General features: G+C 47.2%; 56 protein-coding genes (2 of these 56 cut by a window edge). 53 read left to right on the forward strand and 3 right to left on the reverse strand.

Going from position 1 to position 57,671, the window contains the following annotated elements:
- The 8 genes from priA to BM184_RS04815 form a co-directional block, all read left to right on the forward strand.
- Nucleotides 1-94, forward strand: partial view of a primosomal protein N' gene (gene priA, locus BM184_RS04780; RefSeq protein WP_086941662.1) — the 3' portion only. 2,327 nt of this gene lie to the left of the window's left edge; the window shows 94 of its 2,421 coding nt (coding positions 2,328-2,421); its start codon lies off the left edge, out of view; it ends in the stop codon at nucleotides 92-94.
- Nucleotides 95-105: 11 nt separating this feature from the next.
- Nucleotides 106-1,059, forward strand: a complete 954-nt coding sequence (fmt, locus tag BM184_RS04785) for a methionyl-tRNA formyltransferase (protein WP_086941661.1) — start codon at nucleotides 106-108, stop codon at nucleotides 1,057-1,059.
- Complete coding sequence (rsmB, locus tag BM184_RS04790) at nucleotides 1,049-2,413, forward strand: 16S rRNA (cytosine(967)-C(5))-methyltransferase RsmB (RefSeq protein WP_086941835.1); 1,365 nt, start codon at nucleotides 1,049-1,051, stop codon at nucleotides 2,411-2,413. Before fmt ends, rsmB begins: the two co-directional genes overlap by 11 nt.
- A gap of 27 nt (nucleotides 2,414-2,440) precedes the next feature.
- On the forward strand, nucleotides 2,441-3,208 hold the full coding sequence (locus BM184_RS04795; protein WP_086941660.1) for a Stp1/IreP family PP2C-type Ser/Thr phosphatase: 768 nt from the start codon (nucleotides 2,441-2,443) through the stop codon (nucleotides 3,206-3,208).
- Nucleotides 3,187-5,214, forward strand: coding sequence for a Stk1 family PASTA domain-containing Ser/Thr kinase (pknB, locus tag BM184_RS04800; protein ID WP_086941659.1), 2,028 nt, complete (start codon nucleotides 3,187-3,189; stop codon nucleotides 5,212-5,214). The genes BM184_RS04795 and pknB overlap by 22 nt, the downstream gene beginning before the upstream one ends.
- Nucleotides 5,215-5,319: 105 nt before the next feature.
- Nucleotides 5,320-6,222 carry a ribosome small subunit-dependent GTPase A gene (gene rsgA / locus BM184_RS04805; protein WP_086941658.1) on the forward strand — a complete coding sequence of 301 codons (903 nt, stop codon included), beginning with the start codon at nucleotides 5,320-5,322 and terminating at the stop codon, nucleotides 6,220-6,222.
- A gap of 13 nt (nucleotides 6,223-6,235) precedes the next feature.
- Nucleotides 6,236-6,895 carry a ribulose-phosphate 3-epimerase gene (gene rpe, locus BM184_RS04810; RefSeq protein WP_086941657.1) on the forward strand — a complete coding sequence of 220 codons (660 nt, stop codon included), beginning with the start codon at nucleotides 6,236-6,238 and terminating at the stop codon, nucleotides 6,893-6,895.
- Complete coding sequence (locus BM184_RS04815; protein WP_177208538.1) at nucleotides 6,885-7,547, forward strand: thiamine diphosphokinase; 663 nt, start codon at nucleotides 6,885-6,887, stop codon at nucleotides 7,545-7,547. The genes rpe and BM184_RS04815 overlap by 11 nt, the downstream gene beginning before the upstream one ends.
- Before the next feature lie 99 nt (nucleotides 7,548-7,646).
- On the opposite strand, the gene rpmB is transcribed toward BM184_RS04815, so the two are convergent.
- Nucleotides 7,647-7,835, reverse strand: a complete 189-nt coding sequence (rpmB, locus tag BM184_RS04820; RefSeq protein WP_068562155.1) for a 50S ribosomal protein L28 — start codon at nucleotides 7,833-7,835, stop codon at nucleotides 7,647-7,649.
- Nucleotides 7,836-8,175: 340 nt separating this feature from the next.
- Between rpmB and BM184_RS04825 the strand changes: the two genes are divergently transcribed.
- The 40 genes from BM184_RS04825 to BM184_RS05020 all read left to right on the forward strand — a co-directional run bounded on the left by BM184_RS04825 (nucleotide 8,176) and on the right by BM184_RS05020 (nucleotide 50,572).
- A complete protein-coding gene (locus BM184_RS04825) occupies nucleotides 8,176-8,538 on the forward strand; it encodes an Asp23/Gls24 family envelope stress response protein (RefSeq protein ID WP_086941655.1) in 363 nt (120 codons plus the stop codon).
- A 43-nt stretch (nucleotides 8,539-8,581) separates the two neighbouring features.
- The gene (locus BM184_RS04830) at nucleotides 8,582-10,252 is read left to right on the forward strand and encodes a DAK2 domain-containing protein (RefSeq protein WP_086941654.1); all 1,671 of its coding nucleotides are present in this window, start codon (nucleotides 8,582-8,584) and stop codon (nucleotides 10,250-10,252) included.
- 129 nt (nucleotides 10,253-10,381) lie between these two features.
- The gene (recG, locus tag BM184_RS04835; protein ID WP_086941653.1) at nucleotides 10,382-12,442 is read left to right on the forward strand and encodes an ATP-dependent DNA helicase RecG; all 2,061 of its coding nucleotides are present in this window, start codon (nucleotides 10,382-10,384) and stop codon (nucleotides 12,440-12,442) included.
- Nucleotides 12,443-12,469: 27 nt separating this feature from the next.
- The gene (gene plsX, locus BM184_RS04840; RefSeq protein WP_086941652.1) at nucleotides 12,470-13,507 is read left to right on the forward strand and encodes a phosphate acyltransferase PlsX; all 1,038 of its coding nucleotides are present in this window, start codon (nucleotides 12,470-12,472) and stop codon (nucleotides 13,505-13,507) included.
- A 114-nt stretch (nucleotides 13,508-13,621) separates the two neighbouring features.
- Entirely contained in the window at nucleotides 13,622-13,861 is a 240-nt protein-coding gene (gene acpP, locus BM184_RS04845) for an acyl carrier protein (protein ID WP_086941651.1), read from the forward strand.
- Nucleotides 13,862-14,069: 208 nt separating this feature from the next.
- Nucleotides 14,070-15,083 carry an ABC transporter ATP-binding protein gene (locus BM184_RS04850; protein WP_086941650.1) on the forward strand — a complete coding sequence of 338 codons (1,014 nt, stop codon included), beginning with the start codon at nucleotides 14,070-14,072 and terminating at the stop codon, nucleotides 15,081-15,083.
- A 1-nt stretch (nucleotide 15,084) separates the two neighbouring features.
- Complete coding sequence (locus tag BM184_RS04855; protein ID WP_086941649.1) at nucleotides 15,085-16,026, forward strand: ATP-binding cassette domain-containing protein; 942 nt, start codon at nucleotides 15,085-15,087, stop codon at nucleotides 16,024-16,026.
- 2 nt (nucleotides 16,027-16,028) lie between these two features.
- The gene (locus BM184_RS04860) at nucleotides 16,029-16,991 is read left to right on the forward strand and encodes an ABC transporter permease (protein WP_086941648.1); all 963 of its coding nucleotides are present in this window, start codon (nucleotides 16,029-16,031) and stop codon (nucleotides 16,989-16,991) included.
- 117 nt (nucleotides 16,992-17,108) lie between these two features.
- The gene (locus BM184_RS04865; RefSeq protein ID WP_375152976.1) at nucleotides 17,109-17,984 is read left to right on the forward strand and encodes an ABC transporter permease; all 876 of its coding nucleotides are present in this window, start codon (nucleotides 17,109-17,111) and stop codon (nucleotides 17,982-17,984) included.
- A gap of 14 nt (nucleotides 17,985-17,998) precedes the next feature.
- A complete protein-coding gene (locus BM184_RS04870; protein WP_177208539.1) occupies nucleotides 17,999-19,771 on the forward strand; it encodes an oligopeptide ABC transporter substrate-binding protein in 1,773 nt (590 codons plus the stop codon).
- Between the two features lie 197 nt (nucleotides 19,772-19,968).
- Nucleotides 19,969-20,658 carry a ribonuclease III gene (gene rnc, locus BM184_RS04875; protein WP_086941646.1) on the forward strand — a complete coding sequence of 230 codons (690 nt, stop codon included), beginning with the start codon at nucleotides 19,969-19,971 and terminating at the stop codon, nucleotides 20,656-20,658.
- Between the two features lie 52 nt (nucleotides 20,659-20,710).
- Entirely contained in the window at nucleotides 20,711-24,250 is a 3,540-nt protein-coding gene (smc, locus tag BM184_RS04880; protein WP_177208540.1) for a chromosome segregation protein SMC, read from the forward strand.
- A 14-nt stretch (nucleotides 24,251-24,264) separates the two neighbouring features.
- On the forward strand, nucleotides 24,265-25,077 hold the full coding sequence (gene yidA, locus BM184_RS04885; protein ID WP_086941644.1) for a sugar-phosphatase: 813 nt from the start codon (nucleotides 24,265-24,267) through the stop codon (nucleotides 25,075-25,077).
- Nucleotides 25,078-25,109: 32 nt separating this feature from the next.
- Nucleotides 25,110-26,123, forward strand: coding sequence for a signal recognition particle-docking protein FtsY (gene ftsY / locus BM184_RS04890; protein WP_086941643.1), 1,014 nt, complete (start codon nucleotides 25,110-25,112; stop codon nucleotides 26,121-26,123).
- Between the two features lie 222 nt (nucleotides 26,124-26,345).
- The gene (locus BM184_RS04895) at nucleotides 26,346-26,693 is read left to right on the forward strand and encodes a putative DNA-binding protein (protein ID WP_086941642.1); all 348 of its coding nucleotides are present in this window, start codon (nucleotides 26,346-26,348) and stop codon (nucleotides 26,691-26,693) included.
- Nucleotides 26,694-26,713: 20 nt separating this feature from the next.
- Complete coding sequence (gene ffh / locus BM184_RS04900) at nucleotides 26,714-28,126, forward strand: signal recognition particle protein (RefSeq protein ID WP_086941641.1); 1,413 nt, start codon at nucleotides 26,714-26,716, stop codon at nucleotides 28,124-28,126.
- A 92-nt stretch (nucleotides 28,127-28,218) separates the two neighbouring features.
- Complete coding sequence (rpsP, locus tag BM184_RS04905; RefSeq protein ID WP_068560440.1) at nucleotides 28,219-28,491, forward strand: 30S ribosomal protein S16; 273 nt, start codon at nucleotides 28,219-28,221, stop codon at nucleotides 28,489-28,491.
- Nucleotides 28,492-28,504: 13 nt separating this feature from the next.
- Entirely contained in the window at nucleotides 28,505-28,750 is a 246-nt protein-coding gene (locus tag BM184_RS04910) for a KH domain-containing protein (protein ID WP_068560443.1), read from the forward strand.
- Nucleotides 28,751-28,909: 159 nt separating this feature from the next.
- A complete protein-coding gene (gene rimM / locus BM184_RS04915) occupies nucleotides 28,910-29,425 on the forward strand; it encodes a ribosome maturation factor RimM (protein ID WP_086941640.1) in 516 nt (171 codons plus the stop codon).
- A complete protein-coding gene (trmD, locus tag BM184_RS04920; protein ID WP_086941639.1) occupies nucleotides 29,425-30,171 on the forward strand; it encodes a tRNA (guanosine(37)-N1)-methyltransferase TrmD in 747 nt (248 codons plus the stop codon). The genes rimM and trmD overlap by 1 nt, the downstream gene beginning before the upstream one ends.
- Before the next feature lie 166 nt (nucleotides 30,172-30,337).
- On the forward strand, nucleotides 30,338-30,691 hold the full coding sequence (gene rplS / locus BM184_RS04925) for a 50S ribosomal protein L19 (RefSeq protein ID WP_086941638.1): 354 nt from the start codon (nucleotides 30,338-30,340) through the stop codon (nucleotides 30,689-30,691).
- A gap of 128 nt (nucleotides 30,692-30,819) precedes the next feature.
- A complete protein-coding gene (locus tag BM184_RS04930) occupies nucleotides 30,820-31,254 on the forward strand; it encodes a hypothetical protein (RefSeq protein ID WP_245830513.1) in 435 nt (144 codons plus the stop codon).
- 40 nt (nucleotides 31,255-31,294) lie between these two features.
- Nucleotides 31,295-32,104 (forward strand): Cof-type HAD-IIB family hydrolase, encoded by an 810-nt coding sequence (locus tag BM184_RS04935; RefSeq protein ID WP_086941636.1) that lies wholly within the window; start codon nucleotides 31,295-31,297, stop codon nucleotides 32,102-32,104.
- 32 nt (nucleotides 32,105-32,136) lie between these two features.
- On the forward strand, nucleotides 32,137-32,895 hold the full coding sequence (locus BM184_RS04940) for a prolyl oligopeptidase family serine peptidase (RefSeq protein WP_086941635.1): 759 nt from the start codon (nucleotides 32,137-32,139) through the stop codon (nucleotides 32,893-32,895).
- 64 nt (nucleotides 32,896-32,959) lie between these two features.
- Nucleotides 32,960-33,304 carry a metal-sulfur cluster assembly factor gene (locus BM184_RS04945; RefSeq protein ID WP_086941634.1) on the forward strand — a complete coding sequence of 115 codons (345 nt, stop codon included), beginning with the start codon at nucleotides 32,960-32,962 and terminating at the stop codon, nucleotides 33,302-33,304.
- 129 nt (nucleotides 33,305-33,433) lie between these two features.
- The gene (gene clpB, locus BM184_RS04950; protein ID WP_086941633.1) at nucleotides 33,434-36,055 is read left to right on the forward strand and encodes an ATP-dependent chaperone ClpB; all 2,622 of its coding nucleotides are present in this window, start codon (nucleotides 33,434-33,436) and stop codon (nucleotides 36,053-36,055) included.
- 153 nt (nucleotides 36,056-36,208) lie between these two features.
- Nucleotides 36,209-36,811 carry an NfeD family protein gene (locus tag BM184_RS04955; protein ID WP_086941632.1) on the forward strand — a complete coding sequence of 201 codons (603 nt, stop codon included), beginning with the start codon at nucleotides 36,209-36,211 and terminating at the stop codon, nucleotides 36,809-36,811.
- Nucleotides 36,808-37,794, forward strand: a complete 987-nt coding sequence (gene floA, locus BM184_RS04960) for a flotillin-like protein FloA (protein WP_086941631.1) — start codon at nucleotides 36,808-36,810, stop codon at nucleotides 37,792-37,794. Before BM184_RS04955 ends, floA begins: the two co-directional genes overlap by 4 nt.
- A complete protein-coding gene (locus BM184_RS04965; RefSeq protein ID WP_086941630.1) occupies nucleotides 37,791-38,444 on the forward strand; it encodes a hypothetical protein in 654 nt (217 codons plus the stop codon). Before floA ends, BM184_RS04965 begins: the two co-directional genes overlap by 4 nt.
- 21 nt (nucleotides 38,445-38,465) lie before the next feature.
- Entirely contained in the window at nucleotides 38,466-39,221 is a 756-nt protein-coding gene (locus BM184_RS04970; RefSeq protein ID WP_086941629.1) for a sugar phosphate isomerase/epimerase family protein, read from the forward strand.
- 141 nt (nucleotides 39,222-39,362) lie between these two features.
- Nucleotides 39,363-40,508, forward strand: coding sequence for a tRNA guanosine(34) transglycosylase Tgt (gene tgt, locus BM184_RS04975; RefSeq protein WP_086941833.1), 1,146 nt, complete (start codon nucleotides 39,363-39,365; stop codon nucleotides 40,506-40,508).
- A 77-nt stretch (nucleotides 40,509-40,585) separates the two neighbouring features.
- Entirely contained in the window at nucleotides 40,586-40,933 is a 348-nt protein-coding gene (gene yajC / locus BM184_RS04980; protein ID WP_177208541.1) for a preprotein translocase subunit YajC, read from the forward strand.
- 34 nt (nucleotides 40,934-40,967) lie between these two features.
- Entirely contained in the window at nucleotides 40,968-41,249 is a 282-nt protein-coding gene (locus BM184_RS04985; RefSeq protein WP_086941628.1) for a post-transcriptional regulator, read from the forward strand.
- A 625-nt stretch (nucleotides 41,250-41,874) separates the two neighbouring features.
- The gene (gene adhE / locus BM184_RS04990; protein WP_086941627.1) at nucleotides 41,875-44,478 is read left to right on the forward strand and encodes a bifunctional acetaldehyde-CoA/alcohol dehydrogenase; all 2,604 of its coding nucleotides are present in this window, start codon (nucleotides 41,875-41,877) and stop codon (nucleotides 44,476-44,478) included.
- 270 nt (nucleotides 44,479-44,748) lie between these two features.
- Complete coding sequence (locus BM184_RS04995) at nucleotides 44,749-45,393, forward strand: metal-dependent transcriptional regulator (RefSeq protein WP_086941626.1); 645 nt, start codon at nucleotides 44,749-44,751, stop codon at nucleotides 45,391-45,393.
- A 25-nt stretch (nucleotides 45,394-45,418) separates the two neighbouring features.
- Complete coding sequence (dinB, locus tag BM184_RS05000; protein WP_086941625.1) at nucleotides 45,419-46,549, forward strand: DNA polymerase IV; 1,131 nt, start codon at nucleotides 45,419-45,421, stop codon at nucleotides 46,547-46,549.
- 43 nt (nucleotides 46,550-46,592) lie between these two features.
- A complete protein-coding gene (locus BM184_RS05005; RefSeq protein ID WP_086941624.1) occupies nucleotides 46,593-47,414 on the forward strand; it encodes a ZIP family metal transporter in 822 nt (273 codons plus the stop codon).
- A gap of 157 nt (nucleotides 47,415-47,571) precedes the next feature.
- Nucleotides 47,572-48,252, forward strand: a complete 681-nt coding sequence (locus BM184_RS05010; RefSeq protein WP_086941623.1) for a metal-dependent hydrolase — start codon at nucleotides 47,572-47,574, stop codon at nucleotides 48,250-48,252.
- A 23-nt stretch (nucleotides 48,253-48,275) separates the two neighbouring features.
- Nucleotides 48,276-49,598, forward strand: a complete 1,323-nt coding sequence (locus BM184_RS05015) for a DRTGG domain-containing protein (RefSeq protein ID WP_086941622.1) — start codon at nucleotides 48,276-48,278, stop codon at nucleotides 49,596-49,598.
- Between the two features lie 11 nt (nucleotides 49,599-49,609).
- The gene (locus BM184_RS05020; RefSeq protein ID WP_086941621.1) at nucleotides 49,610-50,572 is read left to right on the forward strand and encodes a DHH family phosphoesterase; all 963 of its coding nucleotides are present in this window, start codon (nucleotides 49,610-49,612) and stop codon (nucleotides 50,570-50,572) included.
- A 66-nt stretch (nucleotides 50,573-50,638) separates the two neighbouring features.
- Here the strand turns inward: BM184_RS05020 and zwf are convergent, their stop codons facing one another.
- Complete coding sequence (gene zwf / locus BM184_RS05025) at nucleotides 50,639-52,159, reverse strand: glucose-6-phosphate dehydrogenase (protein ID WP_086941620.1); 1,521 nt, start codon at nucleotides 52,157-52,159, stop codon at nucleotides 50,639-50,641.
- 265 nt (nucleotides 52,160-52,424) lie between these two features.
- Here zwf and BM184_RS05030 point away from each other — a divergent pair, with 265 nt between their 5' ends.
- Nucleotides 52,425-53,741, forward strand: a complete 1,317-nt coding sequence (locus BM184_RS05030) for a DEAD/DEAH box helicase (protein WP_375152974.1) — start codon at nucleotides 52,425-52,427, stop codon at nucleotides 53,739-53,741.
- Nucleotides 53,742-53,859: 118 nt separating this feature from the next.
- Here the strand turns inward: BM184_RS05030 and BM184_RS05035 are convergent, their stop codons facing one another.
- On the reverse strand, nucleotides 53,860-54,648 hold the full coding sequence (locus tag BM184_RS05035) for a DUF1189 family protein (RefSeq protein ID WP_177208542.1): 789 nt from the start codon (nucleotides 54,646-54,648) through the stop codon (nucleotides 53,860-53,862).
- 142 nt (nucleotides 54,649-54,790) lie between these two features.
- Here BM184_RS05035 and BM184_RS05040 point away from each other — a divergent pair, with 142 nt between their 5' ends.
- The 4 genes from BM184_RS05040 to BM184_RS05055 all read left to right on the forward strand — a co-directional run.
- Nucleotides 54,791-55,399: a superoxide dismutase gene (locus tag BM184_RS05040; protein ID WP_086941617.1), complete on the forward strand. Its 609-nt coding sequence runs from the start codon at nucleotides 54,791-54,793 to the stop codon at nucleotides 55,397-55,399.
- Nucleotides 55,400-55,611: 212 nt separating this feature from the next.
- Nucleotides 55,612-56,055: a MarR family winged helix-turn-helix transcriptional regulator gene (locus BM184_RS05045; protein WP_086941616.1), complete on the forward strand. Its 444-nt coding sequence runs from the start codon at nucleotides 55,612-55,614 to the stop codon at nucleotides 56,053-56,055.
- 33 nt (nucleotides 56,056-56,088) lie between these two features.
- The gene (locus tag BM184_RS05050) at nucleotides 56,089-57,180 is read left to right on the forward strand and encodes an ABC transporter permease (RefSeq protein WP_086941615.1); all 1,092 of its coding nucleotides are present in this window, start codon (nucleotides 56,089-56,091) and stop codon (nucleotides 57,178-57,180) included.
- Nucleotides 57,181-57,192: 12 nt separating this feature from the next.
- Nucleotides 57,193-57,671: the 5' portion of an ABC transporter ATP-binding protein gene (locus BM184_RS05055; RefSeq protein WP_086941614.1), read on the forward strand. It continues 199 nt past the right edge of the window; the window shows 479 of its 678 coding nt (coding positions 1-479); it begins with the start codon at nucleotides 57,193-57,195; its stop codon lies off the right edge, out of view.

The raw sequence follows: 57,671 nt of genomic DNA on the forward strand, positions 1-57,671 counted from the left end.
TCCGGCATTGAAACAGATTTTGGATGAGTCACAAAAAGAAAATGCACGCGGGCTCTATATTTCAATCGATTCAGAGCCGGTCAATTTCTTCTAGGAGGTATACAGATGAAAAAAATCATTTTTATGGGCACCCCTGAATTTTCAGTGCCCATTTTAGAGGCTCTATTGCAGCATGACTATGATGTGATTGCAGTTGTCACGCAACCGGACCGCCCGGTAGGCAGGAAGAAAATATTGACGCCTTCTCCGGTGAAGGAAGCCGCGCTGAAGCATGGTCTGCCGGTCTATCAGCCGGAAAAAATATCCGGTTCACCAGAAATGGATGAACTGATTGCGTTAAATCCGGATCTGATCGTTACAGCGGCATATGGGCAATTTCTGCCGGTCAAGCTGCTGAATGCTCCCCGTTTCCGCTCCATCAATGTGCACGCCTCTTTGTTACCGAAATATCGCGGCGGCGCACCGGTCCATTATGCCATCATCAACGGGGAAAAAGAGACCGGTGTCTCGATCATGTACATGGAGAAAAGGATGGATGCCGGAGCTGTTTTGGCGCAGAGAGCCATACCCATCACCGACGAAGATGATGTCGGAACGATGTTTTTGAAGTTGAGCGAACTGGGCAAGAATCTGTTGATCGAAACGTTGCCTGCATTTTTCCAAGGGAATCTCGTGGCGGAAGAACAGGATGAATCCAAAGCCACCTTCTCACCGAACATCAAGCGCGAAGAGGAACGCATCGATTGGTCCAAAACGGCTGCACAAGTGTCCTGCCAAGTCCGAGGCATGCGACCATGGCCAGTGGCGCATACGCTTTTGGAAGGACAACGGATCAAAGTATGGGCAGGACAAGCTGTCGAACTGACCACTGCCGATGAGCCCGGAACAGTGATCGCAACCGACAAGGAAGCCCTGTATGTAGCCTGCGGCGGGGGCACCGTCCTCAAAATGACGGAACTTCAGCCAGCCGGTAAAAAACGCATGTCAGCGGCGGATTACTTGCGGGGCGGCGCCTGCGAAATTCATGAAGGCACAAGGTTTGAAACGGATGGACAATAAACTAAAAAACAAAATCAAGCACACAGTCCGTTACCTGGCTGTCGATATATTGGAAAGCGTAGAGAATGAAGGCGCGTATTCCAATCTATTGCTGAACAAAGTCATTCAATCCGAAAAGTTGTCGCCGAAAGATGCCGGGCTGTTGACTGAGATTGTCTATGGCGTCATCCAGCGGAAAATGACCTTGGATTATGGGCTTTCGGCATACATCAAAGATCCAAAAAAGCAACTCTCTTGGGTCACTAATTTACTGCGTGTCTCCGCCTATCAGATGGTCTATTTGACGAAGGTTCCGGATCATGCCGTCCTTTTCGATGCGGTTGAGATTGCGAAAGCTAAGGGACATGCGGGCGTCGCCAGTTATGTGAACGGCGTGCTGCGCAATGTGCAACGGAATGGGCTGCGTGACTGGAAAACGATCAGCAACGCCAAGAAACGCATCAGCGTAGGTGCCAGCTTGCCGAAATGGCTCGTCGCTTATTTCATCGAAAAGATCGGTATCGAGGAGACCGAAAAAATGGCGTTTTCCCTATTGGAAGATCCATTCGTATCGGTCCGGCTGCAATCAAATGCACTGTCCCGGGAAGAAGCTCTTGAGCTGTTGCGATCAGACGGTTATGATGTGGTCCCAAGTCCAATTTCACCTTCAGGTATCCGCATCAATGGCGGGAAAATCGTTGACTCCCCGCTGTTCAAGGATGGCATCCTTACGATTCAGGACGAATCGAGCCAGTTGGTCGCACCGGTCGGAGAACTGGAAAAGGATTTTCTGGTTTTGGACAGCTGTGCCGCACCGGGTGGGAAGACGACGCACATGGCCAGTTATCTCTCGGCTTCGGAAAACGGCAAAGTCATCGCTTTGGATATGTATGAGCATAAGATTAGCTTGATCAACCAGAATGCTGAGCGTCTGCATGTGTCCGATCGCATCGAAACCCGGGTGATGGATGCGAAAGAAGCAGGCGAGTCGTTCGCACCCGAATCCTTTGATGTCATCTACGTCGATGCGCCCTGTTCGGGGCTGGGGTTGATGCGCAGGAAGCCGGAAATCAAATATGTGAAAAATGCACAGGACTTTTTGGACTTGCATCAAGAACAACTTCTGATCCTGGACTCGGTCAGTTCGTTGTTAAAAAAAGGTGGACGTTTGGTGTACAGTACATGTACACTAACTAAAGAAGAGAATCAAATGACTGTCCAGACATTCATTGGAAATCATGCCGAATTTGCAATCGTCCCGATACACGCCGATTATTTGGATAAAAAATCCTTCACACCTGAAGGATTCGTGCAGATCTATCCGCATGATTATGGAACTGATGGATTTTTCATCAGCTGTATGGTAAAAAGGTAAATGATAAGAAAGAATTGAGGGGAAAGAATGCAGATAGCCTTCAAAAGTGATAGAGGCCAAAATAGAGCAATCAATCAAGATTATGTGAGTTATTTCGTGAATGAGGCCCAGCAGCCGCTCATGATCGTATGTGATGGCATGGGTGGCCATAAGGCTGGTGACGTCGCCAGTGAAATGGGGGTATCCCATCTGGGAGCAGCCTGGAAAGGATCCCGTTTCACGAACAGCGAAGAATTGTCACGATGGCTGATCGCCAACATCCAGCGCGTCAATGATCTGGTTTTTCAAAAATCATTGGATTACAGCGATCTGGATGGAATGGGTACGACTTTGGTGGCGGCGGCCATCGTAGGCAAGGAAATCGTTTTTGCCAATATCGGCGATAGCCGGGCTTATGTCTACAGAAATTATAAACTCCGTCAAATCACAGAAGACCATTCCTTGGTGAATGAATTCATCAAATCAGGTGAAATAACCCCGGAAGAAGCGCAGCATCATCCAAGAAAGAACATTTTGACACGCTCCTTGGGCGTTTCCAGGAAACTGGATATCGATATCATAGCCATGCCGCTCGTGCAGGGTGACCTGTTGTTGCTTTGCTCAGATGGCTTAACCAACATGATGGATGATGAAGAGATTGCCCAAATGCTGAAGGAATGGCTTCCTCTTGAAGAAAAAGTCCTTTCCTTGGTCGATAAAGCGAATGCTGCTGGAGGGCTGGACAACATCACAGTCCTTTTGGCTGATTTTACGGATAGAGAGGGGGAACCACTGTGGAGGCAGGAAAGAAATTAGGCGGCCGCTACAAAATCGTGCGGCATATCGGAAGCGGCGGGATGGCGAACGTTTATCTGGGCCATGATCTGATTTTGGATCGCCCGGTCGCCATCAAAGTATTGCGCTTTGATTTCCGTAACAACAAGGATGCCCTGCGCCGTTTCCAGCGTGAAGCCCTCTCAGCTACGCAATTGATCCATCCCAATATCGTGGGTGTATATGATGTGGATGAAGAAGATGAATTGCAATACATCGTGATGGAATTCATCGATGGCACGGACCTGAAAAAATACATCGACATTCAAGGAAGGGTTTCGCCGGAGAAGTCGATCCATATCATGCACCAAGTTTTGTCGGCTGTGGCATTGGCCCACAAAAACCGGATCATCCATAGGGACATCAAACCACAAAATATTCTGATCGATAATCAGGATCGCATCAAAATCACCGACTTCGGTATTGCGGTTGCGCTGTCGGAAACATCGATCACACAGACGAATACGCTGTTGGGCTCCGTTCATTACTTGTCTCCGGAGCAAGCCAGAGGCAGCATGGCCACTTCAAAATCAGACATCTACGCTTTGGGCGTAGTCTTGTATGAATTGCTCAGCGGATCAGTTCCCTTCGATGGAGAGTCGGCTGTCAGTGTCGCCCTGAAGCATTTTCAGGAACCGATGCCTTCCATCAGGGAAAGCCACCCGGAAATACCGCAGAGCCTTGAAAATGTCATTCTGAAGGCCACTGCGAAAGAACCGCTCGATCGTTACGCTACCTGTGAAGAAATGATGGAGGACCTCGATACCTGTTTGAGCGAGGAGCGCAGGCATGAAGCACCGTTTATGCCAGTGTCGCTGTTGCAGGAAACTAAAGTACTCGCGCCTTTATCCGCTGAAGTGGTGGCCAAAGCGGATCTCGATAAAACGCTTGTTTCACCTCCACCAAGCGTGAAGGCTGAACCGATCCAGGAATACGAGTCAGGGCGAGAGGCAGCTGTAGGCAAGAAAAAACGAAAGAAATGGACATTAGTTCTTTTCTTATTGTTGCTGTTGGGCCTGATTGCCAGCTTTTTCTTTTTCTTTTACAATAACCAGGATGCGGATGCGGTGACTGTGCCGGATGTGTCCAATATGGATCAAGCCAGCGCACGCCTTGCATTGGAAGATGCGGGATTGGTATTAGGGGATATAACGGAAGAATACAGTGATGAAGTCGAAGAAGATTTTGTCATTGAAACCTCACCAAAAATCGGTTCATCCGTTGAAGCCGGTGATGAAATCGACCTCATCATCAGTCTGGGCGAGGAATTGTTCATGCTTCTCGACTATGAGGGTCAAGCATATGAAAGTGTATTGGAAGACTTGCGTAAAGAAGGTTTCACGATCGAAAGGACGCATGAATTCAGCAGCGAAGTCGCAGAAGGCAATATCATCAGCCAAAGCATAGAGCCTGGCGCGGAAGTCAAACCAAGCGAAACTACGCTGTCGTTTCTGGTGAGCGACGGAAATGAATCCTATACGATGCGCGATCTATCGGGATATACGAGAAAAAGCGTCGAGGATTATGCGGGGCAATACGGGCTCTCATTGACGGTCACTGAAGCTTATTCGGATACGGTTGCAGCAGGTCTGGTCGTAAGCCAAAGTCTTGCCGGCGGAACCGCTTTTGTATCCGGGGATGCCTTGAGTGTGGTGATTTCAATAGGTCCTGAAGAGCCGCAAGTGGTTTCCTTCAGCCGTACCATTACGATTCCCTATCTCGCGGCAGCTGTATCGGAACCCGCTTCTGAGAGCAGCAACAGTCAAGGCAATGAAAATGCCGACAGCAGTTCCTCCAACGAGCCGAACCATATCGTCATTTATATGCAGGATGAAGATCATGTCATCAGTGACGTATTCCGTGAGTTCGATATTTCAGCAGATGAAGTTGTGACATTAAACTTCCGTATTCTGGAAGGAAGCTCCGCTTCCTACCGAATCGAAAGGGATGGAGAAGTCATCAGCGAAGCTTCTGAACTGACACAATAGAAATGTATAGGCTACAAAAAATGACAAACATTAAAATGGTTTGTCATTTTTTTGTATAACAGTGTAGAATAGAGAGAAAGAATCAAACTAGGAGGCGTTGTCGATTTGCAAAAAGGACAAGTCAGGAAAGCAATAAGCGGATTTTATTATGTGTATGTGGATGGTCAAACGTATCAGACGAGAGGGAGAGGAAACTTCCGTGTGAAAAACATGGCTCCGCTTATTGGGGATTTTGTCGATTTCGAGAGTGACAACTTAACGGAGGGCGTTCTGTTGGACATCTACCCCAGGAAAAATGAATTGGTTCGTCCGACGGTGGCAAATGTCGATTGCGGCGTCATTGTGATGTCGGCGATCGAACCCGATTTTTCTTCCTATTTGGTGGATCGCTTCTTGGTTTATCTGGAAGCAAACAACATCAGCCCCATCATCTATGTTACAAAAATTGATCTGCTGGACGAAACGGCTAAGGCGGACATGCTTGAGTACAAAACTTATTATGAATCGATCGGCTACAAGATGATTTTATCGGATTATCCCGCTGGCGCCTCTTCTTTGGAGGCGTTGGTTACGAACATAGGCAAAGGGATGGCGGTATTTATGGGCCAATCCGGCGCCGGCAAATCCACTTTGTTGAATCAACTGATGCCCGAATTGGATTTGCAGACAGGTGAAATCTCGACTTCATTGGGCAGGGGCCGCCACACGACACGACACGTCGAGCTGCATCCAGTAGGGGATGCTCTGATTGCGGATACCCCTGGTTTCAGTACAATCGACTTGATCGACATTGAAGCGGTGGATCTGCCTTCATTTTTCCCGGATTTTGAAGCGTTGCGCGACCAATGCCGATTCGGCGGCTGCATGCACATCAACGAGCCGAATTGCCGGGTGAAAGAGGCTGTTGCATCCGGAGAAGTTGCCCCATACAGATACGAACACTATCTTCAGTTCCATGAGGAAATTGTCGGCCGCAAACCGATGTACATAAAAAAAAATAAGAGATAAGGTGCGTGTGAAAATGAAAATTGCTCCATCCATATTAAGTGCTGATTTCGCGAATTTAGAAAGGGACGTCAAGTTAGTCGAACAAGCCGGTGCCGATTATATCCACATCGATGCCATGGACGGCCAATTTGTTGCCAATTTGACTTTGGGCCCGAATGTTGTGCAGGCAATCCGGCCGCACACCAAGTTACCGTTGGATTGTCATTTGATGGTGAATACACCTGAAAAATTGATTCCGGCATTCGCCAGGGCTGGCGCCGATATCATCACGATCCATGCAGAAGCCACTGCCCATATCCATGGCGCGATCCAGATGATCAAAAATGAAAATATATCAGCCGGTGTCGTCATCAACCCAGGCACAAGCGTAGACGTCATCAAACCCGTGTTGGGTGATGTCGATATGGTGCTTGTCATGACTGTCAACCCGGGCTTCGGTGGCCAGGGCTTCATCGAAAGCACCTTGGGAAAAATCCAAGAGCTGGCTTCTTTGCGCGAAAAACATGGCTATCATTACGAAATCGAAGTCGACGGCGGCATTACTCATGAAACGATCATCAAGTGCATTCAGGCGGGTGCGGATGTGTTCGTAGCCGGCTCCTACATTTACGACGACGAAAATCCGGCAGCTGCCATCTGCAGACTGAAGGATGCTTGCCATAATGCAGTCTGAAAAAGTGTTGATTGTGGTCGGCGGCGACCAGACAGACGTCGCCGACTTGGTCCACCGTTATTCGGTAAGCCATCGCTTGATCGGTGCTGACCGCGGAGCGTTGAAGCTTGCAGAGCTGCTCACAAATTTCGATGCGGCCATCGGTGATTTTGATTCCGTCACCCCGACAGAAATGGAAGACATCAAAAAGAAAAGCCGCGTCTGCCGTGTACTCCCAGCGCAAAAAGATGAGACGGATACTGAGGCGGCTATTGCCTATGCGATCGAAGCGTTCCATCCGGAAGAAATCATTCTTTTGGGTGCTTTCGGAGGGCGTTTGGACCATCTGATGAGCAATTTGTGGTTGGCGTTCCATCCGCTCGTGAAAGGGATGGCAGGCAAAATCAGCCTGATTGATTTGCACAATACCTTGCGGTTTTATATGCCAGGCAGTTACGCTCTGGAAAAAGAAAGTGATAAAAAATATTTGTCATTCATAGGCTTGACACCCATCAAAAAATTGACATTGACGGAAGTTGTTTATCCTTTGCACGGAAAGGATTACGAATACCCGATAGCTTTGGTGAGCAACGAGTTTGAAGGGACCGAAATGCATTTTTCTTTTGAGTCGGGGCTGCTGGCAGTCATCCAAAGTTCCGACAAGCGCAAATAAGGAAAGAGGCCGCGCTTTTGGCGCGGCCTCTTTCCTTATTTTGGACGAAAAAAAAGATGAGCTGGAATCATGGCATGGTCCCTGGGCTCATCTATATTTTTATACTCTTTCAACTTTACCAGATTTCAAAGCTCGAGCTGAAACCCATACTTTTTTAGGTTTTCCATCGACTAAGATACGAACTTTTTGTAAGTTTGGTTTGAAAGTACGTTTTGTGTAGTTCATAGCGTGGGAACGGTTATTACCTGAACGGCTTTTACGTCCTGTTACGAAACATTCTTTTGACATTTTCTTTCCTCCTTTGCTGTTACAGAAGCAAAGCTTCTTTCCAATTCATACACTTGATTAATTTATCATAATTCAAAAGTGAATGCAACTGTTTTAAAGGAAAAATACTTGACAGCTGTTTTTTTTATCCTGCCCTCATCAAATATCCGTATTTGGCTGTCGCCAAAAAGGAGGGAGCGGGGATGAGAAAACGCTGGGAAATATTTCGAAAACAGACAGAAATGCTGTAAATCGACCGGAAATGAGAAATTTAAACGTAAAATGTTATTTCTTTCGTATAAAATATGCTATCATAATTTATAATTACGATTGTGTGCATACATTAAGGAGGCTATTATAAATGGCAGTTAAAATCCAAACACAATATGGGATGGTTGACTTATCGAACGACGTGATCGCTACGGTAGTGGGCGGCGCCGCAACGGACAATTATGGCGTTGTCGGCATGGCCAGCAAAAATCAAATCAGAGATAATATCAGTGAAATATTGAAAAAAGAGAACTATTCACGCGGTGCCGTGATTCGCCAGGAAGAGAATGGAGTAGCTGTCGATGTCTATATCATTGTACTCTACGGAACAAAAATTTCTGAAATTTGCCGGAATGTTCAAACCCAAGTCAAATATAATCTTGAAATGATGTTGGGTTTTTCCGCAAATACAGTGAATGTGTTCGTCCAAGGCGTTAGAGTATTAAAGGACTAAAGATTACAGATCACCATGCTTTTTGGTGAAGGAGGATTATAAGGTGAAGAAAACTGAATTAACAGCGGAAGACTTTAAAGCGATGGTCGCAGTCGGCGCCGAACGCCTTAGTGAGAATGCAGAATATGTGAATTCTTTGAATGTGTTCCCTGTTCCGGATGGAGACACGGGCACGAACATGAATCTATCATTCACATCCGGAGCTGAACGCGTCAGGCTGTCGAATGCTGCAACAATTGATCAATTAGGATCGGACTTGGCTAAAGGCTTATTGATGGGTGCGAGAGGGAACTCAGGCGTCATCTTATCCCAACTGTTCCGCGGCTTTTCGAAGGCGATCGAAGGCAAAACAACTTTGAATACAGCTGATTTTGCTGAGGCTTTTTCCCACGGCGTCGAGACAGCCTATAAAGCGGTCATGAAACCTGTGGAAGGCACCATTCTGACGGTTGCGCGCGAATCCGCCAAAGCCGGTGTGAAAAAAGCCGAACATACGGATGACATCATCGAATTGATGGGAACAGTCCTTAAAGTCGCGCAGATCGCGTTGGATAAGACACCGGATCTGTTGCCGGTATTGAAAGAGGTAGGCGTCGTCGACAGCGGCGGACAAGGCCTTGTATACATTTACGAAGGTTTCATGGAATCCTTGACCGGAGAGAAAGTGCCGTCAGCCGAAAAGGTCGTCTCACAAGCGGATGTGACCGAAATCGCTCACCAAGAAAATTATCATAACGTTTCGCACTCGATTGCGTCAGAAGATATTGAATTCGGTTATTGCACAGAAATCATGGTTAAACTGGGCGAAGGCGAAACAGTGACGGACACCTTTGATTATGACACATTCCGTAATCATCTGAACGAACTCGGAGATTCACTGTTGGTCGTCGCAGACGACGAAATCGTGAAGGTCCATGTGCATACCGAGTATCCAGGGGAAGTCATGAACTACGGCCAAAAATTCGGCTCCCTGATGAAAATAAAAGTGGACAATATGCGCATGCAGCATGATGCTGTTCTGGAAAAAGCGGATGCGCCCGCCAAGAAACCTGAAAAAGTACCCTATGGCGTGATAGCTGTAGCTGCCGGCGAGGGTGTACATGCCCTGTTCAAGAGCATGGGGGTCTCCACTATCATCAATGGCGGACAAACGATGAATCCTAGCACGGAGGACATCCTTAAGGCTATCGAAAACACAAATGCGGAGAAAACAATCATTTTGCCGAACAACAAAAATATTTTCATGGCTGCAGAGCAGGCCGCTGAAGTATCTGATGCGGATGTGGTTGTAGTGGCTTCAAAAACGATCTCACAAGGCCTGACAGCCATGCTTGCCTTCAATGATTCGGTGGACTTGGAAACGAATAAAGCCAACATGACTGCTGAACTGGAAAATGTTGTCAGCGGGCAAATCACGAATGCGGTGCGCGACACAGTCATCGACGGATTGGCGATCAGCAAAGACGACTTCATGGGAATCGTCGACGGAAAAATCCTGACGGCCGACAAGGACAGAAAAGCCGCAACAATAGAAACCTTGAAAAAAATGATCACGGATGACAGCGAAATCGTCACCATCATCTTCGGGGAAGACAGCGATGAGAACGAAAGCAAAGAGATTGCAGCGGCCATCGAATCGGAGTATGACTTCTTGGAAGTCGAAGTGCAAGAAGGAAATCAACCAGTATACAGTTATCTTCTTTCTGTAGAATAATCTGAAAAAGCTGAACGAGTTTCTCTGTTCGGCTTTTCTTTTTCAAAAACGGCCCGGAGCGTCCGGAATGTTTTTGGAAGTGGTTGGTCGGAGAAACTGTCCTGCTCCCATAAGAAAGGAGGCGAAAGGATGGGAACCGAAATCAACAAGCAATTGGATATTTACGATCCAGTCGGGGAATTGCCCCATGTAGGACCGAAGAGGGTTGAGGCGCTGCATTCGCTGGGCATTGATACGATCTACGATCTGATCACACATTTTCCTTTCCGTTATGAGGACATAAAAGTCAAAACATTGGACGAAATCGAGGATTCGGACAAAGTGACGCTGAAAGGACAAGTCGTGACGGCTCCGGTCGTTCATCATTACGGTTTTAAAAAAAGCAGGCTATCATTCAAGCTAGCCATTGAAGATGCCATCGTATCGGTAACGTTCTTCAATCAGCCTTACCTGAAACAAAAAATCCTGCTTGAGGATGAGGTCGCGATTTTCGGGAAATGGGAACGTGCACGTCAAAGTTTGGCAGGGATGAAGATCCTCGGCAGTTCGAATGGGCAGGATGACTATGCAGCCATCTATCACGTCAACAAGACAATCAAGCAACAGACGATCCTGAATCTGATCAAACAGGCGATCGAACTTTATTCTCCGGTCATTCCCGAGATTCTTCCGCAGCATCTGATGCAGACTTATCATCTGATGAGCCACAGGGAAGCCATCCGGGCGATGCACTTTCCCAAAAGTGATGAAGAATCGGAGCAAGCCAGACGGCAAATCATCTATCAGGAATTTTTCCTTTATCAAGTGCGCCTGCAATTGCTGCAGTTGAGCCGCAAAACGAACAACAGAGGCATTCCGATTCTGTATGATGTGGACAAACTGAAGGGATTCATAGCGACTTTGCCATTTGAACTGACGGATGGGCAAAAGAAGGTCGTCAACGAAATATGCCGGGATCTGCGCAAACCTTATGAAATGAACCGCCTGTTGCAGGGGGATGTCGGCAGCGGCAAAACGATCGTAGCGGTGATCGCCCTGATGGCTACCGTTTTGGGCGGTTACCAAGGGGCGTTTATGGTGCCCACTGAAATTTTGGCGGAACAGCATTATCGCAGTTTGCAGAGCCTGTTCGAATACACCGATGTCTCAATTGCCCTGCTTACAGGCAGCACGAAGGCGAAGGACAGAAAAGAATTGTTGAACCGCCTCGCTGCAGGGGACTTGCATATCCTCATCGGGACGCACGCACTGATCCAAGAGGATGTCGTTTTTGCCGACCTTGGCTTGGTCATCACCGATGAGCAGCACCGTTTCGGCGTGCAACAGAGACACAAACTGAACGAAAAAGGGAACAACCCGAATGTGTTATATATGACCGCCACGCCGATCCCAAGGACGTTGGCGATAACGACGATGGGCGAGATGGACGTTTCGGTGCTTGACCAGATGCCGGACGGCAGAAAACCGATCAAAACCATCTGGAACAAATCGGATAAGATTGAAAATGTACTTGAGTTCATCCGGAAACAGATGGATAATGGACAACAGGCGTACATCATCACGCCCCTGATCGAGAAATCCGAATCGTTGGATGTCAAGAATGCGGAAGACGTGCACCAAGCTGTGACGGCCTATTACAAAGGGGAATACCAGATCGGTCTGCTGCATGGCCGTCTGAAGTCCGATGAAAAAGATCAGATCATGCGCCGTTTTCAAAACAATGAGCTGCAGGTTCTGGTATCGACGACAGTTATCGAAGTCGGCCTGAACGTGCCGAATGCAACAGTGATGGTCATCCAAGATGCCGACCGGTTCGGGCTTTCCCAGCTCCATCAACTGCGCGGGCGAGTGGGCCGGGGGGACAAAGAGTCCTATTGTGTGCTGCTTGCTGATCCGAAAACCGATAACGGCAAGGAACGCATGCGCATCATGGTGGAGTCGACTGACGGTTTTTACCTGAGCCAACGGGATTTGGAATTGCGTGGGCCCGGCGATCTTTTCGGCAACAAGCAATCCGGCTTGCCCGATTTCAAATCAGGGGACATCGTACGGGATGCCGTCATACTGGATATTGCCCACAATGACGCTATCCAAATCACACGCGAACAAGACTTTGCAAGCAATCCGGCCTACGAAAGTTTGCGGGAAGCAGTCGAACGCGAAAAAGAAAAATTAAAGAGATTACAGTGAAACTAACAAAAGTGAGGTATAACATCTATGAAGATCGCTGTCGATGCGATGGGCGGAGATTTTGCGCCCCAAGCAATAGTAGAGGGCATTTTAATGGCTGCAAAAGAATTTAATGATTTAGAGTTTTTGCTTTTCGGTGACGAATCCAAAATACGCAAAGCTTTAGGGGACCAATATACCGATGGCGGGAAAATCAAAATCGTTCACACGACTGAAAAGATCGACAGCGACGATGAACCCGTCAAGGCAATCCGCAGAAAGAAACAAGCTTCCATGGTGTTGGCTGCTCAAGCAGTCAAAAACAAGGAGGCCGATGCTTTGTTTTCGGCAGGGAATACGGGTGCACTTTTGGCAGCCGGATTATTGATCATCGGCCGGATCAAAGGGATCGACAGACCCGGCTTGATGCCGATTTTGCCAGTCATCGGGAAGGATAATGAACAGTTCCTGTTGATGGATGCGGGCGCAAATGCTGATTGCAAACCGGAAAACATTTACCAGTTCGGCCTGTTGGGATCGTATTATGCCAAGTTTGTACAAGGCATCGAAAACCCAAGGATCGCTTTATTGAACAATGGTTCCGAAGCAACAAAAGGCAGCGAACTGTCCAAAAAAGCCTACGCATTGTTGGAAGAGGATTCCGAACTCAATTTCACGGGCAATGTTGAAGCGCGGGAAATTTTGCTCGGCGCTGCGGATGTCGTCGTGACTGATGGCTTCACCGGGAACGCTGTCCTGAAGACGATGGAAGGAACGGCAATGTCCTTGCTGAAGTTGATCAAAAACCAATTGCTTTCAGGCGGTCTGAAGACAAAAATCGGCGGAATGCTGATCAAGGATTCCTTTTCGGAAATCAAAGATACGATGGATTATTCGAAGCACGGAGGAGCTGTGCTGTTCGGATTGCGGGCGCCGGTCGTCAAGACGCATGGATCTGCGGATAAAGTCGCTGTCTACCATACGGTGAAGCAGATCCGTAAAATCATCAGTTCCCACGTCATCGATGATGTCGTGAAGCACTTTGATGAAAAGAATGCCCAGCCCGTAAGCCAAAATGAGCAGTAATAAAAAAATATAGACAAAAGATTAGCGTATGGGTAAAATAGATGTGAGCCTTTACAAAATATTTCCAGTAAATGTGATGTAATTGGTTATGGAACGATAATGGAGGTGTAACGCTTGGCAGATACAACTACTTTTGAGCGAGTAGCCAAGATGGTTATTGAACGATTCGGTGTCGATGAAGCAAAGGTTACGAGAGAGTTGACTTTCCAAAACGACCTTGGGGCGGATTCATTGGATATTGTCGAACTCGTTATGGAACTGGAAGATGTCTTTGCTGTACAGATTTCCGATGAAGATGCTGAGAGGATAATCACAGTAGGGGATGCAGTGGACTACATCGATTCTCAAAAATAAGGATCGCAATAATTTAACGACAAAAGCAACATTGACGGTTCTCCAATGCCAATGTTGCTTTTTTTTCAGGCCAAGAGGCTGATTATGGCAGAAATATGAAATGAATTAAAACTGGATGAAATGGCGGTTGTTTTTGGATGGGCTTAAACGTATAATGTTAGGAGATATTTCCTCAAGTTTGTTATATAAGCATGAAAGGAGGCGCACGATGGGACTTGGAAGACCCTTGCTGGAGATAAATGCATTGCATACTGCATTCCGGATGCAGGATAACTATTATGATGCAGTCGATGATGTTTCCTTCAGTCTGGAAAAGAATGAGATTTTGGCGATCGTAGGAGAGTCCGGCTGTGGGAAAAGTACCCTCGCGACAACGATCGTCGGACTCCATAATAAGGCGTATACCCGGATTTCGGGAGAGATCATTTATCAGAACCTGAATCTTATCGATTTGAACGAAACGCTTTATAACCGCATAAGAGGAAACGATATCGGGATGATTTTTCAAGATCCCCTAGCGGCACTTAATCCGTTGATGACGGTAAGTGAACAGATAGATGAAGTGCTGCTTTATCATTCCAGGATGACAAAAGAGGAACGTGCACTGCGTGTGAGCGAATTGCTGGTCCAAGTGAAGGTGGCGGATCCGGAAGGAACTGCCAACTGCTACCCGCACGAGCTGTCCGGGGAAGCGCGCCAGCGGGTCGGCATTGCCATCGCTATTGCCTGCGAACCGCCGATCATCATCGCGGATGAACCGACGACCTCTTTGGATGTCACGGTTCAAGCTCAAATATTGGATTTGTTGAGCGAAGTGAGGGACGACACGGGTGCCGGAATCATCTTGATCACCCATGATTTGGGTGTCGTAGCCGAGATTGCGGACAGGGTAGCCGTCATGTACGCTGGACAAATTGTCGAAACAGCGGGTGTCGTCGATCTTTTCACGGATCCGAAGCACCCTTATACCCGATCTTTGTTGCGTTCGATGCCGCAAGCGAATGAGGCGTTCGATTCGGATTCCGAGGAACTCTATGTGATCCAAGGGGATGTTCCGTCCTTGCAACAGTTGCCTAAAAAGGGCTGCCGTTTTGCCGGACGGATTCCATGGGTCCCGTTTTCCGCGCATGAAGAGTCACCAAAAATGCATGAGGTTTCCAAAGGTCATTTTGTCAGGTGCACGTGCCATGAGTCCTTCCGTTTTGAAGGGGAGAGTGAATAAGATGGGACTTTTGGAAATCAAAGATTTGAAGGTTCATTACCCGGTCAAGAGCGGCTTTTTATCCAGGGAACGGAGCCTTGCAGCCGTTGACGGCATCAGTCTGTCCCTGGAAGAAGGGAAAAATTACGGCTTGGTGGGCGAGTCAGGATCCGGAAAATCCACAGTCGGAAGAGCGATCGTCGGATTGGAGCGGATCACTGCCGGCCAAATCATTTATGAAGGGATTGACGTGACCACTGCGATAGGAAAGCGGAAATCAACCCACAAACGAAATGTCCAGATGATTTTTCAGGATTCGAGTGCGAGTTTGAATCCAAAAAAACAAATCGGGCAGATCATTTCCGAACCTTTGCATAATTTTGAGCAGCTTTCCCCACAGGAAGAGAAAAAACGGGTCCTGGAACTATTGGAAATGGTAGGATTGCCGGAAGATGCACTGCAGAGGTATCCTCACCAATTCACCGGGGGCCAAAGGCAACGCATTGCTTTGGCAAGGTCGGTTGCACTGCGGCCAAAATTTGTCATAGCTGATGAACCCGTTTCAGTATTGGACCTTTCCGTTCAGGCGCAAGTGCTGAATTACATGAAACGCATCCAGGAACAATACAAACTGAGCTATCTTTTCATTTCCCATGACCTTGGCGTCGTGAAGCAGATGTGCGATGAATTGGCAATCATGTACCGAGGAAGGTTCGTGGAATATGGAGACAAGCAGGACATCTATCTCAATCCGCAGCACATTTACACGAAAAGGCTCCTTTCCGCAATTCCGAATTTGGATCCGGGCAACCGGGAGTTGCACAAGCGTCTGCGGCGGGAAATAGAATCAGAATATGAACAAAGTATGGGGAGTTATCTGGCAAAGGACGGTCGTGTTGGGGATTTGATCACGTTGTCGGACACGCATCGGATTGCCGGTAAACCATTGAAAGGAGAGCGGTAGCGATGTGGAACAGAATTCTGAGACGCTTCTTCTTTATCATTCCGCAACTGTTGGCGTTCAGCTTGTTGGTGTTTGCGTTGGCGCAATGGATGCCCGGAGATCCGCTGACTGGGCTGATCATTCCGGGGATGGATCAGAGCAGCATTGACGCAATCCAAGCGAACGCGATCCTGGATGACCCTTGGTACATTCGGTATCTGCAGTGGATCGCAAATATGCTCAGAGGGGATTTCGGCCTCAGTTACACTTACCGGATGCCTGTGGAAGTTCTGGTTGGTGCAAGGTTTGGCAACACACTCTGGTTAGCGACGGCCTCCCTTTTGTTGTCTTATCTGATCGCGGTTCCGCTTGGCATTTATGCGGGGCGTTTTAACGGTTCTTTGGGTGATAAAGTCATTCGGTTTTTGAACAGCATCAGTTTTTCCTTGCCGGTATTTATTGTTGCCTTGGTGCTGGTTTGGCTTTTTGGATTTCAACTGGAATTGTTTCCGACTCGGGGGATGCCCTTGTTGCCGGAAACGCAGAGCGTATTTGCCTCTCTTTGGAATAGGCTCCACCACTTAGCGTTGCCGGCGCTGGCTTTTGCCCTCTCGGCATCCGCCGGCAACATCCAACGGTTAAGGTCGGGCATCATCGAAGCAAAACAAGAAGATTATGTTCTGACAGCACGCTCAAAAGGCGTTCCGGAGAGCATGGTTTATCGGAGGCACATTTTCAGGAACGCGAGTATGCCGGTAACGTCTCTGTTTGGCTATGACATTACCGGTTTTATAGGGAGCAGCATTTTTATCGAATACATCTTCTCCTACCCGGGGATCGGCCGATTGTTCATCAGCTCTTTAGAATCACGCGATTTCAGTGTCATCGTTGTCTTGTTGCTGATTTATGGGCTGGCTGCATTGATTGGCACGTTAGTATCTGACGTCATTTTGATCATTGCTGATCCGCGCGTCAGGATAAGATAGCAAGAGGAAAGGGGGGATATGTTGAATACGGAGGAAGAAAAGAAAGCAGGAAGAATGGAAGAGTTGAAGACGGAGATAGTCTCCGGTGCGGCAGGCGAGAACCGTTTGAGCCACGAAGTGAATGAGGAAACAAAAACGGTTGTCGATTTCCGCAGCATGCTTGAAGAATTCCGAAAAGACAAGTTGGCTGTCATTGCTTTGGGTACGCTCGTTTTGCTCTTGTTGCTGGTCTTTGTTGGATCCCTTTTTTTTGATGCGGGCCAAGTCATGCAGGTGGATCTGTTGAACAGGTACGCTTCGCCGGGCAAAGGGCATCTGTTGGGGACGGATGAAGCGGGACGGGATGTGCTGGGCCAGTTGTTGCTGGGAGCGCGCACCTCGCTGATGGCCGGAACCGCCGTGACAGTCTTGACTGGATTCATCGGAATCGGATTGGGTCTGCTGTCCGGCTATTACGGTGGTTTCCTGGATAGACTGCTTATGCGCTCCATTGATTTCATCATGGTGCTTCCAGCAAGTGTTTTGGTTCTCGTGCTGATGGCCATCGTATCGGAATACAATCTCTTTACGTTCATTTTGCTTATGAGCGCATTCAGTTGGGCGGGGAAATCAAAGGTTTTTCGAAACCGGACGCGTTCGGAGGCCAAACGTGATTATGTGCGGGCTTCCAAAACAGCAGGGACAAACGACTTGCTGATCATGTTCCGTGAAATCTTGCCTAATTTTAGTTCACTGGTCATCATCAATACGACTATGTCGTTGGCAAGGAATATCGGGATGGAAACAGGTTTGAGCTTTCTGGGCTTTGGGCTACCGTCCACCGTGCCGAGTATAGGCAATTTGCTGCGTTATGCAATTTCCCCAACCGTCTTTGAGAACTATGTATGGGTATGGTTACCAGCATCCACGCTCATCTTTGCAGTGTTGTTGTGCATCATTTATGTCGGACAGGCATTGCGGCGTGCGGCTGATGCTAAACAAATGCAAGGATAATAAGGAGGATGAGTATGCTGAATAAAATGATTGTTTCGTTCTTGTTGGCTGCGCTGTTGGCCGGTTGCGGAAACGAGGAAGTCCTATCGGAAAAGGACGGGAACTTGTCCGATTCATCCGCTGTCATACAGGAGTTCGACACTGTCATGAACAGCGATGCCCCTGCCGTTGCCGGCGGAGTGTTGAAATATGCGCTGGTTGCCGAATCTTCCTTCCAGGGTATCTTCAGCCCTGTTTTTTCTGAAGATGCCTATGACGAGGAACTCATGGGTTTTTCCCATGAATCCATTTTTTCGTATGATGAGGAGTTTCAGCTCACGCAAGATGGCATGGCCACTTTTGTTCTGAATGAAAATTTAAAAACAGTGTCGATCACTTTGCAGGATAACCTGAAGTGGTCGGACGGAGCAGCACTTACGGTAGATGATATCCTTTATGCCTATGAGGTGATCGGGCATCCGGACTATCCCGGTTCCCTTTATGGAGAGGCTTTTGCGAATGTCGTGGGCATGACCGAATACCATGAAGGCACTGCCGGTGCGATTGCCGGTATCGAAGTTTTGGATGATACGCACCTCACCATTGCTTTCAAAGAATTGAATCCGTCCATTCTGCAGGCGGGAGGAGCCTTATGGAGCCAACCGTTGCCAAGGCACCAACTGGAAAGTATCCCTGTATCGGAAATGGCGCGTTCATCCCAACTGCGTGAGCAACCTGTTGGGACAGGACCATTTCGGGTCAAAGCGATCGTTCCGGGAGAGTCGGTCCTTTTTGAAGCCAATGAATATTATTGGAAAGGGAAACCGAAGTTGGATAATATCCTCGTGGAAGTAGTCGGTTCGGCGACGATCGTATCCGAAATGGAAGCGGGAAATTACGACGTAGCTGTCATGCCGACAAGTTCTTACGAAACCTATAAAGATTTCGATAATATAACCTTGCTGGGCAGAGAAGAATTGGCGACAACTTATATCGGGTTCAAATTAGGATCCCGAGACGTTGGATCCGGCGCCAACAGCCTGAATCTGAGTTCCAAAATGGCGGATGCGGCATTGCGGCAAGCGATGGCATATGCGCTGGACAACGAATTTGTCGCTGCGGTCCTTTTCGATGGGCTGCGGCAGCCGGCGCACGGCATGATTCCACCAGTATTCGAAGGCTTCAGTGATGACGAGGCGGTTGGCTTCAGTTATGATCCTGTGAAGGCTGCAAGTCTGCTGGATGAGGCTGGCTATCTGGACAGCGACGGCGACGGTTTTCGGGAAACGCCGGACGGAGAGCCGCTCGAAATCAACTTTGCGGCAGTTGCAGGGGGAGACGCGGCTGAGACCGCTGTCGCTTACTATATCCAACAATGGAAAGAAATCGGTTTGGATGTCTCGCTCGCCACAGGGAGATTGATTGAATATCAGAAGTTCCATGACATGCTTGCATCCGACGATCCGGCTATTGATGCCTATCAGGCAACTTGGGTGACAGGCATGGATCCCAATCCGACCGAAATGTTCAGCCGTACCAGTGCTCTCAACTATACCCGTTGGATCAACGAAAAGAATGATGCTTTGTTGGATCAGCTCAACGCTGCGGGTGCCTTGGACGAAAATGCGCGGACGCAGATCTATCAACAATGGCAAGCTTTGCTGTTCGAGGAAGCGCCTGTCATCCCTACTTTCTGGCGGACACAGATTTTTGCCGTCAACAACCGCGTCAAGAACTTCAATATCCGCTATGGTGCAACCAGAGGATGGGAAACCATCGAACTGACATCGGAAGAACCTGCCCGGTAATGCGCGTTCAGGTAAATTGTCAAAAATGAGGAAGAGGCCCGGACTTTTGTCCTGGCCTCTTTCTCATGAGCAGCGGCAGTCTGTCGTTAACTAAATTTGCGTGCTTATGAAACGCATTTGTCGTATAATGAAAAAGGACTCTATTTTCAGAAGTGCCTTGACAGCAAGGAGTCCAGTCAAGGAAAGGAGGGAACGAATTGGAAAAAATAGTCAAACAAATAGCAGCTGACTTCTCGATTGTTTTTAGGAACGAGAAACTTTTGCATGAAGCATTTACCCATTCATCTTATGTGAATGAGCATCGTCATCTGGCATTGCAGGACAATGAGCGATTGGAATTTTTGGGCGACGCGGTCTTGGAAGTCATCATCTCCGATTATTTGTTTCATACTTATGATACGTGGCATGAAGGCAAAATGACCCGTCTGCGAGCTCAGATCGTCTGCGAACCAAGCTTATCCGCTTTCGCGAAGGACTGTCATTTCGACTCTTACATCCGTCTGGGTAAAGGGGAAGAGAATATGGGCGGAAGGCAACGTCCGGCTTTGCTGTGTGATGTATTCGAAGCGTTCATCGGGGCCGTTTACCTTGACCAAGGAATCGAAGCCGCCAGAAAATTCATTAACCAAGTCATGATCACGAAGTTAAACGAGGATGCTTTTTCACATGTGATGGATTATAAGACCAGCCTCCAGGAAGAATTGCAAAAAAATGGGGACGTGGACATCCAATATATCCTTCTGAACGAAGACGGGCCTGCGCATGCAAAACAGTTTGATGTGGAAGTGCGCGCATTCGGAAAAGTGATGGGTCAAGGGCAAGGCCCAAGCAAAAAAGCTGCTGAACAGAAAGCGGCACAAAACGCTTTGGAATCTCTAAAAAAATGAAAAGCAAGTTTCACCGGAAAGGATGTTATCTTTGCATCTTGAAAGAATAGAAATGTCGGGTTTCAAATCATTCGCCGACAAAACCGTAATCGAATTTGATGAAGGTGTGACAGCGGTAGTAGGGCCGAACGGAAGCGGCAAAAGCAACCTTTCGGAAGCTGTCCGCTGGGTATTGGGGGAACAATCCGCAAAAAATCTGCGCGGGAAAAAAATGGATGATATCGTATTTGCAGGCTCGCAGACCCGCAAGCCTGTCAATATTGCCGAAGTTACCCTCATCCTGAACAACGAGGACGGATTCCTGCCGCTGGAATTCAGCGAAGTGAGCATCACCAGGAGATACAACCGCAATGGCGACAGTGACTGTTTCATCAACAAAAAGCCATGCCGATTGAAAGACATAACGGAATTATTGATGGATTCGGGCATCGGAAAAGATTCTTTTTCCATGATTTCGCAAGGGAAAGTGGAACAAATTTTTCAAAATAAACCCGAGGACAGAAGGATCATACTTGAAGAGGCTGCCGGGGTAGCCAGATACAAGAACCGCAAAACGAGCGCTGAACGCAAGCTGTCCCAAACGGAAGAACATCTGAACCGGATTGAGGATATCCTGCATGAAATCAACAGCCAACTCGCTCCACTGGAAATTCAACGGAAAACGGCATTGGCTTACAAGGATAAAAAAGCGTTACTGAGCGAAATCGAAATTGCTTTGACCGCTTCCGAAATTGAACGGCTGAACGCGCAGTGGCAAACGAGCAAACGCGAACTGGCCGAGTATGACCGGAAAATCAGCACGGAAGAACGTTCCCTTGCGAGCACCCAGGCGGCTTTGCAGGAACTGAAGCAAAAGCTGGATGTGTGCGACGAGCAGTTGGAAGCCCTGCAGACCGGCTACGTCACTGTCATCCAGAAATTGGAACAGCTGGAAGGCCAAAAGCAAATTTTCCAGCAACGGGCGATGTACTCGTCAAAGAACCAAGAAGAGCAAGCCCAGATCATCGCTGAGAAAGAGGCGCTCATCAAGACGGAAAAAACCAACCTGACGGCATTGCGGACTGAACTTGCGGCGAAAGTGGAAGCCAGGAAGGAACTTTCGGAAAAAAGAGCGAGCCTTTCCGAAAAAGAAGCGCAACTGACGCAAAATAAGGCGGAGCTTGTCCAACAACTCCGGAACGATTATATCAACAGGCTGCAGGAACAATCCAGCAATCGGAACACAACCGTCCATCTTGAAAAAGAAATGACACTCGCAATGGAACAGGAGCAGCGTTTCCTTTCGAAAGGTGACGACCTCAGGAAGAGTCTGCGCCAACTGAAAGCGAAGCAGCAATCGTTGAATGAGGAATACGTCCAGTTTGTTGAAGAACATGCCAATATGGAATCGGAACTGCAGGATTGCAAACAAAATAATTTCCAACTAGTCTCAAAGCTTCAAAAACTGAACGCAGAGCTGGATAGCGTAACCAGGAATCTGCAGCAGGCGGAAGCGCGGCGTGAGAGCCAACAGGAGCTGGACGACAGCTATGCCAGCTATTATCAAGGTGTAAAGGAAATGTTGAGGCGAAGGGAAAGCGTTCCGGGTATCCGCGGTCCAGTCGCTGAATTGATCCAAGTTCCCGAAAAATACACTTTAGCCATAGAAATCGCTCTGGGTGCCACGATGCAACATATCGTGGTAGCCGATGAACGCACTGCTTCCCAATGCATCGGCATTCTGAAAGCCCAACACTTGGGACGCGCCACTTTTCTTCCGTTGACAGTCATCCAAGGCAAATCTTTGCCCGCGGCTATGCGGACGACATTGGCAAACAGTGCCGGATATATCGGCATCGCGAATGAACTGATCGGTCATGAGGAAATGTACAGCGCGATCGTCAGCAATTTGTTGGGGACGACAATCGTAGCATCAAATATCCAGGACGGCTTGCAGATTTCCAAGAAATTGCAGAGCCGCTATCGGATCGTAACCCTCGAAGGGGATGTCATTCATGCCGGCGGATCGATGACGGGTGGCGCAACGAGGCGTCAACAAGAGGCGTCTTTATTGGCCCGTAAAAACAATCTGAACAAGCTGACCGACTATGTGCAACAGTTATCGGTCCAATACAATCAGCTGAAAAGGGAACAGGAGAAATGGTCGCTGCAGCAACAAAGTCTGCAGGAAGAACTGGACGACAAACGCCAAAAAGCGACCATCAAGCAGTTCGAACTGCAGCAAAGGGAAGCTTCCCTGCAGCAAGTGACAGCCGAAATCGCGACGAAAGAAAAAGAATCGGCTGCACATGAATACGAAAAGCGCATGTTGTATGAAGAGAAAGAGGACAGGCAAACGCAGTTGGCCCAAGCCCAACGAAATCTGCTGATCCTCAACAGTGAAATCGATCAGCTTCAAAAGGATATAGCGGAATCCAGCCTGAATGAAGAGGAGCGCTTGAAACTGCTGCAGGACGTTCAGTTTAACCGTCAACAAGCAGACCAAGAGCTTGCGGTCCTGCAGGAGCAGGAAAAACAATTGCGGCGTGATGTGAAACTGTCGACTGAGCGCATCCAAACGGAGCAGGAAGCCATCAGCTCATTGAAGGGCAAGCAAGATCAAGTAGCCAAGTTGGCCGATACGGAGACGCTGACCATCCAAGAAATCACAGCGCAGCTGAAGTCCGCCAGTGCAGAAAAAGAGAGATTCGATGCAGATTTAAGGCAATTGCGGGAGCAAAAGAAGCAAACTGAACAAAACCGGGCCGTTCGGGAAACCGAGCAGAACGAAAAAAATAAAAATATCCAGAAATTATGGAGTGAGCACGCCAAGCTGGAAACAAATGCCGGGCGCTATGAAATCGCCATCGACCATCACCTTGCGCATTTGAGCGAGGAGTACGGGCTCAGCTTTGAAGCGGCAAAACAGGACCATCAGTTGACCCAAGAGCCCGAAGCGGCGGCACGCCAAGTGAAACAGCTGAAAAAGGACATCGAGGAGTTGGGGCCGATCAATATGGGTGCGATCGAGGAATATGACCGTATTTCCGAAAGATTCACTTTCCTTTCGGAACAGCAGACGGATCTGCTGTCCGCCCGAGGGAACCTTTTGAACACGATGAACGAAATGGACGATGAAGTCCGCTTGCGTTTCAAAGAGACTTTCATCCAGATCAAAAAGCAATTCGAAAAAACCTTCCCGAAATTATTCGGCGGCGGCAAAGCGACGCTGGAGCTGACAGATCCGAATGATCTGCTGGAGACCGGCATTGAAATTGTCGCGCAGCCGCCAGGCAAAAAGCTCCAACAGCTCAGCCTGCTCTCCGGAGGTGAAAAAGCTTTCACTGCGATTGCGCTCCTGTTTGCCATCATCGAGGTCAAACCGGTGCCGTTCTGCATTTTGGATGAGGTGGAGGCTGCCTTGGATGAAGCGAATGTATCCCGCTTCGGAAAATACTTGGCGGCATCAACCGAATTGACCCAGTTCATCGTGATCACCCACCGCAAGGGCACGATGGAAGAAGCGGATGCATTGTACGGTGTGACCATGCAGGATTCCGGGGTTTCCCGCCTGGCATCGGTCAAATTTGAAGATTACGAAGACATAGGTTAAGGAGATGGGTATAAATGATTAAATTGATAGCACTCGACTTGGATGGCACATTGCTGAATCCTGACAAAAAAATCAGCGATGCGAACAAGCAGGCAATCCACCGCGCCAGGGAAGCCGGTGTAAAGATTGTCCTTTGTACGGGACGCCCGCTCATGGGCATCAAGGCTTACGTGGATGAACTGGACCTGCTTCAAGCAGAAGATTACTCCATCACCTATAACGGCGGCCTGGTCCAAAAAAATAAAACATCGGAAATCATTTCCCAAAAAGTACTGAATTACGGACAGGTCGTGGAACTGTATGATCTGAGCAAAGAACTGAATATCCCGATGAACATGCTGGATCTGGAATTCGTATACGAACCGGAATACCCGGAAGGCAGGGAGTCCTTGTACAAGAGCCTGCAGAGCTCGAGCTTGCCGTTCGTTGAGAAGAAAATCGAAGACTTTCAGGAACAGCATGCGTTCAACAAAGTAGTTTTTTGCATCGCACCTGCTGTATTGGATGAAGCGATCGCGAAGATACCGGCGGACTTCTACAGCAAGTATTCGATGATGAAATCTCGCCCGCTTCTGTTTGAAGTCATGCATCCTGAAGTCGACAAAGGCAACGGCATCGCAGCTTTATGCGATCATCTGGGAATCACTGCCGATGAGGTCATGGCTTGCGGAGATGAAGAGAACGATTTGGCGATGCTGGATTTTGCGGGCGTAAGCGTCGCGATGGGCAACGCCCCAGATAAAATCAAAGAACGGGCGAGCTTCGTCACGAAGACAAACGGGGAAGATGGCGTCGCACACGCAATCGAAACGTTCGTCTTTGCGTAAATTCAGACTGGCATAAGAGAGGAAGTGTTCAAATGGGATTATTCGATCGAATAAAGCGCGCATTTACAGGTGAAGATGTCGTTCAGACACCGGTAACCGAAGAAAATAAGATTGTCATCGACAAATTCGACAAAGGCATGGAGAAGACGCGCAAAAGCTTTTCAGAGAAGATGAATGAACTATTCGCCGGCTTCAGGGAAGTGGATGAAGAGTTTTTTGACGACTTGGAGGAAACGCTGATTTCCGCAGACGTTGGTTTTGACATGACGTTGGCACTTTCGGATGTGCTGCGTGATGAAGTCAAAATGAAGAACGTGCGCACAGGAGAACAAGTGAAAAATGTGATCATCGAAAAAATGGTCGAAATCTATGAAAAAGGCCAGACAGAGTTGCCCACCATCAAAATAAATGAGAATAGGCCGACCGTCATCCTGTTTGTGGGAGTAAATGGGGTGGGGAAAACGACCACCATCGGTAAATATGCTTACCAGTTGAAGAACCAAGGGAATAAAGTCTTGTTGGCGGCCGGAGATACTTTCCGAGCCGGCGCAATCGAACAGCTGGAAGTTTGGGGCGAACGAGTAGGCGTTCCGGTCGTGACGAGCGACGCAAAAAGCGATCCGGCTTCCGTCGTATACGATGCCTTGAAGCAAGCCAAAGAAGAAAATTATGACTATCTGCTGATCGATACAGCGGGAAGACTCCAGAACAAAGTGAACCTGATGAAGGAATTGGAGAAAATCAATCGGATCATCGCAAGGGAAATCCCTGGCGGCGCAACCGAAACGTTGCTGGTGTTGGATGCTACGACCGGACAGAACGCTTTGATACAAGCGAAGCAATTCAAGGAGACGACTGATGTCACCGGCCTGATCCTGACGAAATTGGATGGCACTGCGAAAGGCGGCGTCATTTTAGCGATCCGCCAGGAATTGGACATACCCGTCAAATTCGTCGGTTTGGGCGAAGGCCTGGATGATCTGCAGGTCTTCGATCCGGAACAGTACATCTATGGATTGGTAAAGGACCTGCTTGAGAAAAAATAAGCTAGCGGTTTGTCCCGTCCGATGAAGCACGTTTTATAGCAAAAGGCGACAGTAGCATGGTCAGGCCGGCAATCCCGATACGATTGCCGGCCTGGCTTTACTTTTTGTTGCGGCAACACTGCTTCAGTGCAATTTATGGTTGACTAAGCTTGGCAAAATCGGTAATCTAATGAAGTGTAAAGATTTTTTCTTGACAATCCGTACGAGAAGGAAGGTATTCTGATGGAACTGGAAAAAACCAATAATATGAATACTCTTTATGAATTCTATAATGTCCTGTTGACGAACAAACAGAAAGGCTATCTTTCTTTGTATTATGGCGATGACTATTCGTTAGGCGAAATCGCTGAAGAATTCGAGGTCAGCCGGCAGGCAGTGTACGACAACATCAAGCGCACCGAAAAGATTCTGATGGATTATGAACAGAAGTTGAAACTGGCGCAAAACTATAGCCTCCGGAATAAAAAGTTGGACGAATTGGCGAATTACGCCGAAGAAAGATATCCCGACGACAAATCATTGCAGAGGCTGATCGCCAATCTGGAAGAACTTGATGACAGAGACGAATAAACAGTAAGGAAGTGGCAAATATGGCATTTGAAGGGTTATCCGAGCGTCTCCAAGGCGCGATGACCAAAATCGGCAAAAAAGGCAAGATTACGGAAGCCGATCTGAAGGAAATGATGCGTGAAGTACGTCTGGCTTTGCTGGAAGCTGACGTGAATTTTAAAGTAGTAAAAGAATTCGTCAAAAAAGTGAACGAACGGGCGTTGGGTTCTGATGTGCTCGAGTCACTTTCACCGACACAGCAAGTCATCAAAATCGTCAACGAAGAGCTGACGGAATTGATGGGCGGGCAGCAGGAACCATTCCAATTTTCTGCCAAGCCACCGACCGTCGTAATGATGGTCGGCCTGCAGGGGGCTGGTAAGACCACCACTGCCGGAAAGCTTGCCAATTACATGAAGAAAAAAGAGAACAAGCGCCCGATGCTGGTCGCAGCCGACGTTTACCGTCCGGCAGCAATCAACCAATTGCAGACTTTGGGCAAACAATTGGATTTCCCGGTCTACGCATTGGGGACGGAAGCAAATCCGGTCGATATAGCGAAGCAGGCCATTGAACAAGCCAAACTCGATGGACGCGATCTGGTCATCATCGATACGGCGGGACGACTGCACGTGGATGAAGTATTGATGACAGAGTTGAAGAACATCAAAGCTGCAGTAAATCCTACCGAGATCCTGTTTACGGTGGATGCGATGACCGGTCAGGATGCCGTCAACGTAGCGCAATCCTTCAATGAACAGCTCGGCATAACCGGTGTCATCCTGACCAAATTGGACGGGGACACTCGCGGTGGGGCTGCGCTGTCGATCCGTTCCGTAACCGGAAAGCCGATCAAATTTACGGGTCAAGGCGAAAAACTGGAAGACTTTGAACCGTTCTACCCTGAACGCATGTCTTCCAGAATCCTGGGCATGGGCGATCTGATGACGTTGATCGAACGCGCACAACAAGATTTCGATGAGACGAAAGCGGCGGAAATGGCCGCAAAAATCCGCGAAAATACCTTCAATTTCAATGACTTTATCGAGCAGATGGATCAGGTCACCAACATGGGGCCGCTTGAGGACCTCCTGAAGATGATTCCGGGCATGAGCAATGTTCCGGGGTTGGATCAAATGAAGATCGATCCTAAAGATGTGGCCCACATGAAGGCAATCGTGCTTTCGATGACGCCCGCTGAACGCGAAAACCCTGAGCTTCTGTCACAGAGCAGACGCAGACGGATTTCGAAAGGTTCCGCAAGATCGTTGGCGGAAGTCAATCGTTTGATCAAGCAGTTCAACGAATCCAGGGATATGATGAACAAGATGTCCAAAGGCAATTTTGCAGGGATGGAAGGCCTACTTGGACAAGGTCCGAAAGGCAAAATGGGTAAGCTTGCCATGCAGCAAATGGCAAGACGGATCACCAAAAAGAAGAAAAAGAAAAAATAATAGGTAGTGTAAAGAAAAAATACTTTACAACTAAAATGAAAACTGGTAATATATAAAAATGTGAGATATAGATATATGGAGGTGTTATATAAATGGCAGTTAAAATTCGTTTAAAACGTATGGGTTCTAAAAGAAACCCGTTTTACCGCGTCGTTGTAGCTGATTCACGTTCTCCACGTGATGGACGTTTCATCGAAAAAGTAGGTACATACAATCCAGTTGTTGAACCAGCTGAAGTTAAATTTGACGAAGAGTTGGTTTTGAAATGGTTAGCTGAGGGTGCACAACCTTCTGATACAGTTCGTAACTTACTTTCTCAACAAGGTATTATGAAAAAATTCCACGACTCTAAGTTAGCTAAATAAAAGGGTGGTTTAAATGCCTGAAATTTCAGATTTAATCCTGACAATTGTCAAACCTTTGATCGTCCATGATGATAAGATGTCCATCGAAATCAAAGAGACAAGTGAGTTCATGGAATATCACTTGCATCTTGATGCCGAAGATGTCGGCCGTGTGATCGGGAAACAGGGACGTGTCGCCAGAGCGATCCGTACAATTGTATACAGTGTCAGAACCAAAGGCACAAAACGTGTCCGCCTTGTGATTGAAGGGGCCGAATAATCCGCTTTAATTGCGGGTCCGGTCTTTTCCCCTCGGTGGATGCCTAACTTAATAGCGAATAGATAGAAGCGGATGATGATACAATTGTAGCACTTATCCCTTCTATTTTATTATGTACAGAAATTTTGGCAGGACGATTTATGTAAGGAGAGGTGAAAAATGGAAAAATTTTATGATGTCGGAAAAGTTGTAAATACCCAAGGGCTGAAGGGGGAAGTGCGTGTCATTTCCAGCACTGACTTTGCGGATGAACGCTACAAAAAAGGAGCTACGCTCTACTTGTTCCGCGATAACAGTGAGCCGATCACTCTGAAGGTAGCCAGCCACCGTGTGCACAAGAATTTCAATATGCTGACATTCGAAGGCTATAACCGGATCGAAGAGGTCGAGCCGTTCAAAGGGGGAACCCTGAAAGTTTCGGAATCGCAGTTGGAGGACCTTTCGGATCATGAGTTCTATTATCATGAAATCATCGGCTTGTCCGTTGTCAGTGATGCCGGCGAAAAATTGGGGACCATCAAAGAAATTTTGCCGCTTGGGGCAAACGATGTTTGGGTTGTATCCAGACCAGGCCAAAAAGATTTGTTGGTTCCCTATATCGCTTCTGTAGTTGAGAAGGTATCCTTGGAAGAACAACAGGTGACGATCCACCTTCTAGAAGGAATGATGGACTGATGAAGATAGATGTATTGACGTTGTTTCCGGCGATGTTCGAAGGCCCTATGTCCGAATCGATCATCGGAAAAGCGATCGAGAGCGGTCGCGTTTCGATCACTTGCACGAACTTCCGCGATTATTCCGAAAACAAACACAATTCCGTCGATGATTATCCTTTCGGAGGCGGGGCAGGCATGTTGTTGCGCGCGCAGCCGATTGTGGACGCGCTGACGGACATCGAGGTCCATTCGCCCGAAACAAAAAAAAGGATCGTTCTTTTGGATCCGTCCGGAAAAACCTTCAATCAGGAACTGGCGGAGGAATTCGCCGAGGAAGAGCACCTTGTCTTCATTTGCGGCCATTACGAGGGCTTTGATGAGCGAATCAAGCAACATGTGACGGATGAAATCTCGATCGGGGATTATGTTTTGACGGGCGGAGAACTGGGCGCGATGGTCATGATCGATGCTACAGTCCGTCTGTTGCCGGCAGTGTTGGGTAATGAACAGTCGAACAAGACCGATTCTTTCTCAACCGGCTTGCTCGAGCATCCCCAATATACGAGACCGCGCGATTTCCGGGGGGATGTCGTCCCTGAAGTGCTTTTCAGCGGCAACCACCAGAAAATAGCCGATTGGCAAGAAAAGGAATCTTTGCGCAAAACCTGGCTGAGGCGTCCGGAAATGTTGGAAAAGATCACCTTGTCGAAAAAACAGCAAGCGTGGTTGGCTGAGATATTTCTGGAAGAAAAGGCCGACAATTAAGCACAATATTGCGTCTTAAAATTCAAACAATGTAAACGAAAAATACTTTACACGTCAAAATTATTGTGGTAGAATTCTACAGGTGAGCAGAGAGACTGCTCGATAAAACGATATTCCGCTGTGCAGAATGATTGTGTATGAATGTCGGTTGGAAGGAGAAAAAAACATGAGTCAATTACCATTGATTGAAGCAATTACACAAGGACAATTACGTAGTGATATCCCTGCATTCCGTCCTGGAGACACTGTTCGCGTCCACGCTCGCGTAGTCGAAGGAACAAGAGAACGTATCCAATTATTCGAAGGCGTAGTAATCAAACGTCGCGGATTCGGAATCAGCGAAACATATACAGTACGTAAAATTTCCAACGGTATCGGTGTGGAACGTACATTCCCATTGCACACACCTCGTGTAGCTCAAATCGAAGTTGTTCGCTTCGGTAAAGTGCGTCGTGCAAAACTTTACTACTTGCGCGCATTACACGGAAAAGCTGCTCGTATCAGAGAAAGACGTCGTTAATATTCCGCATGTCATATGGAAAGGTCTGGACTTCGGTTCCGGACCTTTTTTGTATACCGTGATAAGCGTATTTCTTAGGGAAAATGTGCTATACTTGAAACACCATATATATGAAAAGAGTGATAGTTTTGACGATATTAGCAGCGCTTGATCAAAAATTCCAAGAAAAAGGCATGCCACTGAAAAGCCATCCCATCCAAAATGGTCAGTTTTTGTATCAAGGGAAATTCAATCTTGATAAAGAACATTCATTGCCGTTCGGTGTAGTCATCGCTAAAGATGAGGCTGAAAGTGACTTTCAGATCAGCTACAGGAAATTGGCTTACCTGAATAATTATGCTGATAAAGTTAGCCTGTTGGAATTGATCAATGAATTGAACCAAACCAAGACTTTTTATTATACACTGTGCCTGGCAGGTGATGGGGAGATTTTCCTTCGACTTTTGGGCCGCTCGACAACTGATGTCAAACCACTATATGAAATGCTCGTGATCGGATCGAATATCGCAAAGGTCATGACAGTAGAATTAAAAAGCAAATTTCCGTCACTTGGAAGCGAATAAGTAAGCATTCGGATGTCAGGCGGAAACCGCAGGAGGAACTATGAAACAAAAATTAATCGCTTTGGACTTGGATGGAACCACACTCAACAATCAGTCGTTGTTGAGTGATCGGACCAAAAATGTGCTGGCAACGTTGCAAAAAGATAATCATCTGGTTATGATTGCAACTGGCCGTCCATACAGAAACAGCAAAGAATTTTATGAGACGCTCAAGATGACTACTCCGTTGGTGAACTTCAACGGTGCGTTATGCCATAATCCAACCGACAGCAACTGGAGCAATTACTACCACAAGACACTTGACAAAGATTTTGCAATGGATCTGATCGAACAGCGTGAAGATATGGGGATCGATTTTATCTGCGTAGAAGGCAAGGAGACGCTTTTCGCATCCACCGCAACGTTGCCTTCAAACGAATATTTCCCGAAAAATTTGCTGGCGACTCAGATCACTTCAAAAGATACGCTGTCGGAAAACCCTACATCCATGAATATATTTTCCGAGGAACGGAATTTGCATGCCATCCGTGACCGGATTTTGGCGCGTTATGGAAATTCCATCGAAATCCGGACGTGGGGCGGCACGATGCCCTGCCTTGAGATCGTATCCGCAGGCGTCCAAAAAGCGCTTGGCGTGGAAGTGGTCGCGAATAACTACGGAATCAAGCGGGAAGATATTCTTGCTTTCGGTGACGAGGATAACGATATGGAAATGATCCGTTTTGCCGGACATGGTGTCGTCATGCAGAATGGCATCGCGGCATTAAAGCATATTGCAGACGATGTAACGACGCATACGAATCATGAGGACGGCTTGGCAATCTATTTGGAAAAATATTTTTGCCTATAGCCGCCGATCAGCGCTGAAAAAGAGGGATAAACTTGATTTCAATCGAAAGAAAAATCATAAATAATATACCGATTCTGGAAATCGTTGAAGAAGATAAGAAAAACGAGACGATTCCGCTCGCATTCTTTTATCATGGCATCACCAACCAAAAGGAGAGAGGCTTGGAGCCGGGTTATGCATTAGCCAGCAACGGCATGCGGGTTGTCATCCCTGATGCCTATCGTCATGGGGAACGCAAACATGAAGCCTATGCTGGTGAACCGGCGGCTGAGTTCTGGTCGGTAGTCCTGCAAAACATCAAGGAACTTCCGGCTATAGTAGAGGTTTACGTTGAAGCGGGGTTGGCACAAAAAGACAACGTTTCGGTCACGGGCCTTTCGATGGGAGGCATCACGACCTGCATCGCCTTGACGCAATATCCATGGATCCATTCGGCAGCCTGCCTGATGGGCAGTCCGGATCCGATCGGGTTATCCCATTGGGCATTGAAGTCCCGTTGGGTGGAAGGTCTGCCGCCGATCGATGATGAGAAGGTCAAAATATTGATGGCGCCTTTTGAAAGCCTGAGCCTCAAAGAACATCCGGAGTCGCTCGTGGACACGCCATTTTACATTTGGCACGGCACAGCCGACGAAAGCGTTCCTTACGATCAGATGGCTCAGTTCGTCAGCTCCATCAGCGGGGAAGCTTTTGCGGACAACGTTTGTTTCCGGTCAACGGAAGGCGCAGGCCATCGGGTCCCTTACGCTATTTTTGAGGAAATGGCAGCATTCTTGGGGAACGCATATTAGCATTGAATTTCTATGCACAAACTGTTATTATCTAATTAATCCAGAAAGGTAAGAGGTGTTTGCAATGACTGAAGAGACAACTCCCCAATATTCGCAAGAAGAATTGGAAAGCATAAAAGAACGCGTCTTAGCGGCGCTTGAGCAAGTGATAGATCCGGAATTAGGAATAGATATCGTCAACTTAGGTTTGATTTATGAAGTGGAACTGGAACAGGATGGATTCTGCCTGATCAAAATGACGCTCACCACGATGGGCTGTCCATTGGCTGATGTCATCACCGATGAAATTCATCGTGCTTTGAAAAGCGTTCCTGAAGTAACCGAAACGCAAGTGAAATTGGTATGGTATCCTGCCTGGACAACAGACAGAATGTCCCGATATGCACGTATCGCGCTGGGAATCCGATGATAAGAAGAGCAACAAAGGGAATCCACTTTGCTGCTCTTTTTTTTTAGGGTTATCATTTGACCAATTTTGACCATAGTCGTATACTTGTTATATAGCATGACAGCAATAGATTTTTGAGGAGGTCTCAGCATGGAAATGGAAAAAATGACGACGGCCCTGCAGCAGGCAATCGCAGAAGCGCAACGTATCGCCATGGTGCGCAAGCACCAGACCATCGATGTCGCGCATCTGTGGAAAATATTTTTGCAACCGGACAGTTTTGCGCGTAATTTTTATATCGATTCGGGTGTGGCGATCGATGCGTTTGAATCGGCCGTTGATAAGGAACTGGATAGATCAGTGGTGATTGAAGGCACTTCCGTCCAGTACGGGCAGACATTCAGTCAGAATCTGTACAACCTCTTTGTGGAAGCAGATCGCAAGCGGTCAGAGTTGAAGGATGATTTCATCTCAACGGATACGGTGCTTTTGAGCTTGATGACACTGAAAAACCATCCTTTGGCCAAATTCCTGGAAAAACAAGGCCTGACGGAAAAAATGATCGCCGAAAAAATAAAGGACATGAGAGGGGGAGAGCGCGTGACTTCGCAAAATCAGGAAGATCAATATGAAGCCTTGGAAAAATATGGCATAGATCTCGTGCAGGCGGTAAGGAGCGGGAAACAAGATCCGGTCATCGGCCGGGATGAAGAGATCAGGGATGTTATCCGCATTTTGTCGCGCAAAACCAAAAACAATCCGATCCTGATCGGAGAACCGGGTGTCGGCAAGACTGCTATCGTGGAAGGGTTGGCCCAGCGGATCGTGAAAAAAGACGTGCCGGACAACCTTAAGGATAAAACGATCTTTTCTTTGGATATGGGCTCATTGATTGCGGGAGCTAAGTACCGTGGGGAATTCGAGGAACGCCTGAAAGCGGTATTGAAGGAAGTGAAGAAAAGCGACGGCCGCATCATCCTTTTCATTGATGAGATCCATACGATCGTCGGGGCAGGAAAAACCGAGGGGAGTATGGATGCCGGCAATCTGCTGAAACCTATGCTGGCCAGAGGCGAATTGCACTGCATCGGAGCGACCACTTTGGATGAATACCGTCAAAATCTGGAGAAGGATAAGGCCTTGGAGCGAAGATTCCAAAAGGTGTTGGTGAAAGAACCGACAGTTTCTGATACAATCAGCATCTTGAGGGGGTTGAAGGAACGTTATGAGATCCACCACAGCGTCAACATCCATGACAACGCCCTTGTTGCGGCCGCGACCTTATCCGATCGTTACATCACTGACCGGTTTCTGCCGGATAAAGCGATCGATCTTGTCGATGAGGCTTGCGCGAACATAAAAGTGGAAATGAATTCGATGCCTACCGAGTTGGATCAGGTGAGCCGCAAATTGATGCAACTGGAGATAGAAGAGGCGGCCTTGAAAAAGGAATCCGATGATCAGAGCAAGAAAAGATTGGCGGCTTTGCAAGTCGAGTTGGCTGATCTGCGCGAAGAATCAAATGAGTTGCGCATGAAATGGGGTAATGAAAAAGAAGAAGTCGAAAAGCTGCGTGCCAAACGGGAGGACCTGGAGGACGCGCGCAGACAATTGGAGGATGCCGAGGCCAATTATGATTTGGAACGGGCGGCGGTTTTGCGCCACGGCAGTATCCCTCAGATGGAAAAAGATTTGGCGGCTCTTGAAAAAGAAAATGCAACCCGAAGGAATAAAGCAGGCAATCTAGTCCAGGAATCGGTCACCGAGAACGAAATCGCGACAGTGGTGGGACGGATGACAGGCATCCCTGTGACGAAGCTGGTTGAAGGTGAAAGGGATAAACTCCTGAAATTGGAGGAAACGCTGCACAAGCGTGTCATTGGCCAAGAAGAAGCAGTAGAAAGTGTCACGAATGCTGTTTTGCGTTCGCGTGCTGGCCTCCAATCGCCGAACCGTCCGATCGGGTCCTTCCTTTTCTTGGGACCGACAGGAGTCGGGAAAACGGAGTTGGCCAAAGCCTTGGCTGAAAATTTGTTCGACTCCGATGAACATATGGTTCGGATCGATATGAGCGAATACATGGAAAAATTTTCGGTTTCTCGACTCATCGGGGCACCCCCTGGCTATGTCGGCTACGAAGAGGGCGGCCAATTGACGGAAGCGGTCCGCCGAAGCCCCTATACGATCATTCTATTGGATGAAATCGAAAAGGCGCACCCGGATGTCTTCAATATTTTACTCCAAGTATTGGATGATGGACGTTTGACCGATTCGAAGGGACGTCTGATTGACTTCAAAAACACCGTCCTGATCATGACCAGCAACATCGGGTCGCAGCTCTTGCTGGAAGGCGTCCATCCCGACGGCACCATTCCGGATGCTGTTGCGAATGAGGTCATGAAAGTATTGAAGAGTTCGTTCAAGCCGGAATTTTTGAACAGAATCGATGACACCATTCTGTTTACGCCTTTAAGCAAAGAAGATGTCAAAAAGATCATCGTCAAAATGGTTAAGGAGCTATCCAGCCGATTGGTGGATAAACAGATTCAGCTTTCTGTTTCTGATGAGGTGACGAGTTGGATAGCGGAAAATGCTTACGATCCGATTTATGGCGCGCGGCCGCTCAGAAGATTCATTTCAGCCGAAATCGAAAATCCCTTGGCGCGGGCCATCATAAAAGGGGAAATTCATGAAAATCAGTCTGTGACGGTGACTTTGGTAGGGAATCAGGTCGGATTCCAGACCATCGATTTCGATGAATTTCAACAATAATTTGACATGTCTACAAACAGAGAGGAAGTCCTGAAAGGGATTTCCTTTTGTTATTTCTGTATTTGCGGTAAAATGATAGTATAAATTTTCTTATTTTTATGCGTACGACCGTTTGTTGTTTCTTTCGGAACAAAGCAGAAGGAGGCGTTCATATTGCTGTTTTTGGTCATCGGATTTTTGTGTCTGGTTTTTATGCTGTTCACTTCGAAGTATTATCTCTTCGGAGCTGCGGCGATTCTGAGTTTTTTGTTGTATTTCCTGTATTTTGGTAGTGGGAACTGGCTGACGTTGCTACTGTTCCTGTTTGGAATCATGTTATTGGTTGTTGAATTGTTCATACCCGATTTCGGGCTGGTGGGGATTGCGGGCTTCCTGATGGTAGCGGCCGGCCTGTTCTTGAACAATGAACGCATTTTGGAAAGTGTGCTGGATGTCAGTTTGGCGATCATCATTTCCGGGATTGCGACGTCAGTGCTGTTGAAAAAAGGCTATAAATTCCTGCCGGACCGCAGCAAATTGATTCTGGACACTTCCCTGAATCGGGATCGCGGGTATTCGTCCAGCAAAGACTATTCCGAATTCTTGGGAATGATCGGCACAGCCACGACGACGCTGCGGCCGGCCGGCAAAGTCGCTATCGGAGGTGTGGTGCTCGACGTAGTCAGTGACGGAAAGATCATATTGGAAGGGAAACAGATTCAGGTTATCCAGGTTGAAGGGGTCAAAATTACAGTCAAGGAGTTGGATGGAGAATGACAGAAGGATTGATAGGACTCATCTTTATTGCATTGTTTGTCGTACTGTTTTTATCTTTGTTTTTCCGTTTTGTGCCGGTTGGTCTATGGATCACAGCCTACTTTTCGGGAGTGAAAGTCAAAATTTCAAATCTGGTCGGCATGCGCTTGCGCCGGGTGGTTCCTTCCATGATCGTGCAGCCGATGATAAAAGCCACAAAAGCGGGACTGATAATTGATATAAATGAATTGGAGGCGCATCATCTTGCTGGCGGAGATGTCAATATGGTCATCGATGCGCTGATTGCGGCGCAGCGTGCCGATATCGATTTAGGTTTTGAAAAAGCGGCTGCCATCGATTTGGCCGGTCGTAACGTGCTGGAAGCGGTTAAGATGAGCGTTAACCCAAAAGTCATCGAAACGCCGATCATCGCGGGTGTCGCCATGAACGGAATTGAAGTAAAGGCCAAAGCAAAAGTAACGGTGCGTGCCAATATTGAGCGATTGGTCGGCGGTGCAGGCGAAGAAACGATCATCGCCCGTGTCGGCGAGGGGATTGTCACTACTGTCGGTTCTGCTGTCATGCACACTTCCGTCTTGGAAAATCCGGACTCCATTTCCCAAACGATCCTGAAAAAGGGACTGGATTCGGGTACTGCTTTTGAGATACTGTCCATCGATATCGCTGACGTCGATGTCGGCCGAAACGTAGGCGCAAAACTGCAGGCCGAACAAGCGGAGGCTGATAAACGGGTTGCGCAAGCAAAAGCGGAAGAACGACGTGCTTTTGCGGTCGCTGAAGAGCAGGAAATGATTGCTGAAGTGCAAAGGATGCGGGCGAAAGTAGTCGAATCCGAAGCGCAGGTGCCATTGGCGATGGCAGAAGCATTGCGTAACGGCAATATTGGGGTAATGGATTATTATAAAATGAAAAATATTATAGCGGATACCGAAATGAGGAGCAGCATCTCGGAGTTTCCGGCAGATAGAAGCGATCCGGAATGACGAGCCTAGCCTTTCTCTTGCCGATACTTTTGCCGATCCTGTTCCTTGTGATCTTTCTCTCGGTGCTCATTTCGATAGTCAGAAGGATCAACCGTTTTTCGGAGAACGCCAGACTTCGAGCGGGCACATCCCCAGCAGCTGCCCTGCAGCAGACATTTCGCCAGTCGTTGGATGGTGCCGGTAATGAAAATGCGAAACGACTGATCAACAAACTGGCAACAATGAAACCTGAACAGCTATACGGATTTTTCCAGGAGCGTCTGCCCGAAAAATATCTGGGTGAAGTCAGCCGGCTCTTGACCAACAGGAATTGGCGGAGGGAAATCCTGCTGTTCGTCAACCGCGAAAATTTATGGCAGTTGTTGTTGCGAGCGAATCCGCCAAAAACAGGCAACGGCGAAAACGGCATGGAACTTACGGATGAAACAGACCAGGGCCAGTTGGTTCCGGATTTTGAAATGGAGACTGCCGTTGGATTAGCTGATGACTTCACCGTCTTTTCTGCCGACAAAAAAGAATTGAAGACTGCCAAACGAATGGAAAAGTCCACCATCCAGAACAAGAAAAAATTTACCGGCAATCAAAAAGCATTGATGAGAGCAGTCATTGCCAAAGAAATACTGGATAGGCCGGACTTTGACCGCAAATAGGAAATTGAAGGAGACAGATGGATGCCCAGAGAAATTGGATTGAACACTTTAGCGTACATGCACAGATCTGCGGACAATAAAGTGGAACAAAAAGAAATACTGAAGGAAATCAAGGAAATGGGCTTCCCGATTGTGGAAGTCAGAAGAGAATACATCCTGTCGGGAAAAACGGAAATGAAGGAAATAGCTGAACTTGCCTCTGATGCTGGCTTGAAGGTGTTCTATTCCGTCCCAGCAGAGCTGTTTACAGCAGGCGCGTTAAATGAACAACTGGGCATCTATTTTGAGGAGGCCTCCCTATTAAGCGCAGTCCAGCTGAAATTGACATTAGGTGAATTCCAAGGATTCACAGCCGAGCTGGCTGAAAAATTACGGGAATTGTTGACGGCCTTTTCCGTCCATTTGACGATCGAAAACGACCAAACCGCCGAGAAGGGCAGCCCGGCTGCCCTGATGGCGTTTATTGCTGAAGCCCGCAAAGCCTCATTGGACATCGGATTGACTTTTGACACGGGTAATTTCGTATATATCGACACCGATCCATTCGTTGCAGCGAAGGAAATGAGCGAAGCCGTAACCTACATCCATATCAAAAATGTTGCCAATGCAGCCGATGGGATTGTTTTATCCGGGCTGGAATCCGGCTTGGTGGACATGCGCCGTCTTTTGTCGTTGTTTCCGGACTCAGTGCCTGCCAGCATCGAATATCCATGCGGCGTTGGCGAAGAAGTAACGGAAACCATCATCGCTGATTACAGAAAGATCCGGTCTTGGTGATCGGTCCTTTGCCGATATCGTTACGAATCAGGAATGCAATCCTTATCATCGGGATTGCATTTTTTAATAACGAACACAAGAAAATACTGCCTGACTGTGGTATACTGATTGCCGGATATCTATAAGAAAGAAGTGAATACATTGACTGAACCAGCGATTCGTTATCGCCTTATCAAAAAAGAAAAACATACAGGTGCGCGCTTGGGAGAGATCATCACCCCCCACGGTACTTTTCAGACACCCATGTTCATGCCGGTAGGCACTTTGGCCACCGTGAAGACGATGTCTCCTGAAGAATTGAAGGCAATGGGCTCCCAGATCATCCTGAGCAACACTTATCACCTTTGGCTCAGACCGGGTTCCGACTTGGTGGAAGAGGCAGGAGGCCTGCATAAATTCATGAATTGGGACAGAGGGATCTTGACCGATTCAGGCGGCTTCCAGGTCTTCTCATTAAGCGAGAACAGACAAATCACCGAGGCTGGCGTGCATTTCCGGAATCATCTGAACGGCTCGAAAATGTTCTTGTCACCGGAAAAAGCGATCCATATCGAAAATCAATTGGGTGCCGACATCATCATGAGTTTTGATGAATGCCCTCCTTACAGCGAAAGCTACGATTACATCAAAGCATCTGTCGAAAGAACGACCAGATGGGCAGAACGTGGTCTCGAAGCCCACAAAAAGCCCGATCAACAAGGTTTGTTCGGCATTATCCAAGGTGCCGGCTACAAGGATTTAAGGCTGCAGAGCGCCAAGGAATTGATTTCCCTGGATTTTCCAGGTTATTCGATCGGCGGACTGTCGGTCGGTGAAACGAAGGAAGAGATGAACGGTGTGCTAGATTATCTGGCGCCGGTCATGCCCGAGAACAAACCAAGGTATCTGATGGGCGTAGGTGCGCCGGATTCCTTGATCGACGGAGTCATCCGCGGAATCGACATGTTCGACTGCGTGCTGCCGACCCGTATAGCGCGAAATGGCACTTGTATGACAAGCAGCGGCCGTTTGGTCATCAAGAACGCGAAATATGAACGGGATTTCCGTCCATTGGATGAAAAATGCGAGTGTTACACCTGCAAAAACTATACACGTGCGTACATCCGTCATTTATTCAAAGCCGATGAAACATTTGGCTTGCGCTTGACCACGTATCACAATCTCCACTTCTTGATAAACCTGATGAACAACGTGCGCCAAGCCATCATGGATGACAATCTGTTGGAATTCAGGGAAGCATTCGTGGAAGAGTACGGCTTCAACGTTGAAAATCCGAAGAAGTTTTAGGTTTTGGGTGGTAGTCTAACTTAAAGTTTGGTAAAGTGGATGATAGATAAAAATAATCCACAGATGGAGGAAAATGTATGGATACAGTAATCATGATTGCCTTTTATGGGGTGCTTTTCGGCGTAATGTATTTCATCCTGATCAGACCACAAAAGAAACAAGCACAAAAAACGCAAGATATGCTGAGTCAAATCAAGCCAGGGGATAAAGTAGTCACCATCGGCGGCTTGCACGGAATTGTCGAAGAAATCAATTCCGCTGATAACACAGTCGTATTGGATTGCGAAGGGATCTTTCTGACTTTTGAAAAACGCGCTATTTCACGTATTTCGAAGGTTGCCACAATCACAACTGACGATGCGATTGTCGAAGATTTCACAGCGACCGAATCAGAGCAAACGCAAGAAGACAAGAGCGAAGAGTAAAGCGATTTGATTCATCGGAAAGGAGGGACGGCGGTTGCCGAATATATCAGAGAAACAATATGATCAATTGAAGCCTTGGTTCAAACTGAAAGCAACTGAGTTCAATCAACTGGGCTACGAAAACATCCAAGTCGACGATATTTACCGTTATTTTAAGGAATTTTCCTGGAAACACACTGTCCCTCCGCATTATTACCAGCAGATCCGGGATATCATGAAAACGACGGTAAACCATTACTTCGACTTTGTTGCATTGGAAGCACAAGTATATAAGGTCTCTTCATTGGATGAAATCAATTTTGATGATTTCCTGTAAATCGTTTCACGCCAAAAGCACAATACTTCAGAGTATTGTGCTTTTTTTTTAGGACATATCACTTCCTGACAGTATTATTTACCTTGATTTAATGAAACTGAATAATACCGTATGATTTGGAAAAGCAAACGCATTTTCGTATAATATCCTTGCGAGGTGATTGGTTTTTTTGATGGCAGCATCAAAGCGGGACGATTTCAGCCCTGAAAATCAAGCGAAATAATTTTATCACTCGAATATGAATCGCTAAATACAAAAAAAGGAGGTTTTGACTATTAGTAAGCGGATTTATTCAGTTCAGTTGCCTCGAGATTGCAGAAATCAATTGGATAGGGACGTTCAGCGGCCATATGTTTTTTTACCGTAAAAATTATTTCAAAAAAACTGTTTTTTAAATGAATCCCGAACAATGATAAAAAATTCACAAGAAGAAAGTTGAGATACAGAATGTTTCCATAAACTATTTGTGAAAACCAGCAGAGGCTAAAACATCCTTTGAACACGCTTACAGCGCCTGTGTAGAAAATACGTGAAGAATATCACATTTATTCGCTTTACAAACGAAATCCCATGAAATATAATAAGCATGTGAAAAGGATAACATACATTTTTAGGAGGATCTCACATGAGTAAAGAAAAAGTAGTTTTAGAGGAGAAAAAACCCATGATGACTGCCAAAGAAGAAATCAGCAACTACACTGCAAAAGCCCAAAAAGCTTTGACTCTGTTTGAAGATTATACCCAAGAACAAGTCGACCACATCGTCCACGAAATGGCATTAGCTGCAATGGAGCAACATATGCCACTTGCAAAAATGGCAGTTGAAGAAACAGGCCGAGGCGTTTATGAAGATAAATGCATCAAAAACATGTATGCCGCTGAAAACATTTGGCATTCAATCAGAAAAAATAAAACAGTCGGAATCATCGAAGACAATAAAGTTGATCAAATCATGAAAGTTGCCGCTCCTGTAGGCGTTGTTGCCGGTATCATCCCAACAACCAACCCAACTTCGACAACAATCTTCAAAGCAATGATCTGTATGAAAACAAGAAACCCGATCATCTTCTCTTTCCACCCAAGCGCAGAAAAATGTTCGGCTGCAACTGCAAAAGTTGTTTACGATGCTGCCATCAAAGCAGGCGCACCTGCTGACTGTATCCAATGGGTAGAAGGCGTATCAATGGAAAAAACAGCTGAATTGATCAACCATCCAGAAGTTGCTGTCGTATTGGCTACTGGTGGAGCTGCAATGGTAAAAGCTGCTTATTCTACAGGTAAACCAGCATTGGGAGTTGGACCTGGTAACGTTCCAGCTTACATCGAAAAAACAGCAAACATCAAACGTGCTGTAAACGACATCATCGTTTCAAAAACTTTCGACAACGGTATGATCTGTGCTTCAGAACAAGCTGCAATCGTCGACAGCGAAATCTATGATGAAGTCAAAAAAGAATTCCAATTGCACAATGTATACTTCGCTAAACCTGAAGAAATTCAACAATTGGAAGACGTCGTGATGAACGATGCCAAAACTGGCGTGAGACCGAATGTTGTCGGCATGCACGCTCGTAAAATCGCTGAATTGGCTGGATTGAACGTTCCTGCAAACACAAAAATGTTGATCGCTGAATTACCGGGCGTCGGACCAGAATACCCAATGTCAAGAGAAAAATTATCTCCTGTATTGGCTATGATGAAATCAGACAGCACTGAGCACGGAATCCAACTATGCAAACAAATGCTTGATTTGGGTGGCTTAGGTCACTCGGCTTCACTGCATACTCGCCGCAATGATTTGATTGAGCAATTCGGAAAAGAAATGAAAGCTTGCCGCGTTCTTATCAACTCTCCATCTTCTCAAGCTGGTATCGGTGACTTGTACAACAATAATATCGCTTCATTAACTTTGGGTTGCGGATCTTACGGCAGAAACTCAGTTTCTCATAACGTTTCTGCATTAGATTTATTGAACGTGAAAACTGTTGCTAAAAGGAGAAATAACATGCAGTGGATTAAATTGCCAGAGAAGGTTTACTTCGAAGAAAATTCAGTTAGATACTTACGTGACATGAAAGATGTCGAAAGAGTCTTCATCGTCTGCGACGACGGCATGGTCAAATTCGGCTATGTGGATGTAGTCATCGAACAATTGAAACAACGCAACAACAAAGTATCTTACGCAATCTTCTCAGATGTTGAACCTAACCCGACAACAAACACTGTAAACCGTGGTACTGAAAAAATGCGCGACTTCAAACCGGATACAATCATCGCAATCGGCGGAGGTTCGCCAATGGATGCTGCCAAAGCGATGTGGTTGTTCTATGAGCACCCAGAAAGCGACTTCTTCGGCGCTAAACAAAAATTCTTGGATATCCGCAAACGTACTTACAAGATCAAGGACATGGAAAAAGCGAAACTTGTCTGCATCCCTACCACATCAGGTACTGGTTCGGAAGTAACGCCATTCGCGGTTATCACAGACAGCGAAACACACATCAAGTACCCATTGGCTGATTACGCATTGACTCCGGATATTGCCATCGTGGATCCACAATTCGTATACAGTGTTCCTAAATCTGTAACTGCAGATACTGGTATGGACGTATTGACGCATGCCATCGAATCTTTTGTTTCCGTATTGGCAAACGACTACACTAAAGGTTTGAGCTTACAAGCCATCAAACTGGTATTCGAAAACCTTAGAAACTCATACAACTACGGCGATCAAGAGTCTCGCGAAAAAATGCACAATGCTTCTACTATGGCTGGTATGGCCTTCGCGAATGCGTTCCTGGGTATTTCCCACTCGATCGCACACAAAATCGGCGGACAATGGGATCTGATCCATGGCCGTACGAACGCTATCCTGTTACCGCATATCATCCGCTACAATGCAATCGATCCGCAAAAACATGCGTTGTGGGCTAAATACGAGTACTTCCGTGCAGACGAAGACTACGCTGAAATCGCTCGCTACCTAGGCTTCAAAGGCAACACGACTGCTGAGTTGGTCGAAGCTTTAGCAACAGAAATCACTAAATTAGGTCAAGACATCGGCATCAAGATGAACTTCCGTGATCAAGGCATCACTGAAGAAATGCTGGAACGCGATGCAGACCGCTTAGCTGAATTGGCATTCGAAGATCAATGTACAACTGCTAACCCTAAACAACCATTAATCTCAGAATTAAAAGAAATCATCTACGCTGCCTACAAAGGTTAATAGTAGATAAAGGAAAAGCCGGGACACGCTCCCGGCTTTTTTGTTTTCCAAAAATCGATTTTGGTAATACGGAAACAGCCAAAATATGCCGGATTGTCCATCTTGCCCAATATGCTCCGCCAGTTTGTCGCCGACCATCTTTCCCAAGTGCCCAAGCCTCGTATATACTGACAGAGAACGGGCCATTTTAGGTTTTAGTCTTGCAATCAAACCAGTTTGTCGTATAATATAAAATATAGTTTAGGTTAACCTAAAAAGAGGAGGGAGCGCATGACGCCGCACAAAGAGGATTATCTGAAAGTAATCATGGAATTGGGTGGAGACAAACAGCTTGTCAATAATAAGCAGATCGGGCAGGCCTTATCCGTATCTGCCGCTTCTGTGACCGAAATGTCCGTCAAGTTACTTAAGGATGGCCTGATCAGCCACATCCCATACCAAGGTGTGCAGATCACCGAAAAAGGCCAATTGATCGCAAATAAGCTGATCCGGAAACATCGACTTTGGGAAGTGTTCCTCTCGGAAAAATTGGATTTCAACTGGGACGAAGTACATGAAGAGGCAGAGCTGCTGGAGCATGTCTCCTCGGATCGCTTGATCGACAGGCTGGATGCCTATTTAGGTTTTCCTAAATATGATCCGCATGGTGGCGTGATACCCGACAAAGAGGGCCGGATAGAGGTTTATGAAAGCAAACCATTGATCGAACTGGAAGCCGGTAGCCGCTTCATCATCAGGGAAGTTGATGACGATCAGGAATTTCTGGCGTATCTGCTAAATAAGGATGTAAAGTTAAGCGTACCCTATCTCTTGACAAATGTGGAGCCGTACGAAGGCCCTTATACCTTTGAGGCGCAGAATCACCAGTCCTACCAAATCAGCTTCAAAGCTGCAAGTAAAATTTATGTGCAATGAATCCGGTTAAAATAAGGAGAACAGTATGCAGATTGGGATCTTGACCTTTAAGGAGCCCGAAAATGATAAAAGCAGGAAGATTATCCATGTGGATATGGATGCCTTCTACGCTTCGATCGAGGAAAGGGACCATCCGGAACATCGCGGCAAACCGATCGTTATAGCGAATCATCCGAGAGAGACCGGTCGCAAAGGGGTTGTGACCACGGCCAATTATGCCGCCAGGAAATTCGGGATCCACTCGGCGATGAGTGCGCAGAAGGCATTTGAACTCTGCCCGGAAGCCATCTTCATTTCTCCGCGAATGAGTCATTACAAGGCCGTTTCCCGACAGATCAGGGGAATATTTGCGCGCTATACCGATTTGATTGAACCTTTGTCGCTCGATGAAGCCTATCTGGATGTCACCAAGAATAAGCAGAATCTGTCGAGTGCGACCATGATTGCCCGAAGAATCCAAAGAGAGGTCTGGCAGGAAACCGGCCTTAGCTGCTCGGCCGGTGTTTCCTACAATAAGTTCATCGCAAAGATTGCTTCCGACTTTCAGAAACCGGCTGGCTTGACCGTGATCGCACCAAACGATGCAGCCCGCTTTTTGCGGGAGTTGCCTATCGAAAAATTTTATGGCGTCGGCAAGAAGACCGTCGAAAAGATGAAGCTGTTGGGCATCCATTCCGGAGAGGACCTCTATCTTTTTGATCAAAGTGAATTGCTTTCTAAATTCGGCAAGCATGGATATATCCTCTATCAACGGGTCCGAGGCATCGACAACCGCGTGGTGGAGCCCGACAGGGAAAGGAAATCGATCGGGAAAGAACACACCTTTACGCTGTTCCTGACTGATGAGGAGCAGGTCAGAGTGGAGCTGAAAGAAATCGCTCTGGCTGTACAAGGAGCGTTGCATAACAGCAAACTGCACGGTCGATCGATTGTGTTGAAGATCCGCTATGCCGATTTCGATACCATAACCAGAAGGAAAACCCGTATCGATCATTTTTCCCTAGCGGAGGATATTTTCCATCATGCCTGGGAACTTTGGTTGGACCACGGCACGATAGAAAGGCATGTGCGTTTATTGGGGATTACCATCACACAGCTTGACCCGATCCATTACGAGAACATTCAGTTGCCATTATGGGACACGTCGCATCTGTAACAGAAATCATTCATTATTACATTATAAAGGGGAGATAAAAATCATGTTAGAGTCATTCAGTCAATTAAATCCTGTTATGCAAGCATTCATAGCCGGATTGTTCACTTGGGGTTGTACCATCATCGGTGCCTCATTTGTGTTTTTCTTCAAATCCGTCAATCGCAAAGTCCTTGACGTCATGAGCGGCTTCGCTGCCGGGGTCATGATAGCGGCATCGTTCTGGTCGTTATTGGCACCATCCATTTCCCATGCCGAGGAGAATGGCTACGGCGTCTTGGCGTGGGTTCCCGCATCGGTCGGATTTTTGTTGGGTGGTGTATTCCTGCGCATGACTGATAAAATCGTTCCCCATCTGCATTTGGGTGAACCGATGGAAAACCGGGAAGGGCCGCAGACACAGGCTTCCCGAAACCTGTTGCTGTTCCTTGCGATCACAATCCATAACATTCCGGAAGGATTGGCAGTCGGAGTCGGTTTTGGAGCGGTCGCAGCAGGGATATCCCAGGACAATACGTTATTGAGCGCAATCGGATTGGCGATCGGTATCGGCATCCAGAACATACCCGAAGGCTCAGCCTTGTCCATGCCGATCCGGGCTGATGGAAACAGCAGGTTGAAAGCCTTCAATTACGGCCAACTTTCTGCCATCGTTGAACCGGTCGCAGCCGTCATCGGGGCAGCCGCCGTAATATCGATGAGCGCGATTTTACCGTACGCGCTCGCATTCGCAGCTGGAGCCATGATCTTTGTTGTCGTCGAGGAACTGATTCCGGAGTCGCAAACGAACGGCAACAGCGATATTGCCACGATGGGACTTATGGTCGGCTTCACGGTCATGATGGTCCTTGACGTTGCTTTAGGATGATGAAGAATACATTAAAAGGCCTTCCATGCGGAAGGCTTTTTAATGTAGGCAAAACAAAATAATATCGCTCGCTTTTAGTTGTACTAATAAACTGTTTCATGATACGATGAACACTGAATAATACAGTTTTTCGTTACAGAGAAAGGTGAGGAACCGTATGGAAATATCTTTTCACGGGCAAGCCTGCGTATGCATTGAAACAGCGGGACGAAAGCATCTGCTGATCGATCCGTTTATAACTGGGAACCCACTTAGCGATCTGGATCCGGACACGGTTCCATGCGATGTGATCCTGTTGACTCATGGACACGGTGATCATGTCGGTGATACAGAGAAGATCGCGCACAGAACACATCCGCTGATTATTTCGACGGTTGAACTAGCTGGCTATTTTGCCTCGAAAGGATTCCGTACACATGGCATGCAACCGGGAGGGGGGCATCTGTTCGACTTCGGGTATGTGAAACTGACGCAAGCAATCCATGGGTCGGCCATGACTGTCGATGGCTTGCCGTATACGTTTGGATTGGCAAGCGGGATCATCCTGAACGCTGAAGGGAAAACGATCTATCATGCGGGCGATACAGCGCTGTTTTCCGATATGAAGCTGATAGGGGAAGATTATCCGATCGATGTTGCGTTTCTGCCGATCGGGGACAACTACACAATGGGGCCGAAAGATGCCGCCAAAGCGGTTACGTTTTTGAAACCCCGAATCGCGGTTCCGATCCACTACAACACTTTTCCGTTGATCAAACAGGATCCGAATGAGTTCCTGTCCCTTTTGGATGATGGGGTCGGTCTCATCATGCAACCGGGGGATTTCATTTCACTATAAGAGAGAAAGTAAGGGAGTACACTATGGCAACGAAACACGAGCAAATCATTCAATACATCGAAACGATGCCGGTCGGGGAAAAGCTTTCCGTCCGCACGATAGCAAAAAATTTGAACATGTCTGAAGGGACAGCTTACCGGGCCATCAAGGATGCCGAGAACATCGGACTGGTTTCAACCATCGAACGTGTGGGCACCATCCGGATCGAACGCAAGTCGAAAGAGAACATCGAAACGCTGACTTTCGGCCAAATCTGCAAAATCATCGATGGGGATATTTTGGGCGGCAAGAAAGGCCTGGACAAGACCTTGAGCAAATTCATTATTGGTGCAATGCAACGCGAAGCCATGGAGCGATACATTTCGCCCGGATCGCTGATGATCGTCGGTAACCGGAATGATATCCAAGAATTCGCATTGGAGAAGGGGGCGGCGGTCCTGATCACGGGGGGGTTCGACACGGATGAGAGCATCGTCCATTTGGCGGATCATGTCGAAATGCCGATCCTGCGCACGACCTATGACACCTTCACCGTGGCGACAATGATCAACCGTGCCATGACGGATCAATTGATCAAAAAGGAAATTATGCTGGTGGAGGATATCTACACCCCGATTGATGAGACGAAATTTCTCTCATTGGACGATACCGTTTTCCAGTACCGCAATCTCAATACCGAAAGCACCCACTCGCGTTTCCCGATCGTCAATCATAATATGCGGCTTGTGGGAATCATCACTGCGAAGGACATCCTTGGAAAAGCAGATACACTTTCGCTGGAACGGGTAATGACCCGGGATCCGATAGTCGCAAAAACGCACATGAGTGTAGCGAGCGTGGCGCACCGGATGATCTGGGATGGCTTGGAAGTGATGCCGGTGGTGAAAGATAATCTGCAGCTGCTCGGCATCATTTCCCGCCAGGATGTCATGAAGGCCATGCAGCTTGCACAGCGTCAGCCGCAGGTCGGCAATACGATTGAGGACCAAGTCGTCGAAAACTTGTCTTTGATCAGCTCTGAAGAAGGGCATGCTTTGCCTTCCTATAGTTTCAGGATCACACCTCAAATGACGAACAGTCTGGGGACGGTGTCGTTCGGGGTGCTGAGCGAAGTGTTGGCGAGCACGACCAAGAAAATCTTGTATACCTTACAGAAACGGAATGCGGTGATCGAGCAGATGGACATCTATCATTTGAAGATGATACAGATAGACAGTGTCATTGAGATTCGGTCGAAAATGTTGGAGTTGGGCAGACGATCATCCAAACTGGATGTCGAAGTTTATTTAGAAAATTCATTGGTCGGCAAAGCGATCGTCATTTGCCAGCTGATGGAAAAATCCTAGGAGGTAAGCGAGTGGGAAATCCGATTTATGCAGATATAGTCAACAAGATTCAAGAATATACCACCATCATCATCCATCGGCACCTGCGTCCGGATCCGGATGCGTTGGGTTCGCAGAATGGTCTCGCCAGCTTGATCAGGCAAGCCTATCCTGAGAAAAAAGTCTTCGTTGCCGGCGAAAACGAAGACAGCCTCTCCTACCTCGGCAGCATGGACAGCATCCCGGATGAAGCCTATGAGGGTGCCTTGGTGATCGTCACGGATACCGCGAATCAACCGAGAGTCAGCGACAAACGTTTTGTCAAAGGGGATTATTTGATCAAAATCGATCATCATCCGAATGAAGATCCCTACGGAGATATTTGCCTTGTGGAGACGCAAGCCAGCAGCAGCAGCGAAATCATCGCAAAAATTTCCTTTTCAACTGGGGGTAAGCTGCCGATGAATGACGCAGCGGCGCGACTGTTGTATGCCGGTATCGTCGGCGATACCGGCAGATTCCTTTATCCGGCGACTACGGCAGTGACAATGGAGATAGCTTCGAAACTGATGCAGTTTGATTTTTCCGCGTCGGATATCAGTCAGATGATGAACACGAATTCTTTGAAAACGGCCAATTTATCAGGCTTTGTCCTGCAGAGTTTGACGATCAATGACGTCGGTGTTGCCAGCATCATCCTTTCCCAAGAAATTCTTGGGAAATTCGGTGCCGTCGACAGCGACACCGCACCGGTTGTCCCTTTGCCGGGCACCGTTGAGGGCGTTTTATGCTGGGGAATTTTTGTGGAGCAACCGAACGGTACCTATCGTTGCCGATTGCGCTCAAAAGGCCCGATCATCAATGAAGTCGCCAAACGGCATGGCGGAGGCGGCCACCCGCTTGCGAGCGGAGCGAACGCTAAGGATGAGTCGGAAATAAACGACATCATTTTGGAATTGGAAGAGTTGGCGATCGAATGGCAGAATACGCATTGATGCAGCAGAATTGAATCGAAAAAGGCCGGACAGAAGCGAAACGACGCTTTTGTCCGGCCTTTAGTTTTATTCGTTTTCCTGTTTTTCTTTGTAACTTTGGCTCCAATTGAATTCAGTCCAGCTGAATCCGTCCTGCTCAAGCAAAGCGTCACTTTCTTTTGGTCCCATTGAGTGGCTTTCATAGGCGAAAAGGGTATCCGTGCAATCTTCTTGGGCATCCCAAACTTTGCGGATTTCATCAACGAAATGCCAAGATTGGGCTACTTCATCCCAATGGGAAAAGTTCGTCGGATCGCCGTTCAAGCAATCCAATAAGAGGCGCTCATAGGCCTCAGGGCTGTTTGCCTGCGTTTCCTCGTCGTAGATGTGGTGCATGCGGATGTTCTTCATCTCAGTTCCTTGGCCGACCCGTTTGGCGTTCAGGCGTAAGGAGAAGCCTTCCAGCGGTGAAACATGGATGGTCAGTACATTCGGTTCAGCGATTTCGTCGACGCCTTCTGTAGGGAAGATATTCATCGATACATGTTTAAACTGGATATGAATGTAGGTTTCTTTTGAAGCCATTTGTTTGCCGGTTCGGATGTAGAAGGGGACACCTTTCCAACGGAAGTTATCCACTAATATTTTGCCGGCCACAAAGGTTTCTGTTGATGAAGCGGGATCGACGTTAGGTTCCTCGCGATAAGCTTGCAAAGCTTTTGCGGGGTTCCCGGCATACTGGGCCCGAATGAAGTTGCGGTTGACCTCTTCCGGTGTTTTGTACAGACGCAGGGAACGAAGCGCCTTGATTTTCTCGGAACGGACATCTTCGCCTTGCAAAGACAGCGGCGGTTCCATAACCAACAAAGCAACGATCTGAAGGATATGATTTTGCACCATATCGCGCAAAGCGCCATTGTTGTCGTAGTAAGCACCGCGTTCCTCCACGCCCACAGTTTCGGAGAGGGTGATTTGAACATTGTCGATGTATTTGTTGTTCCACAACGATTCGAAAATCATATTCGAGAATCGGACAGCAGAGATGTTCTGCACCATTTCTTTGCCCAAATAATGATCGATACGGAAAATTTGGTTTTCGTCAAACGATTTACGCAGCTTTGTGTTCAGCGCATCCGCAGATTCGAAATCGCGCCCGAAAGGTTTTTCGATGATTAAACGGTTGAATCCGTCTTCTGTGATCAATTTTTGTTCTTTCAATTTTTCAGCAATGATGCCGAAAAATTCAGGGGACATCGCCAAATAGAAAATGCGGTTTCCTGACAGCGAATACTTGGCATCCAAGGATTCGGACAAGACCTTCAATTTGACGTAGTGTTCCGAGTCGTTGACGTTGTGGGCGATGTAATAGAAATGGGCCGCAAAAGAAACAGCGTCTTCCTTATCCTCAATCAAATCTTTGATGGAATCGAGAACCACTTCACGGAAATGTTCGTCAGACCAGTCCCGCCTCGCGGTTCCGATAACGGCAAAATTATCTTTGATGAATCCTTTTTTGTATAAGCGAAATAATGATGGATACAGTTTACGGTGAGCCAAATCACCAGTTGCTCCAAAAATAGTGAATAGAGCAGTATTTTGGGTAATCATTACATGCCCCCCTTTTATTATGATTAGATTTTAATTCATTATATCATTATACTATTATCATTTACTGTTGGCAATGAAAGAAAGCGTCCGTTTTCATATCCATGGTGTCTTTGACGGGGTGCTTTCGTCCGTTTGTGTAAATATATTGCGAATAAATTTATGGGCTCGATTTTCACATTCTTATTTGAAATTAAGGTTTAAACCTTACGCGTGTGTTATAATGGTAAGGCATAAAATACGCAGAAGAAAAACAAGAGGTGTTAACGTGGAATTTAAAGACTTTCAATTGAAGCCATTTTTGCTGGAGGCAATCAGCAAATTGAATTTCAAAGAACCGACCGATATCCAAAAACAAATTATCCCGATCATTCGAACCGGCAAGAGCGTGATTGGTCAATCGCAGACAGGAACAGGAAAAAGCCATAGCTTCTTGCTGCCCCTGATCGATGCCATCGATCCATCAAAAAATGAAGTCCAAGTTGTCATCACTTCACCTAGCCGTGAGCTAGCTGAACAACTGTATCAGACAGCCAGTCAACTGGTCTCAAACGCGCCCGAGGAAATCCGTATCGTCAGCTACGTAGGCGGCACAGACAAAAAACGTCAAATGGCGAAACTGACCAACAACCAACCGCATATCGTCATCGGGACTCCCGGCAGGATCCTTGATCTGATCAATGAACAGGCCTTGAAGATCCATACTGCATCCAAAATGGTCATTGACGAAGCGGATATGACACTGGATCTGGGCTTCCTGCATGATGTCGACCAGATTGCCGGACGTTTGCCGGAGAAACTCCAGATGCTGGTATTCTCCGCTACGATTCCAGAGAAACTGAAGGGGTTCCTGAAGAAATACGTCGAAAACCCTGTAGTTGTCCAGTTGAAACCGGAACATATCATTGCGCCAGCAATCGATAATCTGTTGCTGTCCACTAAAGGCCAAGCAAAAATTGATGTTCTGTACCAAGTGTTGACAATGGGAGAACCGTATCTGGCATTGATTTTTGCCAATACAAAACAAAATGCCGAGGAAATCGCTGATGGACTGAGACAACGTGGTATTCAGCCTGCTGTATTGCATGGCGATGTTCCGGCTCGTGAGCGCAAACGCATCATGAGAAGAGTCCATAATCTGGAGTACCAATTCATGGTGGCTACCGATTTGGCGGCACGCGGCATCGACATCGAAGGTGTTTCGCACGTCATCAACTATGAGTTGCCGAAGGACATGGAATTTTTCGTACACCGTACGGGCAGGACGGGACGCAGCAACCTAAAAGGAACTGCGATCACGTTGTACGCACCGGGTGAGGAAAAAGCCATCGACGAGCTGGAGAAATACGGTATTGTTTTCAAACCAGTAACCATCGAAAAAGGTCAGCTGGTCGAAACCTACGAAAGAAAACGCCGTGAGATGAGAAACGCTCCGAGTCAATTGGAACCCGATCACCGGATCCGCGGAATGGTAAACAAAGCTAAGAAACAAGTGAAGCCTGGCTACAAACGCAAATTGAAAGAAAATATCGCCAGCCAGCAGAAACGCAAAAGAAGAGCAAGCAAAACCCGTAGCCACGGGTAAAAGATAAGAAAAGCGGAACGGTTTCGTTAAGGGCTTACCCGTGTAGCTAGCCAACAATATAATCAAAGAGGCCGCAGCAAAATGATCTTTCGATCATGTGCTGCGGCCTCTTTTTCTGTTAATCCTTAAGGGCTTTGTAGAAATAGAAAACACCGATGAGTGCTATTGCTTCATCCTGTACCATCGGGTAGATGTCGAATCCGTTCAACAAGCTGAAGAACAGCACTGGAACAACGGAGGCTACCAACGCCATCTTCAGGATTTCGCCGAGCGGGAGTTTTTTACGCATGAAGCCTGTCAATACATTGGCAAACAGCGCGATTATCATCAGTGTAAGCAGCACACTGAATGAAGAAATGAAAAGACTGAACAAAAGCATGATTACGCCAGAAAAAAGTTGGTCGCTGGAAAAATTGCGCAGCAACTTTTGGAACGACTGGTCGGTAATGTCAGCTGCCTGCTCATAAGGCAACCTGAATGAGACATCTTGCGCGTAGAGGGTGAAGGCATCTTTTGAAAAGACAAGGCTCAAAATCAAATCAGGCGATGACATTTCTTTTTCGATTTCTCTCTGCGTGTAAACTTCCTGACTATCGAAAGCCAACAGGACTGTATCGGTTTTATAAATGAAACCTTTTTCCGTGGAATTATCCAACTGCAATTCGCTGTCCGAAATAGTGAATGAAGGTATTTTATCTGCAATCAAACCCGCATCCGCCGAAAATTTTTGCAGCGTAGCATACCCATCCAGAAACAGGGGGATGCTGACGGTAAGTGAGAGCAAGAAGAAGAGCCAAAAGGCAAGGCCCTTTTTTAAAGACTTGGCCCCCAGCAATTTTTTTGGATCCATAAAACTGTCTTTGACTAAACTGACGATTGAGATTGTGATCACCGCTTTCTGCATCATACTTATCCAGTCTATCGAAAATGGATTCATTTAGCAATCAAAAATTAATACGGCTTCGAGGCATTATTTTTGATAAAGTAAGCAATTGATGATACAGTGAAATCAGTCAGAAATCACTAAACTATTTTAGGAGGAATTTAACATGGCTTTTACATTACCGGCATTACCTTATGCGTACGACGCTTTGACACCATATATCGATGAGGAAACGATGCACTTGCATCATGAAAAACATCATAATACCTACATTACGAATGTGAACGCTGCCTTGGAGAAACACCCTGAGTTGGCTGATAAAACGATCGAGGAATTATTGGCTGACTTGAACAGTATTCCGGAGGACATCCGTACTGCGGTGCGCAACAATGGCGGCGGACATGCGAACCACAGCTTATTCTGGACAGTTTTGGCGCCTAACGCGGGCGGAGAACCTACAGGAGCTGTTAAGGACGGAATCGAAGAAGCGTTCGGCAGCTTTGATGCCATGAAGGAAAAATTCACAGCGGCAGCAGTGGGCCGTTTCGGCTCAGGTTGGGCTTGGTTGGTAGTTTCCGATGGTAAATTGGAAATCACATCGACTCCAAACCAAGATTCGCCGATCAGCGAAGGCAAAACGCCGATTTTGGGTCTTGATGTATGGGAACATGCCTATTATTTGAACTACAAGAACGTGCGCCCTGAGTACATCAAAGCATTCTGGAACCTTGTGAACTGGGATGAAGTCAACAGACGTTTGGCGGCTGCAAAATAAGCAACAAAGTTATTGCAATCAACTTAAAGGATTCAGGGCACCCGCTCGGAATCCTTTTTTCTTACTATCATAATATTGTGGAGGCGGGTAGCCTGAAGTTTGCGGCGCTTCCAAGTGCGATTGTTTTACTTTCCGGATTCCATCGACTAAAATATATCTTGCAAGATGTATTTTAGTCGATGAGGATGATTTGGGAAGGAGTCGGTAGTCGGATGGAGGAATCTATTTTTGATAGGCCGCTTGAGGATCAGCTTTGTTTCGAGGTTTATCGGGCCGCAAATGGTTTCGGCAAAATGTATAACCGTGCTTTGAAAGATTTCCATTTGACATTCCCGCAGTATTTGGTCCTGCTGGCCTTATGGGATGAGGACAATATATTGATCAAACACATCGGGGATCGTTTGGGGATGGGGATCGGGACGTTGAACCCCATATTGAACCGTCTCGAGAAACAGGGGTGGCTCACAAAGGAACCGTCTCTTTTGGACAAGCGCGCTACGATCGTTTCCTTGAGTGAAAAAGGTGTCACTTCGAAGAAAGTGATCCATCTGGCCATTCTGGCCGAAGTGAATGAGTGTGACCTTGAAGGCGTGGATGGCCTGTTTTTGATGAAACAGTTGAAGCTGCTGAATAATGCGATGGAGCGCACAGACTAGTATGGTCTATGAAAAAATAAAGGAGTTGAAATGATGTTTTTAGCTTGGAAAGAAATTAAACATTCAAAAACAAGGTTTTCATTGATAATTGGAGTAATGGTGCTGGTATCGTATTTGGTGTTCTTCTTGGTGGGCCTTGCCTATGGGTTGGCACAGGATAATCGGACCAGCATTGATAAATGGGATGCGGACGGCATTATTCTGACGGACGAGTCGAATACGAACATAAATATGTCCATGATGCCAAAAGGAGCCATCGATGAGGTGGTTGCAGACGAAGCGGCCGTAATCGGAATAGCTCCTAATGTCATCAGAAAAAAAGGGACGTCAGGCGATGATGCAAAAATCAACACAACTTTTTTCGGTATCGAATCGGATCAATTCCTGATGCCTGAAGTGATCGAAGGAAGAGCTTTCCAAAATGATGATGAAGTCATTGCAGACATCAGTCTGAAGGAAGAGGAGGGCATAGTCATAGGGGATGTTCTTCAATTGGCAGGATCGGACAAGGAAGTGGAAGTAGTCGGGTTCACTGAAGATGCTAAGTTCAGTGTTGCGCCGGTTTTATACACGACTGTATCCTCCTATCAGGATGTGCGTTTTGAACAGATTGATGAGTCCGAGGAAGGGCGCATCAGTGCAATTGTAGTGCGGGGAATCGATGATACGATTGCAGGTGTGGGCTCTGGAAATGAAGACCTGAAAGTATATCCGATTGCGGATTACATCAATGAAATTCCGGGATACACTGCTCAGGTGTTGACATTCGGTTTGATGATCGGATTTTTGGTCGTCATTGCGGCAGTAGTGATCGGTATTTTCATCTATGTGCTTACCCTGCAGAAAACGAGTATGTTTGGGGTCATGAAGGCGCAAGGGATTTCAAGCGGTTATATCGCAAAATCAGTCGTCATCCAAACGTTCCTGTTGGCGGCAATCGGAGTCGGCATCGGGTTGATATTGACCGGAGCGACAGCGATAGTCTTGCCAGCTGCTGTTCCGTATCGCACCAACTTATATTTTCTGAGTGGCATAGCAGCGTTGTTGGTCATCATGGCCATGATCGGTGGAGTATTTTCCGTTAGGGCGGTTGTTAAAATAGACCCATTGAAGGCAATCGGATAGGAGAGATAGCAGATGAAATTAATCGAAATGATAGATGTTTCCCGGTCGTTCGGGGAAGGCGAACTCAAGATAGACGCGCTTAAAAAGACGAATATAGCCATAGAGGCCGGTGAGTTTGTCGCCGTCATCGGTCCGAGCGGATCAGGAAAGAGCACGTTCTTGACCATCACAGGAGGGCTGCAGACACCTTCTTCCGGAAAAGTCCTGATTAACGGGAAGCCATTCAGTGAGGTAACCGAGAAAAAACGCGCTAAACTAAGATTTGAAGAGATCGGATTTATTCTTCAAGCCTCAAATCTGGTCCCTTTTTTGACGGTCCAGGATCAGCTCCATTTGGCCAACAAAGTTGAACGGAGTAAAGTTGACAAACAAAAACGGGATGAATTATTGAAGGAATTGGGTATCTTCGAATTGAAGGATAAGTTTCCGAGTGACCTATCTGGAGGTCAAAGACAAAGGGTCGCCATAGCGAGAGCTCTATACCATGATCC

It is taken from the genome of Trichococcus pasteurii (genome assembly GCF_900112935.1).
GTDB classification, from domain to species: Bacteria; Bacillota; Bacilli; order Lactobacillales; family Aerococcaceae; genus Trichococcus; species Trichococcus pasteurii.

Coding starts and splice junctions, on each gene's coding strand:
- BM184_RS05040 (WP_086941617.1), top strand. CDS start 54,791: ATGGCTTTTACATTACCGGCATTACCTTATGCGTACGACGCTTTGACA.
- BM184_RS04965 (WP_086941630.1), top strand. CDS start 37,791: ATGACGAGCCTAGCCTTTCTCTTGCCGATACTTTTGCCGATCCTGTTC.
- floA (WP_086941631.1), top strand. CDS start 36,808: ATGACAGAAGGATTGATAGGACTCATCTTTATTGCATTGTTTGTCGTA.
- BM184_RS04815 (WP_177208538.1), top strand. CDS start 6,885: ATGCAGTCTGAAAAAGTGTTGATTGTGGTCGGCGGCGACCAGACAGAC.
- BM184_RS04945 (WP_086941634.1), top strand. CDS start 32,960: ATGACTGAAGAGACAACTCCCCAATATTCGCAAGAAGAATTGGAAAGC.
- clpB (WP_086941633.1), top strand. CDS start 33,434: ATGGAAATGGAAAAAATGACGACGGCCCTGCAGCAGGCAATCGCAGAA.
- rplS (WP_086941638.1), top strand. CDS start 30,338: ATGAGTCAATTACCATTGATTGAAGCAATTACACAAGGACAATTACGT.
- trmD (WP_086941639.1), top strand. CDS start 29,425: ATGAAGATAGATGTATTGACGTTGTTTCCGGCGATGTTCGAAGGCCCT.
- rpe (WP_086941657.1), top strand. CDS start 6,236: ATGAAAATTGCTCCATCCATATTAAGTGCTGATTTCGCGAATTTAGAA.
- BM184_RS04935 (WP_086941636.1), top strand. CDS start 31,295: ATGAAACAAAAATTAATCGCTTTGGACTTGGATGGAACCACACTCAAC.
- ffh (WP_086941641.1), top strand. CDS start 26,714: ATGGCATTTGAAGGGTTATCCGAGCGTCTCCAAGGCGCGATGACCAAA.
- BM184_RS04970 (WP_086941629.1), top strand. CDS start 38,466: ATGCCCAGAGAAATTGGATTGAACACTTTAGCGTACATGCACAGATCT.
- fmt (WP_086941661.1), top strand. CDS start 106: ATGAAAAAAATCATTTTTATGGGCACCCCTGAATTTTCAGTGCCCATT.
- rimM (WP_086941640.1), top strand. CDS start 28,910: ATGGAAAAATTTTATGATGTCGGAAAAGTTGTAAATACCCAAGGGCTG.
- BM184_RS04910 (WP_068560443.1), top strand. CDS start 28,505: ATGCCTGAAATTTCAGATTTAATCCTGACAATTGTCAAACCTTTGATC.
- BM184_RS04870 (WP_177208539.1), top strand. CDS start 17,999: ATGCTGAATAAAATGATTGTTTCGTTCTTGTTGGCTGCGCTGTTGGCC.
- BM184_RS04795 (WP_086941660.1), top strand. CDS start 2,441: ATGCAGATAGCCTTCAAAAGTGATAGAGGCCAAAATAGAGCAATCAAT.
- BM184_RS04855 (WP_086941649.1), top strand. CDS start 15,085: ATGGGACTTTTGGAAATCAAAGATTTGAAGGTTCATTACCCGGTCAAG.
- rpmB (WP_068562155.1), bottom strand. CDS start 7,835: ATGTCAAAAGAATGTTTCGTAACAGGACGTAAAAGCCGTTCAGGTAAT.
- BM184_RS05050 (WP_086941615.1), top strand. CDS start 56,089: ATGTTTTTAGCTTGGAAAGAAATTAAACATTCAAAAACAAGGTTTTCA.
- zwf (WP_086941620.1), bottom strand. CDS start 52,159: ATGATTACCCAAAATACTGCTCTATTCACTATTTTTGGAGCAACTGGT.
- ftsY (WP_086941643.1), top strand. CDS start 25,110: ATGGGATTATTCGATCGAATAAAGCGCGCATTTACAGGTGAAGATGTC.
- BM184_RS04860 (WP_086941648.1), top strand. CDS start 16,029: ATGTGGAACAGAATTCTGAGACGCTTCTTCTTTATCATTCCGCAACTG.
- rsmB (WP_086941835.1), top strand. CDS start 1,049: ATGGACAATAAACTAAAAAACAAAATCAAGCACACAGTCCGTTACCTG.
- BM184_RS05015 (WP_086941622.1), top strand. CDS start 48,276: ATGGCAACGAAACACGAGCAAATCATTCAATACATCGAAACGATGCCG.
- BM184_RS04995 (WP_086941626.1), top strand. CDS start 44,749: ATGACGCCGCACAAAGAGGATTATCTGAAAGTAATCATGGAATTGGGT.
- BM184_RS04895 (WP_086941642.1), top strand. CDS start 26,346: ATGGAACTGGAAAAAACCAATAATATGAATACTCTTTATGAATTCTAT.
- BM184_RS04825 (WP_086941655.1), top strand. CDS start 8,176: ATGGCAGTTAAAATCCAAACACAATATGGGATGGTTGACTTATCGAAC.
- BM184_RS04850 (WP_086941650.1), top strand. CDS start 14,070: ATGGGACTTGGAAGACCCTTGCTGGAGATAAATGCATTGCATACTGCA.
- yidA (WP_086941644.1), top strand. CDS start 24,265: ATGATTAAATTGATAGCACTCGACTTGGATGGCACATTGCTGAATCCT.
- plsX (WP_086941652.1), top strand. CDS start 12,470: ATGAAGATCGCTGTCGATGCGATGGGCGGAGATTTTGCGCCCCAAGCA.
- yajC (WP_177208541.1), top strand. CDS start 40,586: ATGGATACAGTAATCATGATTGCCTTTTATGGGGTGCTTTTCGGCGTA.
- dinB (WP_086941625.1), top strand. CDS start 45,419: ATGCAGATTGGGATCTTGACCTTTAAGGAGCCCGAAAATGATAAAAGC.
- BM184_RS05035 (WP_177208542.1), bottom strand. CDS start 54,648: ATGATGCAGAAAGCGGTGATCACAATCTCAATCGTCAGTTTAGTCAAA.
- adhE (WP_086941627.1), top strand. CDS start 41,875: ATGAGTAAAGAAAAAGTAGTTTTAGAGGAGAAAAAACCCATGATGACT.
- recG (WP_086941653.1), top strand. CDS start 10,382: ATGGGAACCGAAATCAACAAGCAATTGGATATTTACGATCCAGTCGGG.
- BM184_RS05010 (WP_086941623.1), top strand. CDS start 47,572: ATGGAAATATCTTTTCACGGGCAAGCCTGCGTATGCATTGAAACAGCG.
- BM184_RS05045 (WP_086941616.1), top strand. CDS start 55,612: ATGGAGGAATCTATTTTTGATAGGCCGCTTGAGGATCAGCTTTGTTTC.
- BM184_RS05005 (WP_086941624.1), top strand. CDS start 46,593: ATGTTAGAGTCATTCAGTCAATTAAATCCTGTTATGCAAGCATTCATA.
- rpsP (WP_068560440.1), top strand. CDS start 28,219: ATGGCAGTTAAAATTCGTTTAAAACGTATGGGTTCTAAAAGAAACCCG.
- smc (WP_177208540.1), top strand. CDS start 20,711: ATGTCGGGTTTCAAATCATTCGCCGACAAAACCGTAATCGAATTTGAT.